Origin of the sequence: Nostoc sp. UIC 10607 (assembly GCF_047228265.1) — a bacterium.
GTDB classification, from domain to species: domain Bacteria; phylum Cyanobacteriota; class Cyanobacteriia; order Cyanobacteriales; family Nostocaceae; genus Nostoc; species Nostoc foliaceum_A.
The window spans coordinates 258567-316237 of the sequence record NZ_JBIQNW010000002.1 but is presented as its reverse complement, the minus strand read 5'-3'; the positions used below and the strand labels follow the sequence as shown (position 1 = coordinate 316237).

The following is a 57671-nucleotide window of genomic DNA, read 5'->3' as shown; positions in this document are numbered from 1 at the left end:
ATGGTTTGGCAGTCGCAGTTAACCCTAACCTCAATATCTCAGGACTCACGGTAGACCAGTTAAAGTCAATTTACACAGGCAAAATCAATAATTGGAGCCAGGTGGGTGGCCCCAATATTCTAATTAAGCCCTATTCTCGCCGCATAGCTGATGGCGGTACAGTCGAACTTTTTGTTCAAGACATCTTGGGTGGTCAAGCTTTCAGTTCCAATGTGGAATTTATCTCCACAACCACCCAAGCCTTGCAAAAATTGGCTGGTAGTCCTGGTAGCATCTACTACGCTTCTGCCCCAGAGGTGATTCCTCAATGCTCAATCAAACCCTTGCCGTTGGGGCGCACACAAGGGCAATATATTGCTCCCTACCAAGAACCATCTGTCCTCCCGTCCGAATGTCCTGGTAAACGAAACAAATTGAACATTGAGGCTTTCCAATCAGGAAAATACCCGATTACGCGCAATCTGTTTGTGGTGGTCAAACAGAATGGTCAGACTGAGCAGCAAGCAGGTGTCGCTTACGCCAACTTACTGCTAACTGAGCAGGGACAGGAACTGATTACCCAAGCTGGGTTTGTCAAAATTCGCTGACACCTGCGATTACACTCAGGCAGAGTGGCGGAAATCGCCGCTCTGAACCGTGCTTTAACCAGCTCTATTAATCGACTCTGCTGGCAAGCAAATCAGATTATCCCCTTGGGTGAGGATTAAGCCGCGTTGACGCAGCTTACCCATCAAGCGGGTGACGGTGACACGGGTCGAACCAATCGCGCTCCCAATTTGGGCATGGGTGAGGGGAAAAGGCAGACAATAGCCGCGAATCACATCAGGATCAGTGTCGCTCATTGCTGGCTCTCCATATTCCTCAATTAACAATGTGAGAAATCCTAAGAGTCGGTCAATTGTGCGGCGTTGTCCCAAGGCACTCAGCCACAGTAGCTTACGCTGGTGCTGATACCTAAAGGCATCCATAACTTCGCGACGGAAGTGAGGCCAGTTGTCTAAGTCATGCCAGTACATCCACAGCACCGCAGTTTGGTCAACATGGGCGTAAGCCTGGAGTGTGAATGGTGACTGAGCAACAATTTCAAATGGCTGTCCCGCTCCCACAAAACCCAAGAACGCTTCTTCTGGGGTTCTGTTAATTCGTCGAGACGTTAGCTGGCTGGCAGTCGCGCTAACTTGGGCGGTTCCTACCATACGGATCGCACCCCTTTGCACCAAATATAGCAATCCAGGCCGGGCTGGAATGCGCTCATCTTTGCTAAAGGTACGGCAGCGGTAGTGTTCTTGAGCCCAGTCAAGAATGCGTTGCCAAGTCAAAAAAGGCCGTGATGCCTCAGAAAAGGAGGATGGAGATTGCATAGGTAACAAAGAGCGTTCGGCTGAAGACAAAGACGTCATAAAAAGGTGCAAGGAGTGTCTTTGTGTTGGCGAGGCAGGCTTAACGCCTAACAGCGCCAGCCAATCCAAAGAATAGAAAGCAAATTACTCTCTACTCTTTTGTTATACTTCCTACTGTACAATGATGGTAGTAAAGTTTACTTACTATTCATCGATTATTCATCAAATTTTATCCTCTTCTCATTTTTCTTCATCTAAATTAAATTTATATCGCAAGATAGATGACAGAAAATCAACAAATATATTTTACATGATTATTTCAATGAAATTACGTGCATTATAAATTACTAGTTAGTAAATATACGTCAATTAAACAGCTATTAAATAGCCACTTAATAAAGATACTAAGCACTAATACTTACGTTGTAGAAAAAGTAGACATAAAAGTTGGAAAAAATCATCTATATAAAGATAGAGATGAAAGTAACATTTTATATATCTCAAGTGTGGCGTTGCGGCTGTCAAAATCTCAGAATCGAAAAACTATGGAGCTTGCCAGTGCGATCGCCTCTGATTTATCGAGGACTTGTGGCGACGTTTTTAGCATCCAAATTGTTCCCCCTGGCTGGATACATTTTGAATTGACTCACTTGACGTTAGCGACTTGGTTACACAGTCTTGCAGTGGGGAGTCTAGGGGGAGAGAGAGAGCAGGGGGAAGATGAGGAGACAATTGATGCCCCATACCCAATGTCCAATTCATGGTTTGCTGTTCAGTACGCCCATGCACGTTGCTGTTCGCTAGTGCTGCTGGCTCACCGAGAAGGATTGATTAAACTTAGAGAACCAGTTCCAAATACTAGTCCAGATTTTTGGAGTGTTATCTCTCCTAACCCTTTACCTTGGCTCAATTGTGATGGAAGACTGCGGCTAAATCACCCACATGAGCGTCATCTAATTGCGGAGTTAGTACAAGTGGTAGACAACATAGAGTGTCCTGATATTAGCGGTTCTGTGAAATGGGAAAAAGTAGCGCTGAGTTTGAGCCAAGCTTTTGAAAACTTCTGGTCTAATTGCCGGATTTGGGGTGAGGTGAAAATTAGCTCACCAGAGCTAGCCCAAGCTAGACTCGGATTGCTTATGGCTACTCAGTCAGTATTAAGATTTGTCCTAGAGGAAAACTTGGGTATTGTTGCGCCTTTAGAGTTATAAATCGGTAATGTCGCTTAGGTATAAAATAAAAACTTTTATAATAGCTATTGACTCAATGCATCACCTCGGCTACATTAGCAGGTGTGTGAGGAGCGAACCAGCTAGGGCACCGAGACGAAACACGGCCAGTCGTCGGTGTCCTTTCTGATTTATATGGTTTAGGTTTGAAAAAGTGCCCTCATTACAGCAAAAACTTTGCAATTGCTACTGCTGCTCCGTCTTCCTCTACGCTAGGAGCTACCCACTGAGCGATCGCTTGCACTCCTGCTGGTGCGTTGCCCATAGCTACACCGAGTCCAACATACTCCAGCATTTCCAAATCATTGAAGTTATCGCCAATAGCCATAACATTGACTAACTGTAATCCCAGCAATTCTTCGGCTAGGTAACGTACAGCAGTTCCCTTATTCACAGATGCGTTAGTTGCTTCAAAGAAGGTAGCAACAGATGTTGTGAGATAAAGTTCAGCCGGTGTGTATTGGCGACGCAAATTGCCTAATAGCTGATCGATCACATCTGTGTCATCACATAAAGCAAGAATTTTTGTCGGTTCATTCGTTAAGGCTTGGCGCAAATCACCTACAGGAATCGGGGTAATCCCAGAACGTTCTGCATAAATTTTGGTTTCTCTAGTTAACTCACGGACGTATAGCTGATCATTGATGTAGAAGTGGACAGATAGGAGCGATCGCAACTCAGGCTGTTCAAAATAGTCGAGTAGCTGGTGGGCGATTTCCCTGGAAACAGCCCAATGGCGATGAACTTTTTGGGTGATCGGATCTTGAATCCAGGCTCCCTGATAGGCCATTAATGGCAAGGTAGAGCCGATTTCTTGGTGAAAGCGCAAGGCTGAACGATACATTCGACCTGTAGCGATCGCCACTTGAATTCCTCGTGCTTGCGCCGCAACAATAGCTTGCTTTACACCTGCGCTAATGGTATTCGAGTGTCCAGCGATCGTGCCATCTATATCCAAAACTAGTAGTTTAATATCTTTTGCAGCAGCCTGATTATCAGTAGATACCAAATGTGTAGCAGATGCTTTCTGCATAATTTCCTAGATTTTAAGTTCCAGTAAGAGGTTAACAGGCTCTAGCTACCAATGGGGAGTAGTAGAAAAAATTGGGTTCTCTAGTCAACCTAATTTCCTTAACATGAGGATGCTGAATCACACAATTTTAGATTGCTATAGTATTTTTTGAAAATTGTTCCAAATTCTGGCTAATAATCGCAACAAAAAACCCCGATTTTTTCGAGAATCGGGGTTTTTAATTTCAATTAGAGAGCCTGACCGATAGATAGCATGGGAAAAACCCACCTATTCAAGAAAATCTATGAATTTGACACCTTGAGCCAGCTTTTTTTGCGTTGTGACAACAGACAAAGCCCAGCGATTAAAGCAACTCCAAGTGTGGCAGAGGGTTCAGGTACTGATTTCACATCATCGTAGTTATAGGTTACTTTAATACCTGCTTTGGCATAAGTATCAATATAGGATCTCATGTTGCCCGATCCTGTAACTACTGAGTTGGCTATAGCTGAGAACAAGAAGTCTATGTTGCCATTACCAATGAAAGACTGCAAAAATTGGGTATTAGTGAAAGACTGGGTAGCAGATTGTGTGGCGGTTAAGTTAGAAACAGTCTTTCCAGAGGTGCCACTATAATCAGTGATACCGTCATATTTAGCAACTTGGTAACTGTAAGAATATTGAGGATTCAGCGCCAATAGAGACTGATTATTTAGTTCTAAGCTGAATTCACTGGCAAGATTTACTGTCGTCTGAGTCGGGGTTTGACTCCTATTTTCAAAACCTGCATTTCCGAGTATGTCTCCAGTAAATTCTATTGTTACACCTTGGAGCGTGCCTAGAGATGAATTAAATTGTTGGACGCTCAGAGGTGCATCAATAATATCTGTGAATTCGTAATTAGTGGAACTAGTGTACGAGAGAGAAGCTGCATTAGCCGCTCCAGATGTTGCAACAATTCCTGCCAAAGTTGTAGCAGCAGCTAGAGTGTTCAATAGTTTTGTTGTCATGATGGAAGATGCTTTTCTAAAACGAATCATTACAGGATTACTAAGTTATTTCTAACTCTGAAACTTTGCTTGTAGGATTGATAATTTCACGTAAATTTATGTAAAGTTTTTATGTCCAAGTTCCTTCGGAAAATATACTTTTTGATTGGTACATATAAAGTTTTGTTAAGGCAAAGAGGCTTTGATAGTGGTAATTTTATGTCGAAATATTAAGCTAGTTTTTGTTTGTTTCTGAGAAGTAAGCTAGGTCAACCTAATTAAACATAAAACGCTCAGGATATAGATCCCAGACTTCTAGTGAAAAATCGGGAATCTGGTTACTATCTGGTTACTATGTTGATACTCACGTACTTAATTAGGGTGGTATCCCTGCTAAAAGTTGTTTCTACTGGGCTTCCGTACTAAAGCTGCCAATGCGTAGACATCACTTTGTGGAAAATTATATGCGATCGCAATGGGTACGCAAAAACTGCGCTATTCTCGCCAAAGCAAGCTGAACGAGCATCGGAAATTGCTAACTATGTGACAAAGCTTCTGGCTAAAATAGGGCTATGTCTGAAACTTTGACTTCTGTAACCGCAACACGCCCCACGTTCATCCTTGTAGATGGGCACTCCCTGGCTTATCGTTCATACTTTGCTTTCGCCAAAGGGCGAGATGGAGGACTGCGTACTAAAGCAGGGATTCCTACCAGTATATGTTTTGGTTTTGTGAAGTGCCTGCTGGAGGTAATGGCAACACAACAGCCCCAAGCAATGGCGATCGCTTTTGATTTGGGTGAGGCCACTTTTCGCCATGAAGCTGACGATACTTATAAAGCTGATCGCAAAGAAACGCCAGAAGACTTCATTCCCGACTTAGCAAACCTGCATGAGTTGCTCAATGGCTTCAATCTCCCAATTTTCACTGCCCCTGGTTACGAGGCAGATGATGTTTTGGGAACCTTAGCACAACGAGTAACTGCTGCTGGGTATAAGGTGAAGATTCTCACTGGCGATCGCGATTTATTTCAACTGATCGACTCTGACAAAGAAATCACTGTTCTGAATTTTAGCCCAGATGCCCTAAAGCGCTCTACAAATAGCATTACGGAATTTGAAGCAGAACAAGTCAAAGAAAAAATGGGGGTTTTACCTTCACAAATTGTTGATTTCAAAGCTCTTTGTGGTGATAAATCAGATAATATTCCTGGGGTGAAGGGAATTGGGGAAAAGACAGCAGTGCAGCTGCTAAATACCTATGGTTCCCTTAACGATGTTTATGCTGCGTTAGATGAAATTAAAGGCGCAACTCAGAAAAAACTGGCAACGGGTAAAGAAGATGCCGAGAAGTCTCGCTATTTGGCAACTATAGTTTTAGATGTTCCTATAGAATTTGATTTAGAAGATTGTAAATTAAAAGGTTTTGATACAAGCGTTTTATCACCAATTTTAGAAAAATTAGAATTCAAGTCTTTTTTAGGTAAAATCAACGACCTCCAGCAACGTTTTGGTGGCAAAATTGAAGACAAACAAGAAGCCAAAATAGACGCAAGTAATTCCAACTCTATTAACTCAGAATTCAGCGCTGATGAAGATAATGATTTGTGGTTTTTCAGTGCTAGTGATACAGCCGCAGTTCCACAACAATCTACTTCCCCAATTACACCACGCATCATTAACACTGAAGCCAAATTAACTGAGTTAGTGAAACTTTTGCAAAAATTCACTAACCCAGAAACACCCGTTGCTTGGGACACTGAAACTACAGCTTTAGAACCAAGAGACGCTGAGTTAGTAGGAATTGGTTGCTGTTGGGGAACGGAACCAGATGAAGTAGCCTATATTCCTATGGGGCATAAAACTGGGCAAAATTTGCATAAAGATTTGGTGCTAGAAACATTACGCCTAATTCTCGAAAGTGCTGATTATCCCAAAGCTTTACAGAATGCTAAATTTGACCGCTTAGTTTTAAAGTGTCAAGGAATTAATTTGGCAGGAGTAGTGTTTGATCCCATGCTGGCAAGTTACATTCTAAATCCAGATTCAAGTCATAATTTGATGGATTTGGCACAGCGATATTTGGGATTGATAGCAAAAAGTTACTTAGATTTAGTTCCTAAAGGCAAAACCATCGCTGATATAGATATTCCCGCCGTAGCAGATTACTGCGGTATGGATGCTTATTCTACTTTTGGCTTAGTCCCGAAATTGCGTGAGGAACTGGATCAAATTCCAACTTTATCTAAGCTATTAGTGGAAGTGGAACAGCCACTAGAAGCAGTTTTAGCCCAAATGGAATATACGGGTGTCCGCATTAATTCAGCTTATTTACAAGAACTTTCGCAGCATTTAGAAACGGAGTTAGCTAGGTTAAAAGAGCAAGCAACTGAAATAGCTGGGGAAAATTTTAACTTAGGTTCTCCTAAACAATTGAGCCAAATTTTATTTGAAAAATTGGGGTTAAGCACCAAACATTCTCGTAAAATTCAAACGGGTTTCTCTACAGATGCAGCAACACTGGAAAAACTCCAAGAAGATGATAAAACTGGTTTTGTTGAAGCGATCATTGAGTATCGCACCCTATCTAAATTAAAGTCTACTTATGTTGATGCATTGCCTGCATTAGTGCGTCCAGATACTCAGAGAGTGCATACTGATTTTAATCAAGCAGCGACATCAACTGGTAGGTTATCTTCTTCTAATCCGAATTTGCAAAATATCCCCATTCGCACAGCTTTTAGTCGCCAAATTCGTAAGGCATTTTTGCCAGAAACTGGCTGGTTAATGGTGGCTGCTGATTACTCACAAATTGAATTGCGGATTTTGGCTCATTTAAGTCAAGAGCCAATATTAGTGCAAGCATATCAGCAAAATGAAGATGTTCACACTGTTACGGCGCGGTTAGTGTTTGAAAAAGAAAATATAACCTCCGAAGAACGAGGGATGGCAAAAACTATCAATTTTGGCGTGATTTATGGAATGGGTTCTCTAAGGTTTTCGCGCTCAACTGGGATAGATAAGACCATTGCCAACGAGTTCATTAAGCGTTTTAATGAACGATATCCGAAAGTATTTGCATATTTGGAACGAGTGAAAAAAGAAGCGATCGCTCTTGGTTATGTAGAAACTATTTTTGGTCGTCGTCGTTACTTTGACTTTACTAATAACAGTTTACGTAAATTAAAAGGTAGTAACCCAGAAGATATTGATCTGAGTAAATTGAAAAATTTGGGTGCTTACGATGCAGGTTTACTACGCTCTGCTGCTAATGCACCAATTCAAGGTTCCAATGCTGATATTATCAAAATTGCAATGGTGAGATTGCATGAGGTTTTGAAGAACTATCAGGCGCGTTTGTTATTGCAAGTTCACGATGAATTAGTTTTTGAAATTCCCCCTCATGAATGGGAAGAATTACAACCGCAAATTAAGTCGGTGATGGAAAACGCAGCTCAGTTGAGTGTGCCGTTATTGGTGGATGCGCGTGTCGGTGATAATTGGATGGAGACGAAGTAATTTGAACTATGACAAGACTTTTAGGTAGAAAAGTGTCAATCAGTTTAGTTGAAAATTTAATCCTCTGATATATATCAAGTTGGCAAAATCATCAAGAGTCAAAAGTATCGACTCTTGATGATGGAGTAAGCAATAGTTAAGAGTTAACCGCCACGCTTCAGTGCTGCTTCTACCTGCTGTAACTCCTTCTCTAAACGATTTTTGAGTTTTTCGGGTACGGCACGATTTGGGTAAGAACTGTAGTGTCCAGCTAGGGAGTTGAGGGCTGTTCGCATGGTTGTAAAGGAGCCAAGACCAGAAACAGAGTTAACTCGCTGATAGCGAGCTGAAAAGTCATTAATTTTTTGACGCGCTTCCGCTTGAACTGCTGCTTTTTCTGGTGAATCTTGTGATAAATCCAGAGCTTGTCTCATAACATTGACCACAGCTAAGGTGTCTTGGCGATAATCCCCAGTCAAACTATCTGGACTGCCAGAACAGCCCATTAAGCCGATAGATACAACCAAAACCAGCGCAAGCAAACGCGACCAATAGCGCTTCATATGCATTAAGTAAAAGAATACGTAAATCAACGTCCATCCTATCTTGGATTGGTGACTTGGGGATCAATTTATTGCTGAGTAAGATGTTATAAAACTCCATTCATCCACCTCTGAACTCTGTTTATTTAACTTAGATACTCGTTCACGAGTCTTTGATTTGACTCCTGACTCCTAATTTTTTGGTAAAGAGTATTGCGTTGTTGGTAAGGTCTTCCTAAAGAAGCGATCGCAGCTTGCAAGGTTTCCACTTCCATACACGTACCACCCAAAGCACCAGCCATTGTGGTAATGTGCTCCTCCATCAAGGTGCCGCCAATATCGTTGCAACCCCAAACCAAGGCTTCTGTCGCACCAGCAAGCCCCAGTTTGACCCAACTCTGCTGATGATTGGGAATCCAATTACCCAAGTAAATCCGCGCCACAGCCCCTAGCAACAGTGCATCACTCAAAACTGGTTGATCGCGTCCGACACGGCTACGTAAGGGTTTGGGCGCTTCTTGCCCAACGAAGGGTAATAAAATAAACTCTGTGATCCTTGCTGGATATCCCTGATTGATGGCGGTTTTTTGGAGCGATCGCAATTTTTCTAAATGCCCGATTTGCTGTTCGTGGGTTTCAATATGCCCAGATAACATGGTGCTGGTGGTATGCAAGCCTAATTTGTGAGCGGTGCTGACAATTTCTAGCCAAGTGGCTGTGTTAATCTTCTCTGGACACAGTATCCGCCTTACTTTATCGTCTAACACTTCAGCGGCTGTTCCCGGCATTGAGCCAACACCAGCATCACGCAAAGCAGTAATCACATCAGCATACTCAAGTCCATCAAGTCTGGCGATAAATTCCACTTCCTGGGGTGAGAAAGCGTGGAGATGTATCTGGGGAAATTCCTGTTTAATGGTTTCTACGACTTTGAGATAATAGGGCAAAGATTTGCCGCTTATCTGCGCTTGTGGATTTAATCCCCCCTGCATACAGATTTCCGTCGCGCCCCGTTGCACTGCATCTGTTGCTTTTTCCAAAATTTGCGCCGAATCTAACCAGTATGCACCGACATCACCATCATCTCGACGGAAAGCACAAAAACTACAGTGCTGCTCACAAATATTAGTAAAGTTGATATTACGATTAATTACGTATGTAACTGTATCGCCTGCTTGAGTGTGGCGCAGTGTGTCGGATGTAGTCCGTATTGCTGCGATCGCCTCTGGCTCAGTTTGTTGTAACAATACCACTCCCTCTTCGGGAGATAAGTCGTACCCCATCAAGGCACGTTCAAGAATTTTTTCAACAGCAATTTTTGTCAGCATTACTTTCTTTATTTCTCAGTAAATTTTAATTTTATGATCTGGTAAATAATAAAATTTTACTTAATAAATACACCAAGCTCAGGAGAATTCCAGCTATAGAAAATTTAGCTGTTTTTCTGTTCTAGCCGCCACAGCCTACTATACTGGAAAACATCGACTAATTTGTATTTCTTCTCAAGCTCAGATCGAAATTTTTTAGAAGGATTATACAAAAATAGTTCACTGAACCTATCAGGAATATTTGGCATAGTTGGTTCAGTTACCAATTGCATCTGCACTTTATGATCTAGCAGATGAATGAGAGACATTAAATCACCAATATTTAGAGAATAATTACTACTAATTAATAGTGGGTCATTAGCTTTATTGATGATGCGAGCTATTTGAGGGTTAGCATGGCTGCTTTTATTCCACCATGTCTCGGCTTGAGAACTGACAACACAAGATAGAACTCCAGCGGAAATTACTACTACCATTACTAATTGGCACAATTTGCGGGCTATTAACTTAGAATAAATAATTTGAGCCGCCAGCAAGTAAGCAACAGCTAGTTGAATGCCTACATAACACGGAATGACATATCTAGGTCGCAGACTGACCTTACCTCCAATAATCAAATCAGGTAATATGAGAGCTAAAGCAGGTATTCCACTTAAGATAAAAACAAATAACCAAATTCGTGTTCCTGCTTGACGATAAAGAAATAAGAATGAATATATTACCAAGATTAGTAATAAGGGAATTAAAAATCGACCCCAGCGCAAAACTGGCAAATTCAAATCTGGAAAAAATGGTTCGTAGCGCCAAAAATCAGCAAACAAACAGCTAATATTGGCAATCCAACCAGAAGCCAAAGCTGACACAGATTGTTTGGTTTGAGCACTGGCTGTTGTGCGCTCAATTTCAGACAAGCTATTAATAACAGTTAAAATCCAAGGAACGAAAGCTAAAAAGCCGACACTAGTTGCTATTAGATAAGCTTTAACGGTTTTGGTGAATCGAAAGCGTTCAATGGCAAATACATAAATACCGTGGGCGATCGCTAGCAACCCAGAAAACAAAAAGGTGTACAATCCTAGTGCCACTGTTACTGCATAAATCCCCCAAAGCTGCTTGCTACCCAGTCTTATTGCTCTCAGCAGTGCAGCACTCCCTAGCAAAGTAGTCACCATCCATAAACCGAACTCCCTTGCTTCTTGGGCGTACAGCACATGGAAGGGCGAGACTGTTAGAAAAGCTACGCTTATCCATGCCGTTATGGGTGAGTGAAATAATTCTAAGCACAGCCAATAAATGCCAGGAAAGGCTATTAAGCTAATTATGGCTGACAAGCTTCTCGTAGTCGCTACTGAATTGCCAAAAAATTGCATCCATAATCTAACCATCACGTAATAAAGTGGAGGATGCTGGGCATCTTCCACCGCCAAAGAGTTGATTGTATTGATTAAACCTTTTTCAGAATTAGGCTGTTGATATTTTTGTATATCTCCAACAGCAAACACGCGCCCATTAAACACTTGTTGAACAAATTCTGTTTTAGTGTAACCAGAAATTCGTAATGAGGTATAAGCTTCGTCGTGCGAATAGACTTTTCGATCCAGATAGGCGAAGCGGAAAAATATCCCTAATATTAACAAAGTAATGATTAAAAATCGTAGCCAAATAGGAGGAAAATATTTTGCAAGTACTGATTGTCTGTTTATCATGAATATCGAATTATATTGCTGATTGTAGGTTTATGAAGTTCCATAGTAGCAGTTTGTAAATCAGTTTTTTAGATGCTTAAGATTATTAGCCAAGAGCCATTGCAATCAGAATATCAGCTTTTATTAATTAACTGCAAAATAGCTATTAAGGGAATTTGTAGCAAGGGCTGGAGCCGCTTACTAAAAGTAACGGAACAAGTTAAATATCCTTTGCCGCAAACGTTCTAAAACTGGTTCTTCTTCGGGTGAACCCTCAGTAAATAGCATCTCATATATCAATGGCACTCCTAGCTGTAAATCTTCGAGAACTTCACGCTGGGTAAACACATCTTGTGGTTTTCCCTCCATCACAAGTTGTCCCCGATCCATCACAAATATCCAGTCTGCCCAACGATAAACTAAATCAAGATCATGGGTTGCCATTAGTATAGTTGTACCATCTGCATGAATCTTTTTTAGAGTTGTCATCAAGTTACGAGTATGCAACTTATCTAAATAGGCTGTTGGTTCATCCAGCAATAAAAGTTCTGGTTTTAACACCATGACATCAGCTATAGAAACTCGCTTTTTTTGTCCTAAGCTGAGATGATGAACTGGTCTTTGAGCTAATTCAGTAAGTCCAAATTCTACTAAGGCTTGCTCGACTCGCTGTTTAATTTCTCCTGTTGGCAATCCCAAATTACACAAGCCGTAAGAAATATCTTCTTCAACAGTAGAAGCTACCAGTTGTTGCTCTGGATCTTGAAAAACTAGCCCTACTTGTTGACGTAACTTTATCAGTGATTGACGGTCGTATTGCAGAGGTTTTCCTTGCCAAGATACTTTACCTTTATGAGGTTTATATAGACCGTTAGCTAATAAAAATAATGTGGTTTTACCACAACCATTTTGCCCGATTAACGCACATCTTTTGTGAAAAGGAATCCTCAGATTCAAACCATTCAAAGCTAATTGTTGTGCGCCTGGATAAGTGTAATGTAATTGCTCAAATTCGAGTAAAAATTGTTGCATGATCGTACCAATCCAAGGCGATTAATGACGCACATCCTAGAATTGCTTCGATGGCATATCGCTTAGATAAATGGTAGCGATGAGGATGCCAAACTTTAAATTCTCCATTGAAGCCCCGTGATGCCAAAGCCAATGATACTTGACGATAGTTTTCTAGGGTTCGTTTGAGTAATTGTCCAATTAAGAGAGCTAAACTTTTCATCCCAAGGCTAAAAGTGCAGTAGCCACCACGAGATTGTTGAGCAGTCCATAATTCAGATGCTGTGTTTAATAGGACAAAAATAAAGCGGTACATTAGTAATAATAGGTCGGTTAGTAACACAGGAAAACCCACGCGACGCAGGACTTGTAAAAGCTCGGTAAAAGGGATAGTTAACATGATGAAATATAAGCAGGAAAGAGAGGCGATCGCTCGTGTTAAAATCGTTAATCCCTGCTCAATACCGTGAATACTGATATACACATAATAAGAGCCAATATTAAAACCTGCTGCTGAGTCAGTTTGCACTAAATGTAAGTGAGAAATATTTACGCCATTGAACACTAAAGCTGGTAAACTTGTTAACCAGAATAAAGTAGCAATATACACTAGTTTAAAATAAATTTTGCTAGGAATACCTGCATATATAATTGTCCAAGTACTCATCCAAACTGCAATCAAAACTTGAACTAGGGGATGGCTAAAGGCAGCGATGATCAACAGAGCGATCGCAAACAGTAATTTCTGCTCTGGTGCTAACCACCGCAACCGATTAGTATATGCAAGAGTATCTATTTGCAAACTCATTCCTTATTCCTTTGATGTTGCGCTCGTCCTTTATACAACCCAATTACATAACCAATTACCCCAGCCCCCGCCGCCGCTTGCACGGAAAATAATAAGCTTTCAACTTCTCCACCGGGCAACTCAATTAATGAATTAAACCAAGGTTTATATTCGGGCTGAATTTCTTTGATTGCATTTTCAGCATGACCATCTGCGCCGCTAAAATCTGATCCTTTAATTAATACTAATGGCGCTACTGCCAATCCCACTACTCCTAATAGTAACAGCCAGTTACTCAATCCTTTTTTAGACTGTTTCATTGTGTTGAGGTTCCCTTTTGATTAATTTCAAAAATTCTAATTCTTGAGGCGTATAAGATTGTAGCCAATTCCACACCAATACAGTTAGCAAACCTTCACTAATTGCCAAAGGAACCTGAGTAATCGCAAAAATGCCTGCAAACTTGGTAAATGAGGCTATAAACCCACCGACAGGTGCGGGAAAAGCAAGAGCGAGTTGCACGGAAGTAATAAGGTAGGTGAGTAAATCTCCCAAGGCGGCTGCTAAAAATATGGCTATTTTTTGCTTACCAGTTAGCCGCATCGTCAAATGATATATCCAATAAGCAGCAAATGGGCCTGCGATCGCCATCGAAAAAGCATTTGCCCCCAATGTCGTCAAGCCGCCATGAGCCAACAGCAGCGCTTGAAATAACAGAACTAGACTCCCCAGCACCGACATAGCTAGAGGGCCAAATAGCACAGCTCCTAACCCTGTGCCTGTAGGATGGGAAGAACTACCCGTGACTGAAGGAAGTTTCAACGCTGACAAGACAAAGGTAAAAGCTCCCGCCAATGCCAAGAGTAATTTTAGTTCAGGGTTGGCTTGGGTGATGCGAGTCAGCGATCGCAATCCTAAAATAAAAAATGGTAACGCTACTATCCACCAAAAAATTGCCCAATTCCCTGGTAAGTAACCTTCCATAATGTGCATGGCATAGGCTGGTGTAGACGCTCCAACAACTAGATAAAAGCTCAAAATACCTATCAAAATTAGTGATACGCCTTTTGACTTGAGAAGAATTCTTGGCACGCTGTATACCTCGCAAATACATTTTAAAAACTTAGTTTAAATCAGCGGATGCTCTAATAAACACCTCAAAATTAAAAATTAAAAATTCCATGTACTGACAATGTTATGGAAATGCAATTTATCTCATCTCTAAGCAAATAAAATGCACCACAGCATAGCAAGAGTCTCTTTGTTTCGTCCATATCCAGGTGCTATTATACGCATTGTTTGTATTTTAAGTACTGCTAAGGCAATAAGCATATCAATAAATAGATATGAAAAGTTAGCTTCACTTGAATATTATTTATACATACCTAAGAAATAATTACTGATAAAAATCAAAAAAATTGGCTGGAATTTTCAGGGACTGATTCTAGTTTTAGCTAAATTTAATAACTTAAAGCAGCAATTCTGAAGCACTGCAAAATTATTGACAATAATTATTAATTCCTCTAATATTTAGAAGCAATTGAAAATCTTTTGCAATTCTTTTTTGGCGCTAACCGTAACTAAATGTCATGCCCAACAACTTCGCTCTGGGTAATGGAAAACCGTGGAGCCGCCGTGAATTACTGAAGCTGGGACTAGCAGGGGCTGGAGTAACTGGTGCAGCTGCACTTTGGCAGATGCTAAATCTACAAAGTCATTCAATAGTCAAAGTGCCACCATTTGATATGGAAGCATCTGACGGCGTTACGAACCCAATGAAGATGTTAAGGGATTTTGATTATGGGACGGTAAAGCAAGAAAATGGGCGGACTATCCGGGAATTTCAGTTAACTGCTGGTACTTCCATAATAAAACTCAATAGTGCTGTCTCTTACAACATCTGGGATTTAAACGGTCGCATACCAGGGCCAACGCTACGGGCAAAACAGGGCGATCGCATCCGGGTACTATTTCTCAACAATGCTGGACATTCTCACTCTTTGCATTTTCATGGCGTTCATCCAGCAGAAATGGATGGTGTTCGCCCAATCAGCAATGGCAAAGCCACGATTTATGAATTTGATGCTGAACCCTATGGCGTTCACTTATACCACTGCCATATTGAACCAGTCACCCGTCACATCGCTAAGGGACTGTATGGAATGTTTATCATCGATCCACCTACTCCCCGTCCCCCGGCCGATGAAATCGTACTAGTGATGGGTGGGTATGACGTGAATGATGATAGCCATAATGACTATTACGCCTTTAATGGTCTGCCCCACTATTACATGCATCATCCCATTCGCATTTACAAAGATCAGTTGATTCGGCTGTATGTCCTCAACATCATTGAATACGATCCGGCAGTGACGTTTCATCTCCACGCCAACTTCTTTGATGTCTATCGCTATGGCATGAGTATGACTGCTAGCGAGAAAACTGATGTGATTACGATGGGTGTAGCAGAAAGGCACATTTTGGAATTTGCTTTTCGCTATCCAGGTAAGTATATGTTTCATCCGCATCAGGATGCGATCGCAGAAAACGGTTGCATGGGTCAATTTGAAGTACTTACTGAGAGTAACTCTCAAAACCCTGTTAAATATTCTTAACTAGATAATTTGTAATTAATTCATTAAAGTTCAGCTAAATAGTTGATAAAAAATATCATTATATGCAACAGTAAGGTCTATGACAATGTGTCAAACAAACTAGCTTCTAGTAATAGTTTGACATGTTCCAATTAATACATTTTTAATTGTGCGAGGAGCAAAGATGATAAAACTTCGTTATATCTGTTTAACAGCAGCAGCAGCCGTAATAGTTACCTTGAGTTCCTGTAGTAGTACACCAACCGCCGAAAATCCATCAGCAACAGTTGCTACCCCCCAAGCTACAGAGGCAGCAAGTAATAACAGTCATAGTGGTCACGGCGGCAAAGAAAAAATTAACATTAACACTGCTATTTTGTCAGAATTGGATAAGTTTGAAGCCAAACTAGGCGTTCCGGCTTTATCGAACAAAATCCAGGCAAGTCGTCCCTATGGCAGCCCAGAAGATTTAGTTACTAAAAAAGTAATTACTCAAGAACAGTTCGACCAAATTAAAGACCAGGTTGGTGTTCAAGAAGTAGTACTTACAGGTGAGGCAAAAGATGTTGACTATATGTCTAAATTAGGCTTAATGAAAGGGCATCTTTTGGTAGCACAAGAACTGCTAGATCAGAATCAGCCGAAACAGGCAGAACCTCATATTGGACATCCAGTTGAGGAGATTTACGTTGACGTAGAAGAACAATTAAATGAGCGCAAAGTTAAAGAATTTAAGACAACATTGGTAAGTTTGCAAGATTTAGTGAAATCTAGTCCCAAGGATAGCAAAGTTAAAACTAATTTTACTTCTTCAGTGCAAGCAGTTGACGGAGCGATCGCAGCTTTGCCAGCAGAACAACGTTCAAAACCAGGATTTGTGCTACAGGTAATTAACGAACTACTAGATTCAGCTAACTCCGAATATGGCGCTGCGATCGCAGATGGTAAAATAACCGCGCCAATTGAGTATCAAGACTCTCGTGGTTTTGTCGTTTACGCCAATGATTTATACAAAGGAATTTCTAGTCAAGTAGCTCAAGCAGATCCCGAAGCACACAAAGCGATCGATACTAGTTTCGCTGAACTAATAAAAGTTTGGCCCGCCGCCATCCCACCAGCAAAAGCAGTCAAAACTCCTAATGATGTTACCAAGCTGGTGAAAACCATTGAGGAAAACTCTCAAAAAGTGGTTAATAAATCCAATACCCAAGCACAGCGATAACATTTTGATTTAATGGGAAGTATATGATAATGAGTTTAAAATAGTTAGGAGTTAAGAGTTAGGAGTTATGAATTATGAGTTATGAATTCCGAACTGTTAACTCCTAACTTCCAACTCCTCACTTCTAACTCCTAACTAATTACACTCCATTTATTACTTGAACTAACAACTGATGCAAGAACTTGACCATAAAAAGACCATTGACCTGCTGAACGCCATCATGGAATTTGAACTAGCAGGGGTAGTGCGCTATACACATTATTCTTTGATGGTCACTGGCCCTAACCGTATTCCAATCGTGGCTTTTTTCAAAGCACAGGCAAGTGAGTCTTTACTTCATGCCGAACAAGTGGGAGAAATTCTCACTGGTTTAGATGGGCATCCCTCTCTGAAAATTGCCCCAATGGAAGAAACCTACCAGCATAAAGTCAAGGATATCTTGGAAGAAAGCTTATCTCATGAAAAAAAGGCATTGGATTTGTATAAAAATCTGCTTGAAACTGTCACCAATGCCAGCATTTATCTTGAAGAATTCGCTCGCGGCATGATTGGGCAAGAAGAGATGCATAATCTCGAACTGAAAAAGATGCTACGCGATTTTAGCTAATAGTCATTAGTCATTAGTTATTGCCTAGAGACTAATTACAAAGATAGAAATCTGAACGGAGCGAAAAACCGGAGCAGAGGAAACCTCTGCTCTGGATTTTTCAATATTTGGCTTCTGACAACAATAACTTTGGGGACAAAAGACAAAGGACAAAAGATGAATTTTAGTACTGCTCTACCTACTTTTGTAATAACACTCCGAGAAGGAGTGGAAGCTGCCCTTGTTGTTGGCATCGTGCTAGCTTTGCTGAAAAAAGCTAAACAATCCCGACTCAACTCTTGGGTATATGCTGGTGTTGGCGTTGGCATTGTCGTCAGTGCTTTAATAGGTGTGCTATTCAGTTGGCTAATCCAAGTACTGGGAGCAGCGAATCCTCAATACACCACCGTAGTTGAGCCAGCGCTAGAAGGTGTGTTTGGCGTGTTAGCGATCGCAATGCTCAGTTGGATGCTAATCTGGATGACTAAACAAGCCAGATTCATGAAAGCTACAGTTGAAGGAGCAGTAACAGAAGCGCTGACACAAAACTCAAATGCTGGCTGGGGTGTTTTTACTTTAATTTTAATTGCCGTTGTCCGCGAAGGCTTTGAAACTGTTCTGTTCGTTGCTGCTAATTTTCAACAGGGATTAATGCCAGCATTGGGTGCTATCGGTGGTTTGGTAACGGCATCTGCCATTGGGGTGTTGTTATTTAAATGGGGTGTCAAAATTAACATCCGCCAGTTTTTCCAGGTAATGGGCGTTTTCTTAGTGTTGATTGTCGCTGGGTTAGTAGTTTCAGCCTTGAAACATTTTGACGAAGCTGTGGCTAACTTTGCCCTTAGCAGTCGTGCGACAGAAAGCCTTTGTTTCTATTACGAACGTTTTACTAAAGTCCACTCATGTATTTTGGGGCCAATGGTTTCAAATACTTCCACAATTTTGCCTGACGAAAAGTTTCCTGGCATTATCCTTAAATCTTTATTTGGTTACAGAGACAATCTCTATCTTGTGCAAGCAGTGGGATATGTGTCATTTTTACTCACCATTGGAGGACTATATTTCCGCAGTCTTGGAGGTGCTTCTCCTGAGAGTAAAAAAAATATCCCCTTTGCTCAAAAACCGATTAGTTCTGCAAAGGATTAAAAGCACAGTCAATTTTATATTTTTTCCTCGTTCCCAGTCTCTGACTGGGAATGCCTATCGGGAGGTTCCGCCTCCCTTATTTATCAAGGCAGAACTTGAAAACAAGATTTTAAATTATATTTATTGGGCTAAGTACCCTGTGGTACAAACAATACTTGCTTAAGCTGCTGACAAGCCTTTTCAATTGCATCTATACTACCTGGGTTCACTAGGCCAAAATAATCAAACACATAAACTCGGTTATTTTTAGTTGCTTGCAATTGCTGCCAAAAAGCTTCCTTTTTCAGCGAATCTAACAGCGCTACTTCCGAATTTCCTTGCGGGGGATTCACCAAAATTATCACCTCTGGATTTGCTTCTAAAACTTTCTCAGCCGAAAGCGTCACATAGCCACCAATTGGACTGTTTCCTTGTAAATCTGCTGCTATATTTTTCGCCTGAAATTTCGCCAGCAAATCTCCTGCCCAACTATTTTTATTAGGCGCTAAAATTGGTTGACGACTAACCAGCGCAAGAGTAGAAAAACCCTGAGTTGCTTTTTCTGGCAAGAAAGTTTTGTAACGATTTAACAAAGGCTGAGGATCAGCATCAATTGATTTAGCAAGGGTTTTAGTAAGTTCTTCTAAAGATTTCCAGTTGTTCACCTTAGTCATCAAGGTTGGAATTCCTAGTTGCTGAAGTTTTTGAATTGGGATATTAGAAAAACCTTCTGCACCAATAACTAAATCTGGTTTGAGTGCTACCACTTTTTCTAGATTTGGCGGGCTTTGCCCTTCACTAACACGGGGAATATCTTTGAATCTTGAATCATTATTAAATAATTTACTACCAGTGATTCCGACAATTTTTGTTTGATCGAGTCGAGAGATAATGTCAGCAGAAAGAGAAGAAAGAGCAACAACTCTTTTTGCTGATCCTTTTGGTAATTGCTGAGAATTTGTGTTTATCGTCTCAGTAGGCTTCGTAACTTTTATTTCTGGCTGCTGAGTGGTTGCAGTCGTGCAAGCAGCTAAAACTATACTCATCAAAAGTGCTAAAGCAGATAAAAGCCAACGACGATACATATTAAAATTCCTTCTGGGGTAAGAATGGCATAAAAAATATACTCAGCACCACATTCAAAAATAGCAAATGTAGCTGTTATTGACTCCGCTATCGTTGCGTAGATGTGTTGCCTCACCTCCTGCTTTGTTTATTGATAGTTTTAACGAAATTTAGCTATATAGCTATAAGCTTTTAAGTGGGATATCAACGAAGTCAGAGATTAAAAAGATTTGGGTAATGACAAAAGCTAAAACTCAGGGTATTCTTGGTTCAAAAATCCTACTGGTTTTGGCAGATTGTCACTAACTAAGATAGAGGCAAAATCTACCCAATAGTAGACTAAACTTACTTTGTATTCTGGTGTTTTATACTGCCCTGTATGCATTTATATCTTTATAAAAAAATCCGGCAACACAAATAGTCCTTTGGCAGTCTTGAAAAAATAGGTTTTAAAACCCTTACAACTTAACTATATAATTTGATACACGTTGCCCACAATTATCTCAGTTGGGGTCGATGATTATTGTGTCCATCTACTGGTAGGTATGTCTAACCAACCCTTGAACGTTGCAAGATCAACATTATTTTGGCGTCGCCTATTCGCTGTTGTTTTCACTAGTAGTTCATTACTCCCCAACTTTGGGAGTGAGCCAGCAAGAGCGCAAGTAACCCAGTATTGTCAGTTATCATCAGCGGCGGCGCAAGAAAAAGAAAACTTACGTTTATCAGCCCTCAAAGGCAAGCAAGATGCCCAAACCCGCTACCAAAACTTAGTCAAAAAACAGGCACAGGAATTACAGGAGTGCCGTACTCGGACTTGGCCGCAAATCCAAGCTCTCTGGTTGCGCTTGTATCCCTGTGACATTCAGCCAGGAACAATTGATCAGGTTATGGATCGGATTGTCAACCGTGGCTATAACCAAGTTTATTTAGAAGTATTTTACGACGGGCAGGTATTATTGCCAGCAACAGCTAACCCGACGGTTTGGCCTTCTGTGATTCGGACTCCAGGGGCAGAAAACGTCGATTTACTCGCCACAGCAATTCAAAAAGGTCGGCAACGCGGTTTAAAAGTTTACGCCTGGATGTTTACTACCAATTTCGGCTATACTTACGCCCAGCGCCGAGATAGAGAAAGTGCGATCGCTCGTAATGGCAAAGGTCAAACGAGCTTATATGTGGTAGATAATGGCTCTCAACTATTTATCGACCCCTACAACCTGCAAGCAAAACGCGACTATTACCAATTAGTACAAGAAGTTTTGCGCCGTCGCCCAGATGGCATTTTATTAGACTACGTGCGTTATCCGCGCCAAGCAGGAAGTGATTCCATCGCCACTAAAGTTTCAGATTTATGGCTATTTAGTCCCGCAATCCAAGAAGCTTTGTTTAAACGGGCACAGAATTACAAAGGGCTGGACTTGATTCGCCGCTTTTTGAGTAAGGGATACGTCACCCCTGGAGATATAGGGGAAGTTGATAAACTTTATCCGCAAGAAGGCGAACCCCTTTGGCAAGGACGCACTCCCTCACCAGCGCAAAAATCAATCCTGTCTGCAACCGACAGACAACCACTTTTGCAATGGGAATTGTGGCAGCTCGCCGTTGCCCACGCCATGCAAGGAATTCTAGATTTTGTCACCGTAGCCAGTTACCCAGCAAAACAGCAAGGTATTTCTACGGGAGTCGTGTTTTTCCCAGATGGAAACCAAACTGTAGGACAAGGGTATGATTCCCGTTTGCAACCTTGGGATCGCTTCCCCACTACATTGCAGTGGCATCCTATGGCTTATGGGAATTGTAATAATGTCAGTTGTATTGTGGCGCAAGTGCAGCGGGTTTTGAGCATGACAAAACCTGGTACTCAAGTGATTCCAGCTTTAGCCGGCAAATGGGGAGAATCGATTAGTAATCGTCCATCCCTAGAAGCACAAATGCAGGCACTTCGCCAATACGCCCCCCAACTGAAGGGAGTTAGCCATTTTGCCTATTCTTGGCAATATCCTCAGAATGATAATGATCGCAAATTTTGTCGCACTCGTTAAGGAGGTAGGAGGAATCCCGATAAATAATTTAAAAAGAAATGGTATGAGCGTCAATTTCGCCAATCACCCAATTGCGTCGTGAGGAAATAACGCACGTGGTCTACAAATAATGGCCCCCATTTGTGGGTGCCATGTCCCATACCAGGAACTACATAACAGTCACCATCCAGAAAGCGCCCAGCGCAAGCACGGGCATCTCGAATATTCACAATGCGATCGCTAGCGCCCACTAAAAAACGAACCCGACGCGGAGGCTGTACCCGCTCAATGTAGGTCATTGGGTTGCACGCCCAAGCATACTCATCTGGATATTTCAGATTTTTGGCTAATTGTAAAAGCTTAACTACGGGTTTGAGATTGGGTTGCACTCGTTCCAGCAATGCTTCTGCTACTCCACCTAATGGGGAAGCTGCTAAATCTGGTAAGACCAAGTAGCCCCAACTTTTGGCAAAAGACTGGAGATCGGCATGACCGATCGCACCCAGTAAACGCTCCCCAACTCCATCAGCAGTAAAGGCATAGGCGGCTTGCAAAACTCCCATACTAACGCCGAATAATGCCAGCCGACGATTACTGAGTCCATAGCGATCGCCACAAAAGTCACGGACTCTGGCAATATCAGCCGCAGTCCTGCGAAATAAGCACAGGAGTAACTTAGTGTCAAATGAGATACCCCTGTCAATTAAAGGCTTAATTTCATGGTCTGCCATAGCCGTGAAGGTACGCACCAAGCTACGCTCACCAGCCAAGGGTGTATCGAACAAAGCTACAGCTATGCCCATTTGTGTCAAGGTCGATACTATGAAGGCGTTCCAGCTATAGGGGGCGCTCATTCCTTGCAAACCAATCACTAAAGGCGTATCTTGTGCAGGTCGGTTATGTGGCAGAAAGACAGCAACCGGAAAGCCACTTAATCGTTCATCAATATCAGCTACGCCAGTATAAGAAAAAGGTTCTTGAAACCAATAACGATGACCATCTACACCGTCAAAATTAATCGCATCGGGGCCGTAGATAGGCATGGTAGATGATATAAAAGTGAACTAATCGTTAAAGACTAGCATTTTATACTTTGAATTAACTTGAAGCCAAGTCCTCTGGTGTATTACAGTTAAACAGCATTTCGGGTTCTACTAAGGGCAAAACTTCTACAGGATATTGCCGAAGCCACTGTTGAAACGATCGCCCCCCTTGGTTGATAAACTCTAGAAGTTGTGGTAAAAAGCTACGGCGATAGAAACCACATAGAGGTTCCCAGCCTTTCGGATGATGAGCTAAAGCTGCGATCGCATTATCCCCCACGCTATCAAGTCTAGTTACCCAATCTTCCAACACCTCAACCCGCAACCTCGGCAAATCACAAGCTAGCAGCAGTACCCAATCTGTTTGCACTTCAGCTAGTCCTTGGGCAAAACCAACTAGAGGCCCGTGGGCTAGAGATTCTCCAGATAAAGGCACTTCCCGAATAAACTGGCAACCAGGCAAAACCAAATGTTGATAGCGTTCTGGCCAGGGAGTGACTATATAAACAACATCAGCACAGCTTTGAGCAATGCTACAAACTCGCTGTAACAACGGCACTCCTTGAATGGGAATCAGAGCTTTATCCTGACCCATGCGAGAACTCTTACCCCCAGCTAACACAATGGCAGTTAATTCGCTTCGGATCGTCATTCTCACTTCACCTAATTCATGGTTATGCGTCTAATGTTGCCAAAATTATCCTCTATTTTGACTTTTCTGGACTTGCTGCAATAAATGCTCTACATTTGCCGCTGGTGCAAGGCACTTCAAACCTTGGCAAACTAATCCAACGCTTCCCTCCGGTAAATCAGATGTGATGGCAAACACAGCCACCGGCAGAAACTTGGGGATCAAAGAGTTTATTTGCTCAGTGGTGCTGCGAATCAAGGTAGAATTGAGATACCAATCCAAAGCTGTAAACAAGCTGGGGCAAGCTTGGGGAGCGCGATGCATTACACTCCTAAAAGCTTTCAAACCAAGTTCTGCTAAATCCAAATAATCTAGATTATCGGTGAGTAGGGCGAGACGGACAAGGTTAGCGATCGCAATTCCATTAGCTGATGGTGTGGCATTATCAGCATAACTACGCTCCCGCACAATTAAATCTTGACTAGAATCACTAGATGTGTTATTGTAACCGCCTAATTCTACATTCCAGAGAAATTCGTTGAATTCATCTTGGATAGCGATCGCTTTTTCTAACCATTGCTTATGCTCCGGGTTGGAAGCTTGTAAATCCAAGAGAGCTTTAATAAAAAAGGCGTAATCTTCAGACTGAGCTAAAACGGTGGGTTCTCCTTGATAGTTGAGTCGGTGGAAACGCCCATCGACAAACTGATTTTCCAAAATAAAATTTGCTGCTCGTGCTGCTAATTCGAGATATAACGGTTGTCGAAAAACCCCAGCAGCCCTCGCCAGCCCGGAAATCATCAAGCTGTTCCAAGCGACAATCATCTTCGTATCTGTCACTGAAGGAATCCGACCTGGCCAGTTAGCAGTTTTTGCTTCTTGGTTGTTACGAGCCGGGGGAAAAGTTTCTAGAGACTCACAACTAACGCCATAGCGAGCGTTAAACAGCTTACTTAGTGCCGTTTCCAGGGTTGCACTCAGTTGACCTGCATGGCGTCTTTGCAAGACATTACGTCCTTCAAAATTACCGTTAGGTGTCACAGTAAACTGTTCTAATTCCGTTAATTCTTCAGGTGTTAACAGTTGTTGTAGTTCGCTGTAACTCCAGACATAAAAGGCTCCTTCTTCTGGTTCTACTGCCGTGGATTCAATGAAGCTGTCGGCATCTTGAGCAGCATAGAAGTAACCTTCAGGCGCGGTCATTTCCCGCTTCAGCCATTGTACAGTACCAGTAACTGCTCTTTCAAACGCTGGTTCTTGTACTCCTGCACTCCATAAATTTGCTATATACTCCACAATCTGTCCATTATCGTAGAGCATCTTTTCAAAGTGGGGTACTGTCCAGGTAGGGTCAACAGTATAGCGATGAAAGCCACCGCCCACATGGTCATAAATGCCACCCAGCGCTAAGTCTAGTCCCCGTTGGGTACAAACTTGCTTGCCATCATATCGAGATTCAAAATTAAATCGAGTTCCCCGCAATGCTAATTCTGCATAGGGAATCATCGGAAAGCTATTGCCAGATTGACTAGAAGTAATTATACCTGTGCTGGTTTCCCAACCTTGGCGGAGTAATTCACGGTCTTCAAGCTCATTTGTTGTACCGTCTTGCAACACCGCAGACGTGAGCAGCGACTCAATAATTAAGGCTTTGCGTTGCTGTAATTCTGCTTTTTCTGTGTCGTAGTAACGGCGAAGAGCTTGCAACACCTGCAAAAATCCAGGACGACCATAGCGCGGGTCTACAGGGAAATAAGTACCAGCGTAAAACGGCACTAAATCTTCTGGGGAAAGAAATACGTTTAAAGGCCAACCCCCTTGACCACTCATCATCTGCAAAGCTTGCATATAGATGCTATCGAGGTCAGGTCTTTCTTCCCTGTCTACTTTGATAGGAAGATAATTAGCATTCATGTAGTCAGCGATCGCAATATCAGAAAAAGCCTCGCCTTCCATGACAGTACACCAATGGCAACTAGAGTAGCCAATGGAGAGAAAAATCGGTTTATTCTGCGCCCTTGCAGTTGCAAGTGCTTCGTCACACCAAGACCACCAATCAATCGGGTTTTCGGCGTGTTTGCGGAGATAGAGGCTCTTAGCTTCAGCAAGGCGATTAGTCATGATCAAATGCAAGTAGTTGCCTTCTTTGCTCAGTCTACCTGTTCCCAGGAGTGTTAGCCTAGACGGCTATGTACATAAGCAAGAAATCCTACGAGCGAATTATCCCTTGGGTAAGAGGTAGTAAGCTGATGCGCGTCTAAAGTATATAAACACTCTTGATGGTTGTTAACTGTTAACCGTCAACAGTCAACAGTTAACAACCATCAGTCATCAGTCATTAGGTAAATGTACAAATTAAATGCGTAACAGCTTACTGCATGTCTTTGATATCGCCCACACCTGTGCAATTTGTAAAATATTTTACTGAAATGAGCGCAATAGCAAGCTAACGATATTTGGTGGTGTTTCTGGCACAGGTGATGCTGCCTTTGTCTGAATCATAGTATTTGGGCTAAGTCCTGCTATCAGATGCAGCAAGAAGGTGATGATGGCGGCTTGTACAAGTTTTTCCCGCATGGCACGTCTCTCTCTGGGTGGATAGCATTGAAGTAGGACTGGTTATTCTAAATACACCTCGTACTATCGATTTACTGAATCTAACAAAAATAACTTGATAATTGCTGAGGGAAATCCTAAAAAAATGTTTAAAATGTTACTAGAAGTTAACAAAATTCCCTAAGCAAGTCTAATTCCGGTTATTGGTCTAATCACCACATCGCCAAGAAGGGTACACAGCAAAAGCCGAGGCATGAGATTGGCGATAATTGGAGTTTTTTGGTTTGTTATTCCCCACATGGGGATATTGTCTTAGACACGTTTTGCCACTAAAAAGTGCCCTTACGGGTTGAATTTCTTGCAAAAGCACCTTTTGCTCCCTTATTAGAGAAGGAAAAACGAGAAAGGTTTGATTTATCTGCTTGGGAACAGTAGAGATAAACCCCAGTTTCGTGCTGTCACCGATAAAATGTATTTAAAGTAGCCACAAACACGCTTCCATGATTCCTATCGTTATTGAACAATCGGGTCGAGGTGAACGCGCCTTTGACATCTACTCACGGCTGTTGCGTGAGCGCATCATCTTTTTGGGACAACAAGTTGACAACAACATTGCGAACTTGATTGTTGCCCAACTGCTGTATTTGGATGCCGAAGACTCGGAGAAAGACATTTATATGTACATCAATTCTCCCGGTGGTTCGGTGACGGCTGGTATGGGCATTTTTGACACTATGAAACACATTCGCCCTGATGTCTGTACAATTTGTACCGGATTGGCGGCGAGTATGGGCGCTTTCCTCCTTAGTGCTGGTGCAAAGGGTAAGCGAATGAGTCTACCTCATTCTCGGATTATGATTCATCAACCTTTAGGTGGTGCTCAAGGACAGGCGACTGATATTGAAATTCAGGCGCGGGAAATTCTCTACCACAAACGGCGGCTAAACGACTATTTAGCTGAACATACAGGTCAGCCAATTGAGCGGATTGCTGAAGATACTGAACGTGACTTCTTCATGTCGCCAGAGGAAGCCAGAGAATACGGTTTAATTGACCAAGTTATTGACCGTCACGCCGCTGGTAGCCGCCCAGCAGTTGCTGTTGTTAATTAATAGTCACGATTGGCTAATGGTGATTTACCAGTTTTAATTGCCTGAACCCCTAAAAATAACCCCTCTTCATAAGTGAAGAGGGGTTATTTTTGGAATTGGTGGCCTGCTCAAGTACTTAATACCGATTTAGTCATTAGTTCTTACAAATAACAAATGACTAATGACTAATCAAAATCCCGCTATTGGGTCTGGTTCAGATTGGAGGAATTTGAGGAATCCATGCAATTCTTCTTCGGTTAGCAAAGTGCGCCCCCGCTTGCCGTAGGTTTTAATTAGATGCTCCCGTCCCTGTTCTGGTGTCCAGCCTAAGCGCTGAAGTTCGACATCTGTTTTAGCAATTACATCCGATAAATCCACGGGTTCAGCTTTCTTCTTTCTCTTTCCTGTCGCTGGCGGGGTGGCGACATCCTCTTGAGGGCTGTAACTCCGAGGTGTAAATGGTGTGACATTATTGGCAGAAATTGCTGGAAAGGTTTGATTTTCAATCTCGTTACTAGACGTTACTTCCAAGTTTTCAACTGGAGGAGCAAATTCTAGCTCCCGGTTGGCAGTCACAGGAAAATTTTGACCTAAATCCTCGCTATAGGTATTGCTTGTACTTGCGCTTCGTGTCTCCGTTGGTATGGGAACAGCAATGCTGTTACCGTACTGTTCGTTGTTGGTTGTTACTACTTCTGGTTTAATGTTCCGTACTCTGGAAGGCGGCAAAGATATTTCTTTGTCGCTGACCACTGACCACTGACTACCAACAAAATCCTCATCTTTTACAGAGGAATAGGCAGCAGACTCATTCAATCCACTTTTGGTATTTAAGGAAGGGTTTAGGGAAGGGTTTAACTGCACTGGGGAAATTGAATTTGAGGTAAATGTCACTGATTCGGGTGGCGCATTTGTAATCCCCAAAACTATCAGCGCCCTGGTTCTGGCTTGGTCTTCTGCTGCTTCTACTGTTTCTGCTGCTGCCATACCCGTAGCACGGGTTACGCCTTCAATTTGCACGCTTGCCCGGACAATATATTTTCCTTGAAAAATTTGCACTAATTCAGAAATCAGACTGCCCTTGGGATACAAGCTCTGGAATTGAGCCAACATAATATTGCTACCAATCTAAATCTTTTTAATAACGGGGTTGATACTGCCTGTATGCTCAAGCAAGGTAAACTGCCCTTACTTTAATTTACATCTACTCGATACCCAAGATGCTTGCCAATATTGCATTTCTTCTCTACGAGACGCTACGCGAACATTTTTAATTGCTTACTATCTGTCATCAGTTTCTTGGTAGGCGGTGAGCAGGTATAACTCTCTGCTTTGGGTCATCAAGGTAATATTCTTGCTTTGCCTTTTGTCCTAATTGTAGCAGTAGCTCTTTTTTGAGGAAATTGTTTGGCTAGTGCTAACTTACCTGGGTAGTCTTGCCTGCAATGCTATACTGATTACCCAAGTCGATATCTAGAACTATTTTCTGGAAGTGCGCTCTAAATCTACAATAATGAAGATAAGGTTCGCCCTCACTGCTTATTAAGCTGCTCACCTAATTGTTACCGATTCTACATGTGGGAAAATTGGGTTCATCGGCAGTTCCTCCTAGTTAAAATCAGAGTCTAATGGCGTAAAATTACCTTCACTCTAGACAATCAAACACCTGTAGTTTCCACACCACTTGCTCCACTTGGGGAAACCCCAAGACCGCAGTGGCTCCCCTGCATAGCGCTTTTGAGCAGCATGGATTCTCTAAAACCCAGCTTCTCAAAAACCCGTCGCGTAATTACCTAGCGGGGCTAAATCTTAAATCAGGCGTGCTTTCTAAGTTTGGTTAGGTGAAGAGACTTGAACGCAGGCGAACTCTGAGAGCATGGTGCAGTGAGAAGTTCGTAGACGCCCAGAGTTGTCCGTGGGTCGGCTTCCTTTCCTTGGAACTTGGAAAGCCTTGCCTCAGGACAATTCGTTTCCAGCTTGTTTCTGTAAGCCGTGAGGGTATACAGGAAAGAACCAGATTAAACAAAAAATGATGTTTTGACCAAAGGTCGGTTCACTGCATGGAATTTTCAATCGCTACACTCCTTGCCAATTTCACCGATGATAAATTGGTAGCTCGGAAAGTTTTGGAAAAGAAACTTGGCTGTGAAGATGAAAAAAGCTTACAAAAACTTCACATTGCCTTAGATGTTCTTGAAAAAATCGGCATTTTAGTAAAAGAACGGGGCAAGTACCGCCGTGTCTCAGAAGAGGGAATAATCGAGGCAAAACTCCGTTGCTCTAGTAAAGGTTTTTGCTTTGCTATTCAAGATGTGGAAGGAGCCGAGGATATTTACATCCGCGAAAGTCATCTGAGTAATGCTTGGAATGGCGATCGCGTTTTGGTCAGAGTTCTCAAAGAAGGCAGTCGCCGTCGCTCTCCTGAAGGAGAGGTGAAGCTGATTCTAGAACGTTCCAACCACACGTTACTGGCACGAATTAAGCAGGTGGAAACTGGTTTCCGGGCTGTGCCCTTAGATGATCGATTGCTGTTTGAACTCAAGATCCAACCCAACGAAGCGAAGTTGGAAGAAGCGATCGATCATCTTGTTCATGTGGAAGTCTTGCGTTACCCGTTGGCACAATATCCTCCCCTTGGTCGAGTGGTACAAATCCTCGGCAGCGATGCCGAAGCCGCTGCTGATATAGATTTAGTTACGTGCAAACACGACCTTTCCCGGACTTTTCCCGATCATGTTCTAGAAGCAGCCACCAAGTTGCCCAAAAAGCTGCTCAAAGCAGACCTGAAAAATCGGCTAGATTTGCGTAATTTGTTTACCTTCACCATTGAAGGGGTAAATGGCGACACCAAAGTTATAGAAAACGCTTTTAGTTTAGAAAAAAACTTAGCCGGAAACTGGCTTTTGGGCGTTCATATCACTGATGTTTCTCACTATGTCCAACCTGACGAACCCCTAGATAGAGAAGCACTCAAACGGGGTAAATCAGTGTATTTAGGAGAATTGCTGTTGCCAATGTTACCGCCGACTGTAGCAGAGCGCTGTTCTTTGGTAGCTGGGAGCGATCGCTTAACTATCTCTTTTTTAATTACAATTGATCCTCAATCAGGACAAGTGTTGGAATGGGAAATTCAACCCAGTGTGATCAACGTAGAAACTGCACTGAGCACAGAACAAGCTCAAGCAATTCTTACAGGTGAAGCTCAAGATCAATCTCCACAGATTTCTCAAATACTGCAAGACCTCCAAGCCTTGCAAACAGGCGTGAAACAGGTACGGTTGAATCGTGGTAGCCTCCAGTTGAATCTGCCGCCCAGCCAAAATGCTTACTATGATGAGGGGATTCTCGGCGCTGTGGTGGTCAATGATTTACCAGTGCGATCGCTACTCACGGAGTTGGTACTGTTAGTTAATCAACTAGTAGCAACTCACTTAAATGCTCTTGGTGTTCCCGCCATCTGGCGAGTCCAAGGTACACCTGATGTTGAAGATGTCCAGGAAATGCTGAAATTGGCAGTCAATTTAGGCGTTGACCTCACACTAGATCCAGAAGTCGATATCCAACCCTTAGATTATCAACATTTGACCACAGCTTTTGCTGAATCTCCCTCTGAGCAAGTTCTTACCTACTTATTACAAGATACACTTAAGCCGTCTGCGTACAGCACCACTAAAGGTTCTCACTTTGGTCTGGCACTACCGCAATATGTCCACTTTAGCGCTCCCTTGCGGCGTTACCCAGATTTGCTGATGCAAAGAGTGTATTACACGCTACTGGAAAACGGACGCGATCGCCGCAATACCCGTGTGAGAGAGCGCGTTAACCTGCGCCACTCCTCCAGCCACGAGGAAATTAACTGGAACGTTTTACCCCCCGAATTACAACAAGAATTGCAAAGCGATTTGACTAGGGTAATTGTCCAAATCAACGACCGAGAAAAAGAAGTCCAAGAAGCTGAAGCCGATTTAGCCGGACTGCAAAAAGCCCAACTGATGAAGCAGCGCATCGGTCAGGTATTTCAAGGCGTGATTACTGGGGTTCAATCCTACGGTTTCTTTGTGGAAATTGAAGTCCCAGCCGCTGAAGTGGAATCCAGCAGTAATCCTGGTGTGCCTCTGAGGGTGGAAGGATTGGTACACGTCAGTTCTCTTAAAGACGATTGGTATGAATATCGCGCCAGACAACAGGCACTGTTTGGTCGCAAAAATCGCGCTTCTTATAGACTAGGCGATCGCGTCGCTGTACAAGTTAAAAGTGTCGATTACTACCGTCAGCAAATTGATTTGGTAACGGTCGGCAGCGATGGCGTAGCCAAAGGTTTAACTGGGAATGCTTCCAATGACGATCTTTCAGACCTCTACTTGCCAAATGATATTGAGCCTGACGATCTAGATCCCTACTCTGAGGACGAGTAAAATTAACTAAGCCCTAAGTGTCAAATAATACCAAGTCTCTAATTTTAGGCGTATCGGGCGCATCTGGTCTGATTTACGCTGTTCGCGCGATCAAATTTTTGCTAGAAGCGGATTATAGTATTGAATTGGTTGCCTCTAAATCTACTTACATGGTTTGGCAATCAGAACAGGAAATTCGGATGCCAGCAGAACCAACCGGGCAAGAGCAATTCTGGCGAGAGCAAGCTGGAGTTGCACTTTCGGGCAAACTCCGCTGTCATCCTTGGAGTGATGTTGGAGCCGGGATTGCCAGTGGTTCTTTTGCCACTCTGGGGATGATGATCATTCCATGCAGTATGAGCACAGTGGCAAAGCTAGCGGTTGGCTTGAGTTCCGATTTACTAGAACGAGCGGCGGATGTCCAACTCAAAGAAGGACGAAAGCTGGTCATTGTCCCCCGTGAAACGCCTTTTAGCCTCATCCATCTCCGTAACTTAACCTCTCTAGCAGAAGTTGGAGTGAGAATTGTCCCTGCTATTCCCGCCTGGTATCATAATCCCCAAACCATCGAGGATTTAGTTGATTTTGTAGTTGCCCGTGCTTTAGATCAACTAGATATTGACTGCATCCCAATTCAGCGGTGGCAAGGTCGTCGCTAACGCCCTCAGTGGACTCATCGAAAATTTCACAATAGTCCTAAAAGGGTAATGATAGAGATGGCTGATAGTGTCAGTAGTAAGTGAACAGTAATCAGTGAAGAATAATCAGACTGATAACTGACTACTAACTACTGACCACTGATAACTGACAACTGACAAAATTGCTATGGCTGTAATTCGCTTAATTCTATTGGTGGCGGTACTGGGAGGACTAACACTGTTGTTAGTCCAAAATTTCTCACCTGCCCTATCGCTAGTATTTTTGGGCGTGCGAACTCAACCATTACCACTAGCGATATGGATTTTGTTCAGTACTACCACTGGTGCTTTCACATCTATATTGATTGCTACCTTGTTTAACTTATCCAATTATTTTGGGGGAGGACAACGCCAAACTCCTGACCGTCGAAGCGCAACTCCGCCTCGTGCGAAGGCAAACCGTAGAGAAGAACCTACATCTCGTCCTGCCACTTCTCCACCACCAGCTAGTAAAAAAGAAGAGCCTACTAGTGATGTATTTGATGATTGGGAGACAAATGGCAGTGGAGATGATGATTGGAATTTTGATGAAAGGTCAGAGGAAGCGCCTAATCCTAATCCTCAAGCTCAACAGCCTAGAGACTCTAAAACTTATGAACGTCAATCAGAAGTTAAAAGCAGTTCTCAGTCTGGTTCAGTTTATTCCTACAGCTACCGTGAGCCAAAAAATACGGCTGCGGGAAAAACTGAATCTGTTTACGATGCTGATTATCGGGTAATCATCCCCCCTTATCAGCCGCCGGTTACCAATCAAGCTGATGATGATGATTGGGACTTTTTTGATGATGATGATGATTTTGAGGATGATGATAAACGCCCCCGTCGTTGAGATGTAGCAGGCTACGTCTCTACTTGATGCCACACCGCTCTCTAGACTCCTGCTTGACCTTACCAGTCATGGCAGCTTCCTGCAAAGTCATGAAAGCATTAAAATCTTCCAAGTCATATCGGGTAGTCAACAGTTGTCGTAGTTGATTTTCAGCTTCCACTGTCAAATAGCCAGTTGCTAAAGCTTTTTGTACAACGTCACGAATTCTATTCATAGTTGACGCCTCATTCATCCTATATTTATTCATTCAGGCTTATTGGGGTGAAATATGCAGTAGTCTTTGTGCCGAAACTTCAAAATTGCAAAGTTTTTTTGGGCGATCGCAGTAAAAAAGTCATCATTTACACCTCTATCAGAAACATTTAATTGTTTGGGGCTTGTTATAACTAGATTTTTAGAATAACTACACGGTGCTGGTAGAAACACAGTATTGTGTATACTTAAAATTAACCACCAGAGTGAAAATTCGGATTATTTAGATAGACAGAAATTGTTTGGATAAAGTTTCAAACAAGCTATATTAATTTTTTCGTTAAGCATAGCGATCGCTATGCAGCAATTACCAAGTTACTTCAGAAAATTTACTACATTCCTGAGAAATTCATCATTTATTACTGATGGTAATTTCACAGAAAAATCGTTAATCTACTGCCTAAGTTACTTTAAATACATTAACAACAGTAATAACGGCAGTTAATTCAACTCAATTAGAAGATGAATTTGTAGAATTTAAAAATAATTGAAAGTTAGAAAAGTTATACGTAAATTTGATATTGGCACAGGGAAAAGCCTCATTATCCATTGAAAATAAATTACTCAAAGGTTTACTTTACGCTTCTAACTATGCGGAAATTGCTAATGGAGTTTATCGAAGCCGTAGTAGCAGTACCGTTAGAGTTTTTCTTTGTAATCAATTATATAAATACATAGAATAAATGCTGAGTAACCAGGCAGAATACTCAGTAAAATAAAAAACTGGAGCTGTATGACGCGTTTGCTAGCAAAAGCAGAATCGAAAATATCAGCTAATTGGCGATTGCTTTTCTAGAACATCGGTTGAATACGCAGGTATGAGTCGTTGAGTTTATAATTGGAAACTGTGACTCAGCACGGGCTAAACGCCCCACTACCGCTAACAGAACTCATAATTGGAGCGAAGCAACTGGTGAGCAGCTTATTACAAGGAGTCAACCTTTACTTAATTGGGATGATGGGCGTTGGTAAGACGACAATAGGGCGCTTACTGGCAAAGGAACTGGGTTATGGGTTTGTAGATACCGATGATGTCATTTCCCAAGCAACAGGTAAATCTATCAATCAGTTATTTGCAGAAGTTGGGGAAGCAGGGTTTCGCAAGCTAGAAAGTGATGTGCTTTCACAAGTCTGTGCTTTTACAAAGTTGACTATAGCAACCGGTGGAGGCATTGTACTGCGGCGAGAAAATTGGGGTTACTTGCACCACGGTTTGATAGTGTGGCTAGATGCGCCAGTGGAGCTAATTTATAACCGTTTAGCTGAGGATAGCACAAGACCACTGCTGCAAGATGTTGATCCTAAAGGTAAATTGCGATCGCTCCTCGAACAACGAACACCACTTTACTCGCAAGCCGATTTGCACATCACCGAGCAAGAGGGAGAAACGCCTGAAGAGGTTGCCAAGAGAATACTTGAGGCAATTCCTAACGTTCTTAAACCACAAGTTTCTCATTAAGAAGACTCAAGTTACCAAATTTTAGCCATCCGTAAGACAAATCCTGGTAATTCTGGAGTGCCGATTTGCCAGATGGTGAACTCGTAACAGAACCAAACAGCTATGACTGATCAGTACAAACATACTCGACTTTAACATTAGAGATTGTGACGAGTTACAAAGTCTTCTACACTGACTGAAATAGGTTTTAACTCTCAACGGCGGCTCCTCATGACGGTCAACGATTCTGAATACATCAGGCAAGCTGAAGCCACTCGTGTGCGTGTACTAAGCGAAGCACTACCTTATATTCAACAATTCGCCGGTCGCACTGTTGTTGTCAAATATGGTGGCGCAGCTATGAAAGATAGCACACTCAAAGACAAAGTTATCCGCGACATTGTATTCTTATCCTGCGTGGGCTTGCGTCCGATTGTAGTACACGGCGGCGGCCCAGAAATTAACAGCTGGTTAGATAAGCTGGGAATCGAACCACAATTTAAGAATGGTCTGCGAGTCACTGATGCCGCCACAATGGATGTGGTGGAAATGGTTTTAGTTGGTCGAGTTAACAAAGAAATTGTCGCGCTAATTAACCAAGCTGGTGGATTGGCTGTAGGACTTTGCGGTAAAGACGGTAATCTATTTACAGCCCGTCCTCAAGGTCAAGAAGGCATCGGTTTTGTGGGGGAAGTCAGCAATGTGAATATCAAGATTTTGGACACCCTCGCTAGCAATGGCTATATTCCGGTAGTGTCCAGCGTAGCCGCAGACGAGACAGGGCAAGCTTATAACATTAACGCCGATACTGTAGCTGGAGAAATCGCTGCTGCACTAGGAGCAGAAAAATTAATTTTACTGACCGACACCAGTGGAATTTTAAAAGATTACAAAGACCAATCTACTTTGATTCCAAAAGTAGATATCCGCGAAGCCCGCGAGTTGATTGCCAATGGTATAGTCAGTGGTGGGATGATCCCTAAAGTGAATTGTTGTGTGCGATCGCTTGCTCAAGGAGTTCGTGCAGCACACATCATCGATGGTCGCATTCCTCACGCCCTGTTATTAGAAATCTTTACTGACGTTGGGATTGGGACAATGATTCTCGGTTCGCAGTTTACTTCGTAAGAGTTAGGAGTAGAGACGCGATTAATCGCGTCTCTACAGGAATTATCCTAGTCTGCTCCCTACTCCTCACTTTACCGAGGATAGGTAATAATAACCCGCGATTGCCCACCGCTAAATGGTGTACTACGCCATGAATTGTTGATAATGACAGGATTAACTACGGTTGAGTCTCGAATTGTTGGATTAATCAGTGTGGAATTTCTCACGTTTTGCCTTACCTGGGGATAGGAATAATCGGGGTAATTATTGCGTTGTGGCATCAGTCCCGTTGCTGGGTCTACAGGCATAGGTGTGGGAATCGGACTACCATAAATAAAGGAACCGACAGCAGGCGATCGCCTGATTCCATAACCACCGTCAATTAGTATCACACGCTGGGCAGCAGCTGGAGCAATGGTTGCACCCATCACTGCTAAAGTCATGCCTGCTAAGAGCCAATTCAGTTGCGAATGCTTGATTTTCAACATATTTTGCTCACCTGCATTTGATACCAGAGTTTTTAATCAGAAAATTATTGCAGCTACTTAGTTAAAATTTTAGAAGTTTATTTATTTTCAGATTGCCAGCTTCTGAAAAGATTCCAAAAAGATTGCTGGCATTGGCAAAATTAAAACAGTGCTGATTTTTTATAGAAGACGTGAGTACAGAAAGTTTAGAAATTGCTAAAACCCGCTACCAGGCTGGGAAAGTTGCCTTTGAAAATGGGCAATACCGCGAAGCCATAGAAAATTTAGAAAAGGCCAGCGCCCTGTTAGCTCGTAATACTCGCCTTGGGGGCGAAGTAGAAATTTATCTGGTGACAGCTTATGAAGCTGCTGGACGCACCGATGATGCGATCGCTCTTTGCGAAAGACTCAAACGCCATGCCCATTTTGAAATTAGCAAACAAGCGCGACGGATGCTTTACATTTTAAAAGCACCAAAGCTGAAAAGACCCAGCGAGTGGATGACCCAAATCCCCGATTTGGGCGCACTATCTGATAATGAACTCAAAATTTCTGTACCTGCTAAACCTACTAAATCTTCTGTCCAGCAGAAGCCTAAACCTACAGAACCAGAATTCGTAGACCTCAGTCAGGTCAATACTAAAGATAATCGCTTTATCTGGGTGGCGCTAATTGCCATTGGTTTAACCATTTCATACTTGGTTTGGTTGAATTTCTCAGGAACCCCAAACTGATACCAACTTACATTGGATTAACGTGAGCTTCCACCGAACGGCATTCGTTATGCCTTAAGAGAAACAATCTAGTTTTCTAGGAGTTCGACGAGTTGAAAAAAGGTGCTAAAGAGGGCTGAGACTTGAGTTAATGTGAGTTTGATGAACCTCACCTAAGAGCCTTTATTACTACATAACAGATGAGGAAAGAGCAACAAAAATCAGGCTTTTATTGCCTTTTCCTATTCAGTGTGAAGTACTTAATCACTATCAGATAAATCAAGATGATACTTTTGGCAATATAAATTATAAAATATTTATATAAGCTTCATAATTGGATGGCTGTACACATACGGTGAAATGCCGCAAGTACTTGTATTCAAGCAGTACAAAGGGTTAGTAATTTTATTTACCAGTATTTTTTTTTAAAAGTTTTTAAAGCTGCTGCAAATTAGCCAAAAAACTATGGCAGAATTACTCTATAACATTTCTGGCAATTTTCCATCTAATCCAAAGAGACTCAAAAGCTTCAGTAAAATCACTAGATTTTTAAATCTGGATCTTCAATTCAGTTTTTCCTTGGTTCCCATTTTGATTTGTATGTTTGCTCCAACTGCTGAAACAACCAGTTTTATTTAGTTGATAGCAACATATCCGCTAGAAATTTAGACCAGATACATGAAAAACCGTGCTTCTAGTGACAAAAATAATCAGTATTTCCATACTGAACATCTTAAAGCTGACCTAAAAGGGCGCTCTATTAGAGGTGGAGCAGTTACTATTGTTGCCCAAGGTTTAAAGTTTGGCTTGACTTTGGGCTCAAATGTAGTGTTAGCTCGATTATTAACACCACAAGATTATGGCTTGGTGGGTATGGTGACTGTAGTTACCGGTCTGGTCACCATATTCAAAGACTTGGGGTTGTCAACTGCAACTGTTCAGAAGGAAAAGATTAATCACGAGCAAGTTAGTACCCTATTTTGGGTGAATGTAGCACTAGGGATTGTAACTATGCTAGTTACAGTAGCGATCGCACCTGTAATCGCTTGGTTTTATAATGAACCACGCTTGCTCTGGATTACCCTAAGTTTAGCATCAGGATTTTTCATCAGTGGGTTAGGTGTTCAACACTCTGCTTTGCTCAATCGCCAGATGCAATACAAAGCGCTGACGATCAATGAGATTGTATCTGTAGGGATTGGCATTGGAAGTGCTATCATTGCTGCTTGGTTTGGTTTGGGCTATTGGGCGTTGGTAATTTTACCACTAGTAACGGGAATTGTTAGCACTGTCGGATTTTGGATTGTATGTAGTTGGCGTCCGAGTCTTCCTGTCAAACAATCAGGAGTGCGGTCTATGCTAGTTTTTGGTGGCAACCTAACTGGCTTTAATATTGTCAATTACTTTGCCCGTAACCTTGATAATTTACTTATCGGAAAAGTTTGGGGAGCACAACAGTTAGGTCTATATGCCAAAGCTTATCAATTGCTATTGTTGCCACTCCAACAAATTAATGCTCCATTTGAAAAGGTAGCTATACCAGCTTTGAGTAGATTAGTAGATTCACCAGAGCGCTATCGACAAGCATACCTGCGAATTCTAGAAAAGCTAACTATCATCACTGCTCCTTTAGTGGTATTCATGATTGCAACTTCCGACTGGATAGTGTTGTTGCTTCTAGGACCACAATGGACTGATGCCAGTCCAATATTTTCACTGCTCGGTATTATAGCTTTCACTCAGCCTGTTGCAAATACAACTGGTTGGCTTTTCATTACGCAAGGACGTACCAACCATATGTTCCAGTGGGGAATTATTGGCAGTACATTGTCGGTTGTAGCTATTGTTTTTGGTATACAGTGGGGAGCAGTCGGTGTAGCTGCCTCTTATTCAATCTCTGGTTTACTCATTCGTACACCCATCTTGTTCTGGTATGTTGGACGGTCTGGCTCAGTTAAAGCCGTAGACTTATATCGCACAATGGCACCATCTACCCTTGCATCTTTATGTGGTCTATTCGTCTTATTAATAACTCGTCAATGGGTAGGAATATTCCATCCGATAATTAGTCTTACCATAGCTTTTTTGATTAATATAGCGATAACTTTATTAGTTCTTATTGCTCTACCAGCAGGAAGAGCGGCACTTCAGGATTTCAAGAATTTAATACCATTCATTATCAAACGTAAAAAGGAAAATTCAGTATTATGACTACCATTAAAGAAGTTCTTCGTCCAGTTAAGCAAAAACTACAAAATGCAAATTTTTTATACACCCATAAATCTTTAATAAATCAACGCAAAATCATTTATGCTTTGACTCCTCCACCCTACTTAAAAAATATAGGAGATCATGCCCAGGTAGTTGCTATCAGGGTTTGGCTACAAAAGCACTTTCCTGAACTGCCTGTGATTGAGTTGGATAAAAACGAATCTCAAAAATTTATTCCAGCTTTGAAGCAATTGGTTCAACCAAATGATTTATTTTTTCTTCATAGTGGAGGCAATCTAGGCGATCGTGGTATTTGGTCTGAGAGTATTCGGCGTTTACTCATCAGTTCCTTCCCTCAGAACCAAATTGTTAGCCTACCACAAACAATTTACTTTAGTGATACTCCAACTGGCAGATCTGAGCGGGAGAATACACGCCAAATTTACGCTACTCACCCAAATCTCACAGTCATAGGTCGCGATCCGCAAAGTGGTGAGTTGGCTAAAGAGTTATTTCCAAAAGCCCAGACATTTTGTATGCCTGACTTCGTGCTTTCGTTACCTCCAAGGCAGTCAGATAGAAAGAATAACCCACCAAAGGTTCTTCTTTGTTTGCGGCTTGATGACGAATCTGCTTTAAATGCAGAGCAGCGAAAGGAAATAGCCGAAAAGCTGCCTTATGATTGCACCTACTTCGATACAACACTTGCAAACCCTATAAAAGTGAATGAAAGAAAAAACGTTTTAGAACGTACACTTGATTTATTTCAGGCTGCGGACGTTGTAGTAACTGATCGTTATCACGGCTTAATTTTTACAATTTTATGCCGAAAGCCATGTGTAGTATTACCAACGGTAGATCATAAATTGACTTCTGCAATGCACTGGTTTAAAGAAATTCCTTTCATAAAATTTGTACCGAATATTGATGTAATTCCCTCAGTGGTAGAAGAGTGTTTATCCGTTGAAAGTAGAGAAGTTACTGATTGGAATAAAACATATTTTGATACAATTCCTAAGACAATTAATGTTAAATGAAGTGAAGTCTTTAAGGAATTAAAGTTTTTTATTAGTCAATCTATCATAAATTGAAAAAGAAATGTCCAAAATACACCAAGATCAATCAGAAGAAGTATCTACTCTATTTAATACCGTAGTAACAGGTGGATATTGTATTGGTTGCGGAGCCTGTGCATCAGTGCAGGATTCACCAATTAATATGAAGTTGGATAAATATGGTCGTTTTTGTGCATCACTAGATCCTTCAAATAATAGTAAAACTTTTAATCCTTCTGTGCTAGCAGTGTGCCCATTTTCAGGGGTTAGTACCAACGAAGACCAAATAGGTCAAGAACTTTTTAGTGAAAATTGCCAGCATCATAGCCAGATTGGTTACTACTTGGCTAATTACGCTGGATTCGTGTCAGAGAAAGATTTTCGCAAGCATGGTAGTTCTGGTGGTATGGGTACATGGATTATTACTGAACTATTTAGCCAAGGTTTGATTGATGCTGTAATTCATGTGCATGGACAAAAACCATCAGAAACTGATCCAATGTTATTTCGTTTTGAAGTTTCAGATTCAATTGATAAAATCCGCGCTGGTGCAAAGTCTCGTTATTATCCAGTCGAAATGTCAGAAGTCTTAGATTTAGTGCGAAAACGCCCTGGCAGATACGCAATTGTTGGTGTTCCATGCTTTATTAAGGCAGTTCGTCTTTTAGCAAAACAAGATACTATTATCGGTGAACGCATTCAATTCTGTATAGGACTCGTATGTGGACACTTAAAAAGTACTCGATTTGCCGATATGTTTGGTTGGCAGTGTGGAGTGCAATCTGGTAATCTTCTTTCTATCAACTTCCGAAAGAAAATTCATAATCAAGATGCAAATCGCTATGGTATTGAGGTTGTAGGAAATCAGGATAACCAAGAAGTTAGCATTACGAAGTCAAATCATGATTTTTATGGTTATCTTTGGGGACATGGCTTTTTCAAGTATCAAGCTTGTGATTACTGTGATGATGTAATAGCCGAAACCGCAGATATCGTTGTTGGTGATGCTTGGTTACCTCAATATGTTAAAGATAGTAATGGTACTAATGTTGTTGTCGTCCGTAATCCATTAATTCAAGCTTTAATTGAAAGTGGCATATCTTCAGGAAGGCTAAATTTAGATTACATTAGCGCTGATGAGGTTGCAAAATCACAAGATGCTGGATTACGTCATAGACGCGATGGTTTAGCTTATCGTCTCTATTTGAAAGATAAAGCAGGTTCTTGGAGACCATTAAAACGCATTAAAGCGCAGTTTAATCATATAAACTTGAGGCAAAAAAAGATATATGAATTGAGGATATTGATGGCCAGCCAAAGCCATACTGCTTTTGAGAAAGCTATAGAAGTTGACAATTTTGATTATTTTAAAAGTTCTATGGATACTGTAATTAATAAATACAATCATTTATATAAAACACCATTTCTGAAATCCTTAACACTTGTTTTGAAAAAACTGATTAAATTAGTATTTTTGAGGTAATGTATTTTGCGAAAATGCCTGGCGTGTCATCTTGCAACCGAAGTATTATGGCTTGATAATTGAGGATCTTGATCTGATGAAAATAGCTTTTATTGTCGAACCTTTTCCAAAGGTATCTGAAACTTTTATACTTAACCAAATTACAGGTTTAATAGACCTTGGGCATGAGGTTGATATTTACGCAAGACATGTAGGGGATATTTCAAAAATACACCCTGACGTTGAAAAGTATCAGCTTCTTGAACGTACCTACTATTATAATAAGGGGCCTGACAATTATATTGTACGAATGATCAAAGCTTTGATCTGGTTAACAGCAAATTTCTCTAAACACTCTGTACCATTAATAGAATCACTAAATTTTTTCAAATATGGTAGCCGAGCTATTTCCTTAGAATTATTCTACGCGACGATTATACTGCTAAAGCACAAACAAAATTATGACATTATCCACTGTCACTTTGGCCCTTTCGGGCTAAAGGCAGTTTTATGGCGTCAAATTGGTGCCATTCAAGGAAAATTAATCACTGTATTTCATGGCTATGACATGACCACCTATTTAAGAAAAAATGGAGAGCAAGCATACGACCTATTATTCAATCTAGGTGATCTTTTTTTACCAATTAGTGAACATTGGAAACAACGATTAATAAAAATGGGATGTACTGGCAAAATAGCTGTACATCATATGGGAATTGATTGCCAAAGATTTGCCTTTGCTGTACGCAAACCTCGAGATGATGGTCAAGTTAATGTTGTCACAGTCGCTCGATTGGTTGAAAAAAAAGGTATAGAATACGGTATTCGTGCAGTTGCTAAATTGAGAGCTAACAATTTCAATATTCAATACACTATTGTAGGTGATGGCTCTATGAGGAAAAAATTACAGCGGTTAATCAAAAAATTAGGTGTTGGTGACGCTGTAAAACTACTAGGCTCACAACAGCAACAAGAAGTAATTGGAATTCTCAATAACTCACATATCTTTTTGGCTCCCAGTGTAACCAGTAAAATAGGTGACCAAGAAGGCATTCCTGTTGCGCTAATGGAGACAATGGCGATGGGTTTGCCAGTAGTAACCACCCAGCACAGTGGAATTCCAGAATTAGTTCAAGATGGTATTTCAGGATTTCTTGTGCCAGAGAGAGATGTGGACGCATTGACCGAGAAGTTGAGCTATTTAGTCAAACATCCAGAAGTATGGTCTAAAATGGGTGCAGCAGGTAGGAGCTTTGTAGAAAAACATTACAATATAAATATTTTAAATAATCAATTAGTGGAAATATATCAGAATTTATTAGACGACGAGTTCAGAGAAATAAAGGAGCAACAAAAAGTTTAAATTACTTGCAGTTTTGTTGATTCCTCTCCATCGTCTTGAAACATTTATCAAAAAATTTAATAATAAAAGCAGAAATTCCAGGGTAAAAAGCTCTTATATCTCTTATATCGAACTTCTGGCATAAACGTTGTGGAACAAGGGTGAAAGTACCCCACCAAAATCTATGATTTGGTGTTTGCAATTGGTGGAGGTTGAGGGCCAATACTATCGCTATCGCCCTTGACATCTCCTCTTGGGAGAAAACCGAAATGCCTCCCCTTGAGATAAAAGTCAAGATAAGTTAAAAAGTTTGACTTTTGGAGAGATTTCTAGTTATGAATTCTTCAACTTTAGGAAAAATTTTCTTGTGGTTAATCAGACCATTTAGTTTTGTGTTGGCAAAAATGGAATTTCTATCACCATTAATTGGTCGAAATCGAAGTAACCGTGTCTTTCCCATGCGGAATCCTATTCTGTGGCTAGTGCTGTTAACATCCCTGCTACTATCTGGCTGTGTTAAGTACGATGTGGGGCTTAACTTTGACAATTCAAATAGTGGCGAAATAGTACAGCATATTAAGCTAGGAGAGCGGCTAACTAGTTTTAGTGGCGATTATGTATATGAATGGTTAAATAGCATAGAGCGCCGCACCCGTAAACTTGAAGGTAAAACACAGCGAGTTTCCCAAGAAGAAATCATCGTCACAATTCCTTTTAGTAGTGGTAGGGAATTGCAAGAGAAGTTCAACGAATTTTTTAACTCCCGTGTTAATCAACCCTCTGAGTCTGTGCAGAGCGAATCTGGCTCAGAACTGCCGAAAATTGAATCAAATGTCCTCTTGGAGCAAAACAATTTTTTACTTTTAGTCCGAAATCGGTTGATTTATGATTTGGATTTGCGATCGCTGTCTCTAATTGCCAGCAAAGGTAATGTTCTGGCTAATGCTGGTTCAATTCTCGACTTGGACTTTAGCCTGAAGACTCCTTGGGGAGCCAAAAATATTCAACAAACTGAAACTGCCATTACCCCAGAAAAGAATGGCAATCAACTGGTGTGGAAACTCCAGCCTGGTGAGCTAAACCATATAGAAGCTGTTTTCTGGCTTCCTAGTCCCCTTGGTATTGGTGCTTTATTGATTATCCTGTTTGTCTGGGGTGGATTGTACTTGAGATACAATTTCATGCCAGATCCCAGAATTCAGTTTCCTCCCAAAGCAGCAGCTATTCAGGAACATTAGACTATTCACCTGTTGAATATTGTCAGTTAAGCCGATGGAGAATGCATCGGCTTTTTTACTTCACATTCAGACTGTTGTTCGCTGCCATACCAACGTTCAGCAAGTGCACTGAGTTGATGAAGGATTTCAATGAGTTCCTGACCACGTGCTGTAAGACCGTAAGTTACTTGGGGCGGAACAGTTGGTTCATACTGGCGATAAATAATTTCTGCTGCCTCAAGCATCCTCAGTCTTTCCGTCAGAACTTTGGTTGAGATGCCCTCGACTAGGTGCTTCAATGCACCAAAGCGAGTAGGCCCACTATTACACAATACCCACAATATGTACATTGTCCAGGGCCCTGATAGTAAAGACATCAGAATACTAACAGGGCAAGCATCAGGATTTTTAGAGACAGACATCGATAAGTTAGCTAAAATTTTCCAACAGTTACTTTATGGTAACTACTTTACTTTAGTAACTAGTTACTTTTAGTATCTGATGTAATGCTTTGAAATTTAGACTCAAAAACATTAAAAGCAGTAAATCCTAGCGAATCAGGAGATATTTGGTGGTAAACATTCTACATATTGATTCCAGCCCCCGTGCTGAACGATCGCACTCAAGAGAACTATCTAAGGAATTCGTCAGTAGTTGGAAAGCAGCGCATCCTGAAGACGCGATCGCCTATCGAGATTTAGGTCGTCACCCAGTTCCTCACGTTGATGAAGCTTGGATTGCAGCTGCATTTTCACCACCAGAAACCCATACTCCAGAATTAACTGAGGCAATCAGGATTTCTGATGAACTGATTGATGAGTTGTTGGCAGCCGATCGCTACGTCTTTGGAGTGCCAATGTATAACTTGAATATCCCTTCCACTTTTAAGGCTTACATCGACCAAATCGTTCGCGCTAACCGGACTTTTGCTATAGATGCTCAAGGCGGTTTTAAAGGGTTAGTTGAGGGTAAAAAGGCGCTGATCATTACAGCTCGCGGCGGTGACTTTAGTGCCACATCTCCTTTCGCTGCTTACGACTTCCAAGAACCCTATCTACGGACGATTTTTGCCTTTATTGGGATTACAGACATTCAATTTATTAACGCTAATAGCCTGAATGAAGGTGATGCCCGTACCCAATCTTTATCAGAAGCACGGGCAGCAATTCAAGATTTGATCACCCAGTGGTAATGTATTGAAATTTTACAGATGCTCTGATGTGGGGCATTGGGCATAGGAAAGAGACAAGGAAGGCAAGGAGAGGATGGAGGCAAGGAAGAAAGAAACTTGTTCAATAATTCTCCCTTGTCCCCCAGCCTGCGGGAAGCTAAAGCTACATTTCCCCTTGCTCTCTCATCTGTTCAGGGTGACAACCGCTCAATTTTCCAAGTGTCATTATCTAAACGCCTATAGAGTAAGCGATCGTGCAGACGGCTGGGGCGGCCTTGCCAAAACTCAATTTCTGTGGGGATCACTCGTAAGCCTCCCCAATGAGGCGGTCGGGGAATTTCCTGATTTTCATATTTGCTGTAGAACTCCTGTAAACGTCGCTCCAGGACTTCTCGGCTTTCTATCACCTCACTTTGATTAGATACCCACGCACCCAGGCGACTGTTGGCAGGGCGAGTATCAAAATACTGGTCGGACTCAGTTTCGGAAACTTTCTCTACATACCCACAAATCCGAACTTGACGTTCAAGTTCCGCCCACCAGAAGACTAAAGCCGCCAGAGGATTTTCTGCCAGTTCTTGTCCTTTGCGGCTGTTGTAGTTGGTGAAGAAAGCAAAGCCCCGTTCATCAAAATCTTTCAACAGCACCATTCTGGCTGAGGGCTTACCGTCTGGTGTAACGGTAGCAATGGTCATGGCATTGGGTTCAGGGAGTTGTGCTGCTAGAGCCTGATCGAACCATTTTCTAAATTGGATAAAAGGATTGAGGTCTACTTCGAGTTCGCTCAAACCTTCCAAGGTGTAGTCTTTGCGAAGGTCAGCTACAGTTTTGTCCATTTTGATTTACTTCCTGCGATCAGATACACTTATGCTTTTCTATATATACCGTTGTTAAAAAAATCTATGATAATTATCAGTGCCATCAGGAATTTTACAAATTGTCTCAGGAATATCTAAACTAGGTTGCATAAGATGCGCCGTTCGACCTCCCTCCAAAGCCTGTTAATTTATGGTCTGAGCGGTCCAATTATCGCTCTTAATGTCTGGCTACTGTCGGTGCTTTTTCGCTACTTCCAGCATCCGATTACCGTCTTGAGCATTGCGGCGATTCTGGCTTTTCTACTAAATTACCCGGTTAAGTTCTTTGAACGTGCTCGGATTACGCGTACTCAGGCGGTGATCATAGTTTTACTTGCAACATTAACTCTATTTGGGATTCTGGGCGTCACCCTAGTGCCGTTGATCATTGACCAAACAATCCAACTCTTAAATAAGATCCCTGATTGGTTAGGTGCCAGTCAAGCAAACCTAGAGCAATTTGAGATGCTGGCAAAACAACGACGTTTGCCGATTGATCTGAGAGTTGTAAGCAGTCAAATCAATGCCAACATTCAGAATCTGGTGCAACAGCTAGCTTCTGGTGCAGTGGGATTTGCTGGAACACTGCTATCAGGTTTACTTGACATAGTGTTAGTCATTGTGCTTGCATTCTATATGCTTTTATATGGCGATCGCGTCTGGTATGGTCTGGTCAATCTTTTACCCTCTAATATTGGAGACCCACTTACCGCATCCTTACGCCTAAATTTCCAGAACTTCTTCCTCAGCCAGTTGTTGCTAGGACTTTTCATGGTGCTAGCCCTGACACCAATTTTCTTAGTGATGAAGGTGCCCTTTGCCCTGTTGTTTGCCATATTAATCGGTATCTCAGAACTAATTCCCTTTATTGGGGCATCTCTTGGCATTGGTCTGGTGACGATTTTAGTACTGCTGCAAAATTGGTGGTTAGCAGTTCAAGTCGCCATAGCGGCAATTCTTATGCAGCAGCTTAAAGATAACCTGTTAGCTCCCAGGTTACTCGGCAACTTTATTGGATTGAATCCTATCTGGATTTTTGTTGCTATTTTGATGGGATTTGAGATTGCTGGATTATTGGGGACGCTTGTTGCTGTTCCCATTGCTGGTACTATTAAAGGCACTTTTGATGCGATCAAGAGCGGCAAGCCGAGTGACTTTGTATCAACTGTCATTATGACTCATGACTCGCCCCCCGATTAAGACGGCAGAGGGGTATGCCCAATGCCCAAGGTCAAAAGTTGCACAATCTGATCTCACAATTCACAATGGTGATTGATTACAAATTTCAGGGGATACCGCCAGCAGGCAATTCCTAAATAAAAGAAGCGCAAGGGAATTCATAAAGTACACGCTTTGCCAATAGTCAATGAGTTTACTGTTGAATTTATGATCTTTTAATTCTCATTAATTAACTTAGAACCTGTTGATGGAAGCTTCCGAGCTATTAGAAACAATCACACTCCTGATTTACCAAGCGGAACAGGGAGAAATTGACCCTTGGGATGTCCAAGTGATTGAGGTGATTGACCGTTACTTAGAACTGATGGCACCAGAGGCAATAGGAAGAGGTTATGAAGCTGACTTGTCCCAATCTGGACAGGCATTTTTGTCAGCATCAATGCTGGTATTGTTCAAAGCAAATACGTTGATGCAGTTGTCAACAGTCGGAGATGTCCAAGATGGTGTAGTAGATGATACCCTACTGGAAGATGAAGACGGAATATCACATCACGGTCATCGTCTACCATTAGAACGGCAATTGCGTCGTCGTCCAGCGGCAATGCCGCCACCAAAGCGCCGAGTGACTCTGCAAGAGTTAATCAAGCAATTGCAGATTATGGCGAACCAGCTAAAACTAGTAGAAAAAGTCAGCAAACCTATCCGTCCCAGACGTCTGCCTAGCGTCCAAAGTATGCGGGAGGCGCTGGAGTTAGCTCACCAGGAAAATCTGACGGAAGTGGCTGGGGAACTGGAGCAGGTGTTGAATATATCGGCAAGGGAGCTAAATTCAGAACAAAATTGGTTGAATTTAGAACAACTTGTAGAGTTATGGACTCAGACAAAGCAACCATACCAAAATGGGTCTGGACATGAGTCTAAACACAGCCATTTAGTTAGCGTTTTTTGGGCCCTACTATTGCTCTCGGCTCAATCGAAAGTAGAGCTATTTCAAGAGGAGTTTTACCATGAGATTAAAATTCGCCTGCTTACAGATTCAGCTAACACTGACAAACCTTTTGAGCAGTCAATGAACTAAAAAAGCGCAAAATAGCCCTACAGATAATTTACAGATTTTTGATTCAGTCCCAAAATCCGAGTAAATTGAAAAGATAAGCGATCGCTTGTCATCTAAGTATACCTATGGTTGCAATAACCACTAAATTCCTGTTATCCCTGTTTTGAGGATGACTTAGAGCAGAAATAAAAACTGATGATTAAGTATCACTCGATGAAAGTAAACTGGCTTGTGGTTGAGGAATAAATTTTTATGAAAGCGATGATTCTCGCGGCTGGCAAGGGTACTCGCGTGCGTCCGATTACCTATACAATTCCTAAACCAATGATTCCCATCCTGCAAAAGCCAGTGATGGAGTTCTTGCTGGAACTGTTACGCCAACATGGATTTGACCAGATTATGGTCAACGTTAGTCATTTGGCTGAGGAAATAGAAAACTATTTCCGTGATGGTCAGCGGTTTGGGGTGCAGATTGCCTATTCCTTTGAAGGGAAAATTGATGATGAAGGTAAACTGGAGGGAGAAGCAATAGGTTCAGCTGGAGGGATGCGGCGCATCCAAGACTTCTCACCGTTTTTTGATGATACCTTTGTGGTGTTGTGCGGTGATGCTTTGATTGACCTGGATTTAACTGCGGCGGTTAAATGGCATAGAGCTAAAGGGTCGATCGCTACTATTATTACGAAATCTGTCCCCAAGGAAGAAGTTTCTAGCTACGGTGTGGTTGTCACTGACGAGGATGGTCGTGTCAAAGCTTTCCAAGAAAAACCTTCAACTGAAGAAGCCCTCAGCACCAATATCAACACAGGTATTTACATATTTGAGCCAGAGGTTTTTAACTACATCCCCTCTGATGTGGAATATGACATTGGTAGCCAATTATTTCCCAAATTGGTAGAAATCAAAGCTCCCTTCTATGCCATCCCTATGGACTTTGAATGGGTAGATATTGGTAAAGTCCCAGACTATTGGCGGGCGATTCGCGGTGTACTGCTGGGTGAAATCAAAAATGTGCAAATTCCCGGTCATGAAGTCGCCCCTGGCATTTACACTGGCTTAAATGTCGCCGTAAATTGGGACAAGGTGGATATTACAGGTCCAGTTTATATTGGCGGCATGACGAGAATAGAAGACGGAGCTAAAATTGTCGGCCCAGCGATGATTGGCCCCAATTGTTGGATATGTAGTGGTGCAACAGTCGAAAACAGCGTGATTTTTGAATGGTCGCGGCTAGGCCCTGGAGTCCGGTTAGTCGATAAGCTGGTGTTTGGACGTTATTGCGTGGATAAAACTGGCGCTGCAATCGATGTTCAAGCCGCTGCTTTAGACTGGCTGATTACCGATGCCCGTCAGACACCACCATCCCATACCCCTGTTGAACGACAAGCAATAGAGGAATTGTTGGGGACAAACGCAAGTTAAAGTTAGAAGTTAGAAGTTAGAAGTTAGGAGTTAGAAGTTTGGAGTTATTATTTTGTGTTTTCCTCTTCACTTCTAACTCTTAACTTTATTCCTAACTCTTCACTCCTAACTCCTAACTATTTAGATACGTATATCTTCTGAGACTCTGCTCGTAGGTTTGCAGCAATCGCTGAGATTCCGCTAGGGTGATGCGCTTCTCTTCTAATGCTTTCTCGCAGCGCTGGCGAATGTTTTCCACCATATCTTCGGAGTCATACTGGACGTAGCTCACCACTTCGCTCATGGTGTCGCCTTTGACAACGTGTTCAATCTGGTAACCTTTAGGCGTTAATTGGATGTGAACGGCGTTAGTATCCCCAAATAGGTTGTGCAAATTGCCCATGATTTCCTGGTAAGCTCCATTCAAGAACATTCCCAAATAATAGGGTTCTCCGGGCTTGTAGGTGTGTAGTTCTAAAACCGACTTGACATCGCGCAAGTCTATAAAGCGGTCGATTTTACCATCACTGTCGCAGGTGAGGTCTGCCAAAATTCCCCGCCGCGTTGGTTCTTCATCCAAGCGGTGGATTGGCATGATTGGGAATAGCTGATCGATCGCCCAGCAATCTGGTGCTGATTGAAACACTGACATGTTGACGTAGTAGATGGAAGCCATAATTTTCTCTAGGTCTTCCAATTCATCGGGTACGTATTCTTGCTGTCTAGTGATGTCTAGAATTTTCTGACAACAAGCCCAGTAGAGGCGTTCGGCTTTGGCTCGTTCTCTGAGACGTAAAATTCCTAAGTTGAAGCGACTGATAGCTTCTTCTTTGAATTGTGCCGCATCGTGGTAGAACTCTTGATAGTTTTCTTTGTTGATCGATTGGTAAGTTTCCCACAGGTAATTGATAATCGGGGATTCTCCCTCTTGTGGAGGTTCTGGTGAATCCAGGGGTACATCGCTAGTACTAAGAACGTCGAAAATCAGCACCGACTGATGAGAAGCGATCGCTCGTCCACTTTCGCTAATCAGTGTTGGTACGGGAATCTGGCGCTCGGCACAGGTATCTTTTAACTCTGCCACGATGTCGTTGGCATAGTTCTGCATGTTGTAATTTTTTGATGCATAAAAGTTGGTTTGGGAGCCATCGTAATCTACGCCCAAGCCACCACCAACATCAAGATATTTCATATCTGCCCCCAGCATTGCCAATTCCACATAAATGCGGCTGGCTTCTTGGATAGCATCTTTAATCACATTAATGGCAGAGATTTGTGAGCCGATGTGGAAGTGCATCAACTGCAAAGAATCGAGCAGGTTAGCTTCCCGTAACTTGTCAACAGCCTCGATTACTTCAGGCATTGTCAAACCAAATTTAGCGCGATCGCCACTAGAGGCTCCCCAACGTCCCATGCCTTGGGTACTGAGTTTAGCACGAACACCTAATATTGGCTTAATACCTAACTGGCGATTGGCATCAATCACCAAATCAACCTCTTCAATCTGTTCTAAGACGATGATTGGTGTTTGCCCTAGTCTTTGGGCTAACATTGCCGTTTCGATATATTCTCGGTCTTTGTAGCCGTTGCAAACTAACAATGCTCCTGGTGTATCCAGGACAGCCAGAGCAATCATTAATTCTGGCTTGGAACCGGCTTCTAAACCAAATTGATGGGGTTTGCCAAATTTCACTAAATCCTCAATCAAATGCCTCTCTTGATTGCACTTGACGGGAAACACACCACGGTAGACACCAGGGTAGTTGTAGCGGGCGATCGCTTTGGCAAAACAAGCATTCAACCGCTCAATCCGGTCTTCCAAAATATCAGAAAAGCGAATCAACATGGGAAGTCCCAAGTTGCGCTGTTTCATGGCATTGACCAATTCAAACAAGTCGAGAGATCCCCCGCGATCGCCCTTGGGTGCCACGGTCACGTGACCAGCAGCGCTAATGGAAAAATAAGGTTGTCCCCAACCCTCAATTCGGTATAAGGCTTCACTATCCTCAATTTTCCAGGAGCGAGGTAAATCTCCTGCGGTAGGACTAGGTGGTAACAGCTTTTTTTGCTTATGATTTTTCACTTCTTTGTGTCCATTGGACGGTACTTGTACCACCTCGTCAGATGTAGCAGTTGAATCAACACCCATTTCTTCCTAACCTCTGTTTTTCACCCACGAATTAACAATTTAACGCATTCATTTGGGAACGTATATGCACCCAATGATAATTTCTGAGATAAACTCTGATTGGTCAAGAGTAATGTGTCAATAGTCATTAGTCATTGGTTATTAGTCATTAGTGGCAAATCCTTGAACAAATGACAGGCGAACAGAACTTCTCCTAAAGGAGACGCTACGCCAACGGGGACAATTGACCAGATAAAAAATTCATTAAGTTTTTGGAGATAGCTTTGGAACGCACATTCTTAGCAATTAAGCCAGATGGAGTACAACGGGGATTAGTGGGGGAAATTATCCGTCGCTTTGAAACTAAAGGTTTTACCCTAGTTGGTTTAAAGTTTCTGAAAGTCAGTCGGGAATTGGCTGAACAACACTATGATGTTCACCGAGAACGTCCTTTTTTTGGTGGTTTAGTCGAATTTATCACTTCTAGCCCAGTGGTAGCGATGGTATGGGAAGGTGATGGCGTTGTTGCATCTGCCAGAAAGATTATTGGTGCTACGAACCCCTTAACAGCAGAGCCAGGAACGATTCGCGGCGATTTTGGACTGAATATTGGTCGCAACTTGATCCACGGTTCTGATGCTCAAGAAACCGCGCAACGGGAAATAGCCCTATGGTTTAAGGATGAAGAATTAGTAAATTGGCAACCACACTTAACGCCTTGGTTGCGCGAGTAATAGAGAGTTAGGAGTTAGGAGTTAAGAGTTAGGAGTTAAGAGTTAGGAGTTAAGAGTTAGGAGTTAAGAGTTAGGAGTTGGGAGTTAAAAGTTGGGAGTTGGGAGTTAGGAGTTAAAAATTTATAATTAATAATTCCTCACTCCTCACTCCTAACTCTCCCTCCCTCCTCACTTACTTAGAGACTTCGCTCTTTTCTGGTTCTACTTGGGGCAATTCAGTGCTAACACGCTTGGAAAATCCCCAGCCTAAAATCAAGAAGATCGCAGTAATCATGATCCATTCTGGTGGAACTAAATTATCGTTCACCACTTTCAACAACAGGCGCAAGCCCACGAACGCTACAGTTATATAGCCTGCGTCTTCTAGGTTTTCATATTCGTCTAACCAACGGATAAACAATCCCGCCATGAATCGCAGCGTGATAATACCAATTGTTGCACCCGTCAGCACCAGCCATTTTTCTTGAGAAACTGCGATCGCAGTTGTCACGCTATCCAAAGAAAATGCCAAATCTGTAAATGCAATCACAGGTATCGCTTGCAACAATGAATTAAACCGCGGCCCGTGATGGTGATCGTCTTTAGTTTCTTCCGAGGTAAAGTGTTGGAATACCAACCACAGCAGATAAGCAGCGCCCAATAATTCAAATTGCCAGAATTGTTGTACCCAAGTGGCAGTGAGAATCAGGGTGATTCGCAGCACATAGGCAGCAACTAAACCAAAGTTGAGTGCTTTACGCTCAAGTTCTTCCTCTTCCAGTCCCCGAGCGATCGCAGCCAGGGCGATCGCATTGTCGGCAGATAACAGCGCCTCTAAAAGCACCAGGATCAGCAGAACTATAAGGGCTTCAAGGCTGAAATGAAAGTCGAGGTAATCAAAAATTCGGTCTAGCATTCCGGGTTTCTCAAGCAGAAAAAATTAAAATTTGACAAGAACAGAGATTTATATATTAAAAAGCGCAATAAATTGTCACTCTAATTCAGCTTAACGTGGTTGTGGTGCATTTTGAAGAGGGTTGAATGTATGCGATTACAGTGGGAGTGGGGTAATTTGCGTATAAGTCAATACATCCAAAGTTTTAACATCTAGCTTAGTGCGATCGCAATGGACTGTTGTCAGTTCGCATCTAGAATTAAAAGATGACAACAAAAATAAGGTAAGAGTTTATGGATAACACACTTCTACAACGCATCACTCATAATCCAAATATCTGCCACGGTAAACCCTGCATTCGAGGACTTCGTTATCCAGTTGAGTTTATTTTGGAACTGCTCAGTTCTGGCATGACTACTGAAGAAATATTGGCAGATTATGACGATTTAGAATCTAAAGATATTTTGGCTGTCTTGTTATTTGCCGCTCGACTCAGCCAAGTCAAAAGCATTCATCGAATTGCCTCATGAAATTTCTTGTCGATGCTCAGTTACCAGTTCGTCTTGCCCGTTTTCTCAAAACTTCAGGTTATGACACGATCCACACCAGAGACTTACCACGAGAAAATGCTACGCCAGATAATGAGATTAATGCCGTATCAATTCAACAAAATCGAATTTTAATTACCAAAGATGTGGATTTTGTCAGCTCTTTTTTAACAGTTTAGGAACCTTATAAACTACTTTTAATCACGACAGGGAATATCAATAACTCAGAATTGGAATCCCTATTTATAGCTAACTTCCAATCTGTAGTTGAATTGTTTAAGCAGCATTCCTATATTGAAATAAATCGAGACACCATTATTGTGCATCAGTAGTCTCTATAAAATTTCTAACATCACACATAGACTCGATGTTGGCGTTCCAGATATTCAATTTCTCTTTTCCACCGCCCAAGCCTGTTTTCTCGCTGTTGTAATTGATCTGCTGTCGGGTTTCTGTAAGGTTCAGTACCTGGATTTGGGTTAATTCCCTTATTTGCAAGCCATTGGCGGCAAAAGAATTGCCAAAGAAATTCATGATCGTGCTTATCGCCACCCAGACAACGAATCCGCTTGACTGAAAGTGTGGATTCACCAAAAAGGATTTGCTCATTTCTGGAATTTTTCGGAAACAGGCGCGTCTCACTACCTCTTCCACGAAAGAATTCGACTACAAACCACTCACCAAAATCGAATATACAAACTTCTGTTGGGTCGCTACCATCATCCTCTAATAGATCAACATCTCCTTGGATTTGATACCCTATGGCAATTTGTGATGTCTTGGGTAACAAGATGCGAAGCCGTTCAAAGCGGTTACTGTAATTAGCCCAAAAATCCCTGCGACTACATAGCCGATTTGACTCGAAGTTTTCTAAATCCAGCTTGTTCAATATGAGATTTACTAGCTTTTGGAAATCACCATAATTGATACCTCCAATCCACTCTCTAAGTTTTTGCCTTGCTGGATCTGAAAGTTTATACCAATTTTCACCATTTCTATAGTTATGTCTCAACCAATCAACCAGTAAAGAATGATTGCTTGCTATATCATTGGAAACATTAGTTAGCAAATGATTAACAGCTTTTATTTGCTGACTCTCTGACATTTCATCCAAACAACTTAACAACCATCTTACTTGCTGCTGACTTGGAGAGCGAATTGTAGTAAAATAGGGCGTTATGTCTTCTATAAATTTGCTAAATAATGGAATCCAAACAGGCAAATATTCTCGGATTTTGTTTAGAAATTCAGTTCGATTAATACGCTGTTCACAAGCAATTTTTGCTAATTCTCTACCAGCTTGTTTACTGCGAAGCGCCCGAATAATTTGAACTGGTAGCAAGTGATTAACTAAGTCAGAATTAGCAAAGATATCAAAAGATTCTCCTAGAGACTGTGCTAACACCTGTTCTTGATGACCACTATAATAAAGAGCTAAACGCCACAATAGCTGATGTTGCAACCATGAGTTATAAATTGCTACCTTCCAAATAGCTGCTGATGTTTTCCCGGATTTGTCAATATTTTGCTGATCCCACTGTGCTTTAGCATGAATGCAGTAAACCCAGTCCAACTTACTTACTTGATCATCTTTACCTTGTTCAATAGCTTCTAATATTTTATCAACACTTGGTATTGATATTGTTGCATCTGGTAAGTTACTTGCAAGCTGAATAAGTTGATTAGGACTACACTTGGAAGTTTCAGGTAGGGAAGGAATAGAAAACTGATAATTCAAATTTGTAGCTCCTTTAGATAGAGGTTTTTACGATATCTTTTTTTAACTCATCACTGCGAAACTGAAAGCGGAAAACTACCTTGCGATCGCCTGGATTATCACGTTTATTTTCAGATTCAATTTCTCCACGACCAGCAGCTAATATTTTCTGGCTTAAAGGTGCTTTGGTAGAGAAATTCATCTCATAAAAAATGTAGTTATAAACTGATGATGAGCGCAACAAGCTTAGTTTTAAATTAGTTTTATCGTCTCCATCTGAGCTAGTGTGACCTTCTATAACTACGCGGCTAATTTCCTGCTCAAATTCTCGTTTTGAGAAAATAACCCCACTATAAACAGGAATAAAGCGGCGTAGGAAGGCTTTACCTTCTGGTTTAAGTTCTGTACTCCCCTTGGCAAAAAGAATTGATTCTTGGATACTGACATCCCCAGTTTCCGGGTTTACTTTGACATTGATATTGTTGCTTTTCATCTGTCCCACAACATTACCAATTACTACTCGTTTTGGTACATCCTTTTGTGCAAGCTGGAGTAGGGCAGTGATAAATAGCAAAGCAAAAAACATTAGTAACCCAGACATCAGATCGCCAATAGACAGATAGATACTAGAGTCATCATCCTCTATAATCTCTGCATCAATTTCACCTCTGATAAAATCATCCATGATTGCTTCCACCATTACCAAATTGGCGGTTATCATGTGCAGCTACTAGAACTTTTGCTGTCTCTAGCAAACCTCCGCAAACTCTAGCCATAGAAGTATCTGCTTGTTGGAAAAAGCTTAACTGTGAGTCAACAGTCCTTTGCATAGAAACTTCAAGATGACCTTGCCAAGCCTGAAGGCTATCGTCAAATTTTCGATTCAAATTTCTATATGAATTGTCCACAATTTGCACTTGTTCGCCAATATCACGAGCAAATTCTTGTAGTTGCATTAGTCGTTGTGCATCGTTTAATCCAGCCGCACTAACTAATCTGTTAATTTGTTCTACAGACACCTGAATTTTAGTCATACTTTTATCTACTTCTTGAGTCAATTCACTACGCCTTTGAGATTCTTCTCGGAAGACTTTATCAAGATTGTTCACAACCCCAGATAATCCATCTCGTTGTTTGCCTAGTGTCCCCTCAAGTAAGTTGTTTTGTTGTTGAAAGAATGTCTGTAAATTTGTTTGATATTCTTCTCTAAATCTTGTCAAATCATCTTCTACTGTATGGCGAGTTGCTGTGAGTGTCGCATCAATATTTACTAAAGTAGCCAGAAGATTATCCTTCGCATCATTCATCAATCCAGAGGCTTGATTACCCACTGTTTGTAGAGTATTAGTTTGTTCATGAAAGGTTTTATTTGCTTGGGTGAGAATTTGGATAATTCCAGTCCGAGTAGCTTGAAGCATCTCCTTTTCCACAGATGCGCGTTCTTGTAGCGCTGTCTGAAGTTC

51 protein-coding genes and 1 pseudogene (1 of these 52 only partly in view) are annotated in these 57671 nt (G+C 41.8%); 27 read left to right on the top strand and 25 right to left on the bottom strand.

From position 1 onward, the window contains the following. Nucleotides 1–587, top strand: partial view of a PstS family phosphate ABC transporter substrate-binding protein gene (locus tag ACEYW6_RS03535; RefSeq protein ID WP_190899987.1) — the 3' portion only. The gene continues 460 nt to the left of window position 1, outside the view; the window shows 587 of its 1047 coding nt (coding positions 461–1047); the start codon falls outside the window, past its left edge; it ends in the stop codon at nucleotides 585–587. A gap of 54 nt (nucleotides 588–641) precedes the next feature. On the opposite strand, the gene ACEYW6_RS03530 is transcribed toward ACEYW6_RS03535, so the two are convergent. After that, nucleotides 642–1400, bottom strand: a complete 759-nt coding sequence (locus ACEYW6_RS03530; protein ID WP_190899985.1) for a Crp/Fnr family transcriptional regulator — start codon at nucleotides 1398–1400, stop codon at nucleotides 642–644. A gap of 485 nt (nucleotides 1401–1885) precedes the next feature. On the opposite strand from ACEYW6_RS03530, the gene ACEYW6_RS03525 reads away from it, so the two are divergent. Continuing rightward, the gene (locus ACEYW6_RS03525) at nucleotides 1886–2551 is read left to right on the top strand and encodes a DALR anticodon-binding domain-containing protein (protein WP_412978638.1); all 666 of its coding nucleotides are present in this window, start codon (nucleotides 1886–1888) and stop codon (nucleotides 2549–2551) included. A gap of 181 nt (nucleotides 2552–2732) precedes the next feature. Here the strand turns inward: ACEYW6_RS03525 and ACEYW6_RS03520 are convergent, their stop codons facing one another. Together ACEYW6_RS03520 and ACEYW6_RS03515 are read right to left on the bottom strand one after the other, a co-directional pair. After that, nucleotides 2733–3602: a Cof-type HAD-IIB family hydrolase gene (locus tag ACEYW6_RS03520; RefSeq protein ID WP_412978637.1), complete on the bottom strand. Its 870-nt coding sequence runs from the start codon at nucleotides 3600–3602 to the stop codon at nucleotides 2733–2735. 281 nt (nucleotides 3603–3883) lie between these two features. Beyond that, on the bottom strand, nucleotides 3884–4591 hold the full coding sequence (locus ACEYW6_RS03515) for a choice-of-anchor E domain-containing protein (protein WP_412978636.1): 708 nt from the start codon (nucleotides 4589–4591) through the stop codon (nucleotides 3884–3886). Between the two features lie 551 nt (nucleotides 4592–5142). Between ACEYW6_RS03515 and polA the strand changes: the two genes are divergently transcribed. Continuing rightward, nucleotides 5143–8088, top strand: coding sequence for a DNA polymerase I (polA, locus tag ACEYW6_RS03510; protein WP_412978635.1), 2946 nt, complete (start codon nucleotides 5143–5145; stop codon nucleotides 8086–8088). A 143-nt stretch (nucleotides 8089–8231) separates the two neighbouring features. On the opposite strand, the gene psb27 is transcribed toward polA, so the two are convergent. The 7 genes from psb27 to ACEYW6_RS03475 all read right to left on the bottom strand — a co-directional run bounded on the left by psb27 (nucleotide 8232) and on the right by ACEYW6_RS03475 (nucleotide 14413). Beyond that, nucleotides 8232–8636 carry a photosystem II protein Psb27 gene (psb27, locus tag ACEYW6_RS03505; protein WP_190899977.1) on the bottom strand — a complete coding sequence of 135 codons (405 nt, stop codon included), beginning with the start codon at nucleotides 8634–8636 and terminating at the stop codon, nucleotides 8232–8234. 119 nt (nucleotides 8637–8755) lie between these two features. After that, nucleotides 8756–9937, bottom strand: coding sequence for a 7,8-didemethyl-8-hydroxy-5-deazariboflavin synthase subunit CofH (gene cofH / locus ACEYW6_RS03500; RefSeq protein ID WP_412978634.1), 1182 nt, complete (start codon nucleotides 9935–9937; stop codon nucleotides 8756–8758). Between the two features lie 104 nt (nucleotides 9938–10041). Next, nucleotides 10042–11643, bottom strand: coding sequence for a glycosyltransferase family 39 protein (locus ACEYW6_RS03495; RefSeq protein WP_412978633.1), 1602 nt, complete (start codon nucleotides 11641–11643; stop codon nucleotides 10042–10044). Nucleotides 11644–11823: 180 nt separating this feature from the next. Beyond that, entirely contained in the window at nucleotides 11824–12654 is an 831-nt protein-coding gene (locus ACEYW6_RS03490; RefSeq protein ID WP_190899971.1) for an energy-coupling factor ABC transporter ATP-binding protein, read from the bottom strand. Further along, entirely contained in the window at nucleotides 12629–13441 is an 813-nt protein-coding gene (gene cbiQ, locus ACEYW6_RS03485) for a cobalt ECF transporter T component CbiQ (RefSeq protein WP_412978632.1), read from the bottom strand. The genes ACEYW6_RS03490 and cbiQ overlap by 26 nt, the downstream gene beginning before the upstream one ends. Next, nucleotides 13438–13740: an energy-coupling factor ABC transporter substrate-binding protein gene (locus ACEYW6_RS03480; protein WP_412978631.1), complete on the bottom strand. Its 303-nt coding sequence runs from the start codon at nucleotides 13738–13740 to the stop codon at nucleotides 13438–13440. Before ACEYW6_RS03480 ends, cbiQ begins: the two co-directional genes overlap by 4 nt. After that, entirely contained in the window at nucleotides 13727–14413 is a 687-nt protein-coding gene (locus tag ACEYW6_RS03475) for an energy-coupling factor ABC transporter permease (protein WP_412978657.1), read from the bottom strand. The genes ACEYW6_RS03480 and ACEYW6_RS03475 overlap by 14 nt, the downstream gene beginning before the upstream one ends. A gap of 596 nt (nucleotides 14414–15009) precedes the next feature. On the opposite strand from ACEYW6_RS03475, the gene ACEYW6_RS03470 reads away from it, so the two are divergent. The 4 genes from ACEYW6_RS03470 to ACEYW6_RS03455 all read left to right on the top strand — a co-directional run bounded on the left by ACEYW6_RS03470 (nucleotide 15010) and on the right by ACEYW6_RS03455 (nucleotide 18968). After that, the gene (locus tag ACEYW6_RS03470) at nucleotides 15010–16035 is read left to right on the top strand and encodes a multicopper oxidase domain-containing protein (protein WP_412978630.1); all 1026 of its coding nucleotides are present in this window, start codon (nucleotides 15010–15012) and stop codon (nucleotides 16033–16035) included. Nucleotides 16036–16198: 163 nt separating this feature from the next. After that, nucleotides 16199–17236, top strand: a complete 1038-nt coding sequence (locus tag ACEYW6_RS03465) for a helix-hairpin-helix domain-containing protein (protein WP_412978629.1) — start codon at nucleotides 16199–16201, stop codon at nucleotides 17234–17236. Between the two features lie 172 nt (nucleotides 17237–17408). Continuing rightward, a complete protein-coding gene (locus tag ACEYW6_RS03460) occupies nucleotides 17409–17843 on the top strand; it encodes a ferritin-like domain-containing protein (RefSeq protein WP_190899961.1) in 435 nt (144 codons plus the stop codon). A 156-nt stretch (nucleotides 17844–17999) separates the two neighbouring features. Next, nucleotides 18000–18968, top strand: a complete 969-nt coding sequence (locus ACEYW6_RS03455) for an FTR1 family iron permease (protein ID WP_412978628.1) — start codon at nucleotides 18000–18002, stop codon at nucleotides 18966–18968. Nucleotides 18969–19096: 128 nt separating this feature from the next. Here the strand turns inward: ACEYW6_RS03455 and ACEYW6_RS03450 are convergent, their stop codons facing one another. Next, nucleotides 19097–20032, bottom strand: a complete 936-nt coding sequence (locus ACEYW6_RS03450; protein WP_412978627.1) for an ABC transporter substrate-binding protein — start codon at nucleotides 20030–20032, stop codon at nucleotides 19097–19099. 525 nt (nucleotides 20033–20557) lie between these two features. Between ACEYW6_RS03450 and ACEYW6_RS03445 the strand changes: the two genes are divergently transcribed. Then, nucleotides 20558–22057, top strand: a complete 1500-nt coding sequence (locus ACEYW6_RS03445) for a family 10 glycosylhydrolase (protein WP_412978626.1) — start codon at nucleotides 20558–20560, stop codon at nucleotides 22055–22057. A gap of 50 nt (nucleotides 22058–22107) precedes the next feature. Here ACEYW6_RS03445 and ACEYW6_RS03440 read toward each other — a convergent pair whose 3' ends face one another. The 4 genes from ACEYW6_RS03440 to ACEYW6_RS03425 all read right to left on the bottom strand — a co-directional run bounded on the left by ACEYW6_RS03440 (nucleotide 22108) and on the right by ACEYW6_RS03425 (nucleotide 26287). Then, a complete protein-coding gene (locus tag ACEYW6_RS03440; RefSeq protein WP_412978625.1) occupies nucleotides 22108–23079 on the bottom strand; it encodes an alpha/beta hydrolase in 972 nt (323 codons plus the stop codon). Nucleotides 23080–23134: 55 nt separating this feature from the next. Beyond that, on the bottom strand, nucleotides 23135–23731 hold the full coding sequence (locus tag ACEYW6_RS03435; protein WP_412978624.1) for a molybdenum cofactor guanylyltransferase: 597 nt from the start codon (nucleotides 23729–23731) through the stop codon (nucleotides 23135–23137). A gap of 45 nt (nucleotides 23732–23776) precedes the next feature. Beyond that, nucleotides 23777–25831, bottom strand: coding sequence for a thioredoxin domain-containing protein (locus tag ACEYW6_RS03430; protein WP_412978623.1), 2055 nt, complete (start codon nucleotides 25829–25831; stop codon nucleotides 23777–23779). A 300-nt stretch (nucleotides 25832–26131) separates the two neighbouring features. Beyond that, entirely contained in the window at nucleotides 26132–26287 is a 156-nt protein-coding gene (locus tag ACEYW6_RS03425; protein WP_196512431.1) for a hypothetical protein, read from the bottom strand. 479 nt (nucleotides 26288–26766) lie between these two features. Here ACEYW6_RS03425 and clpP point away from each other — a divergent pair, with 479 nt between their 5' ends. Beyond that, nucleotides 26767–27378 carry an ATP-dependent Clp endopeptidase proteolytic subunit ClpP gene (clpP, locus tag ACEYW6_RS03420; protein WP_190895034.1) on the top strand — a complete coding sequence of 204 codons (612 nt, stop codon included), beginning with the start codon at nucleotides 26767–26769 and terminating at the stop codon, nucleotides 27376–27378. A 168-nt stretch (nucleotides 27379–27546) separates the two neighbouring features. Here the strand turns inward: clpP and ACEYW6_RS03415 are convergent, their stop codons facing one another. Further along, entirely contained in the window at nucleotides 27547–28470 is a 924-nt protein-coding gene (locus tag ACEYW6_RS03415; RefSeq protein WP_412978622.1) for a hypothetical protein, read from the bottom strand. A 947-nt stretch (nucleotides 28471–29417) separates the two neighbouring features. Here ACEYW6_RS03415 and ACEYW6_RS03410 point away from each other — a divergent pair. The 3 genes from ACEYW6_RS03410 (at nucleotide 29418) to ACEYW6_RS03400 (ending at nucleotide 33278) form a co-directional block, all read left to right on the top strand. Then, a complete protein-coding gene (locus ACEYW6_RS03410; protein ID WP_412978621.1) occupies nucleotides 29418–31772 on the top strand; it encodes a ribonuclease R family protein in 2355 nt (784 codons plus the stop codon). A gap of 17 nt (nucleotides 31773–31789) precedes the next feature. Further along, a complete protein-coding gene (locus ACEYW6_RS03405) occupies nucleotides 31790–32410 on the top strand; it encodes a flavin prenyltransferase UbiX (protein WP_412978620.1) in 621 nt (206 codons plus the stop codon). 166 nt (nucleotides 32411–32576) lie between these two features. Beyond that, entirely contained in the window at nucleotides 32577–33278 is a 702-nt protein-coding gene (locus ACEYW6_RS03400) for a LapA family protein (protein WP_412978619.1), read from the top strand. A 19-nt stretch (nucleotides 33279–33297) separates the two neighbouring features. On the opposite strand, the gene ACEYW6_RS03395 is transcribed toward ACEYW6_RS03400, so the two are convergent. Then, nucleotides 33298–33492 (bottom strand): hypothetical protein, encoded by a 195-nt coding sequence (locus tag ACEYW6_RS03395; RefSeq protein ID WP_190895038.1) that lies wholly within the window; start codon nucleotides 33490–33492, stop codon nucleotides 33298–33300. A 951-nt stretch (nucleotides 33493–34443) separates the two neighbouring features. On the opposite strand from ACEYW6_RS03395, the gene ACEYW6_RS03390 reads away from it, so the two are divergent. Continuing rightward, nucleotides 34444–34989: a shikimate kinase gene (locus tag ACEYW6_RS03390; RefSeq protein WP_412978656.1), complete on the top strand. Its 546-nt coding sequence runs from the start codon at nucleotides 34444–34446 to the stop codon at nucleotides 34987–34989. Nucleotides 34990–35199: 210 nt separating this feature from the next. Then, entirely contained in the window at nucleotides 35200–36096 is an 897-nt protein-coding gene (gene argB / locus ACEYW6_RS03385; protein WP_190895039.1) for an acetylglutamate kinase, read from the top strand. 71 nt (nucleotides 36097–36167) lie between these two features. On the opposite strand, the gene ACEYW6_RS03380 is transcribed toward argB, so the two are convergent. Then, nucleotides 36168–36563 carry a hypothetical protein gene (locus tag ACEYW6_RS03380; RefSeq protein ID WP_412978618.1) on the bottom strand — a complete coding sequence of 132 codons (396 nt, stop codon included), beginning with the start codon at nucleotides 36561–36563 and terminating at the stop codon, nucleotides 36168–36170. A gap of 170 nt (nucleotides 36564–36733) precedes the next feature. Here ACEYW6_RS03380 and ACEYW6_RS03375 point away from each other — a divergent pair, with 170 nt between their 5' ends. The 6 genes from ACEYW6_RS03375 to ACEYW6_RS03350 all read left to right on the top strand — a co-directional run bounded on the left by ACEYW6_RS03375 (nucleotide 36734) and on the right by ACEYW6_RS03350 (nucleotide 44563). Further along, on the top strand, nucleotides 36734–37276 hold the full coding sequence (locus ACEYW6_RS03375) for a tetratricopeptide repeat protein (RefSeq protein WP_412978617.1): 543 nt from the start codon (nucleotides 36734–36736) through the stop codon (nucleotides 37274–37276). Between the two features lie 657 nt (nucleotides 37277–37933). Further along, nucleotides 37934–39466 (top strand): lipopolysaccharide biosynthesis protein, encoded by a 1533-nt coding sequence (locus ACEYW6_RS03370; protein WP_412978616.1) that lies wholly within the window; start codon nucleotides 37934–37936, stop codon nucleotides 39464–39466. After that, nucleotides 39463–40503: a polysaccharide pyruvyl transferase family protein gene (locus tag ACEYW6_RS03365; RefSeq protein ID WP_412978615.1), complete on the top strand. Its 1041-nt coding sequence runs from the start codon at nucleotides 39463–39465 to the stop codon at nucleotides 40501–40503. The genes ACEYW6_RS03370 and ACEYW6_RS03365 overlap by 4 nt, the downstream gene beginning before the upstream one ends. Nucleotides 40504–40564: 61 nt before the next feature. Beyond that, nucleotides 40565–42004: a Coenzyme F420 hydrogenase/dehydrogenase, beta subunit C-terminal domain gene (locus ACEYW6_RS03360; protein WP_412978614.1), complete on the top strand. Its 1440-nt coding sequence runs from the start codon at nucleotides 40565–40567 to the stop codon at nucleotides 42002–42004. Between the two features lie 76 nt (nucleotides 42005–42080). Next, nucleotides 42081–43346: a glycosyltransferase gene (locus tag ACEYW6_RS03355; protein ID WP_412978613.1), complete on the top strand. Its 1266-nt coding sequence runs from the start codon at nucleotides 42081–42083 to the stop codon at nucleotides 43344–43346. 314 nt (nucleotides 43347–43660) lie between these two features. After that, a complete protein-coding gene (locus ACEYW6_RS03350) occupies nucleotides 43661–44563 on the top strand; it encodes a DUF3153 domain-containing protein (protein ID WP_412978612.1) in 903 nt (300 codons plus the stop codon). Nucleotides 44564–44589: 26 nt separating this feature from the next. On the opposite strand, the gene ACEYW6_RS03345 is transcribed toward ACEYW6_RS03350, so the two are convergent. After that, nucleotides 44590–44964 carry a winged helix-turn-helix transcriptional regulator gene (locus tag ACEYW6_RS03345; protein ID WP_412978611.1) on the bottom strand — a complete coding sequence of 125 codons (375 nt, stop codon included), beginning with the start codon at nucleotides 44962–44964 and terminating at the stop codon, nucleotides 44590–44592. Between the two features lie 149 nt (nucleotides 44965–45113). Between ACEYW6_RS03345 and ACEYW6_RS03340 the strand changes: the two genes are divergently transcribed. Further along, nucleotides 45114–45734, top strand: coding sequence for an FMN-dependent NADH-azoreductase (locus ACEYW6_RS03340; RefSeq protein ID WP_196512442.1), 621 nt, complete (start codon nucleotides 45114–45116; stop codon nucleotides 45732–45734). A gap of 170 nt (nucleotides 45735–45904) precedes the next feature. Here the strand turns inward: ACEYW6_RS03340 and pdxH are convergent, their stop codons facing one another. Further along, nucleotides 45905–46549, bottom strand: a complete 645-nt coding sequence (gene pdxH / locus ACEYW6_RS03335; protein ID WP_190895047.1) for a pyridoxamine 5'-phosphate oxidase — start codon at nucleotides 46547–46549, stop codon at nucleotides 45905–45907. Nucleotides 46550–46684: 135 nt separating this feature from the next. On the opposite strand from pdxH, the gene ACEYW6_RS03330 reads away from it, so the two are divergent. The 3 genes from ACEYW6_RS03330 (at nucleotide 46685) to ACEYW6_RS03320 (ending at nucleotide 50228) form a co-directional block, all read left to right on the top strand. Further along, nucleotides 46685–47770, top strand: a complete 1086-nt coding sequence (locus tag ACEYW6_RS03330) for an AI-2E family transporter (RefSeq protein WP_190895048.1) — start codon at nucleotides 46685–46687, stop codon at nucleotides 47768–47770. A 226-nt stretch (nucleotides 47771–47996) separates the two neighbouring features. After that, nucleotides 47997–48827, top strand: a complete 831-nt coding sequence (locus ACEYW6_RS03325) for a segregation/condensation protein A (protein ID WP_412978610.1) — start codon at nucleotides 47997–47999, stop codon at nucleotides 48825–48827. Between the two features lie 231 nt (nucleotides 48828–49058). Next, nucleotides 49059–50228, top strand: a complete 1170-nt coding sequence (locus ACEYW6_RS03320) for a sugar phosphate nucleotidyltransferase (RefSeq protein WP_190895050.1) — start codon at nucleotides 49059–49061, stop codon at nucleotides 50226–50228. Between the two features lie 112 nt (nucleotides 50229–50340). Here the strand turns inward: ACEYW6_RS03320 and speA are convergent, their stop codons facing one another. Then, nucleotides 50341–52356 carry a biosynthetic arginine decarboxylase gene (speA, locus tag ACEYW6_RS03315; protein ID WP_190895051.1) on the bottom strand — a complete coding sequence of 672 codons (2016 nt, stop codon included), beginning with the start codon at nucleotides 52354–52356 and terminating at the stop codon, nucleotides 50341–50343. A 263-nt stretch (nucleotides 52357–52619) separates the two neighbouring features. Between speA and ndk the strand changes: the two genes are divergently transcribed. Next, nucleotides 52620–53069, top strand: a complete 450-nt coding sequence (gene ndk / locus ACEYW6_RS03310; protein ID WP_190895052.1) for a nucleoside-diphosphate kinase — start codon at nucleotides 52620–52622, stop codon at nucleotides 53067–53069. A 172-nt stretch (nucleotides 53070–53241) separates the two neighbouring features. On the opposite strand, the gene ACEYW6_RS03305 is transcribed toward ndk, so the two are convergent. Continuing rightward, the gene (locus tag ACEYW6_RS03305) at nucleotides 53242–53964 is read right to left on the bottom strand and encodes a TerC family protein (RefSeq protein ID WP_412978609.1); all 723 of its coding nucleotides are present in this window, start codon (nucleotides 53962–53964) and stop codon (nucleotides 53242–53244) included. Between the two features lie 272 nt (nucleotides 53965–54236). Here ACEYW6_RS03305 and ACEYW6_RS03300 point away from each other — a divergent pair, with 272 nt between their 5' ends. Continuing rightward, nucleotides 54237–54473 carry a DUF433 domain-containing protein gene (locus ACEYW6_RS03300; protein WP_069068569.1) on the top strand — a complete coding sequence of 79 codons (237 nt, stop codon included), beginning with the start codon at nucleotides 54237–54239 and terminating at the stop codon, nucleotides 54471–54473. Beyond that, nucleotides 54470–54670 carry a DUF5615 family PIN-like protein gene (locus tag ACEYW6_RS03295; RefSeq protein WP_412978608.1) on the top strand — a complete coding sequence of 67 codons (201 nt, stop codon included), beginning with the start codon at nucleotides 54470–54472 and terminating at the stop codon, nucleotides 54668–54670. Before ACEYW6_RS03300 ends, ACEYW6_RS03295 begins: the two co-directional genes overlap by 4 nt. Before the next feature lie 173 nt (nucleotides 54671–54843). Here the strand turns inward: ACEYW6_RS03295 and ACEYW6_RS03290 are convergent, their stop codons facing one another. From ACEYW6_RS03290 to ACEYW6_RS03280, 3 genes and pseudogenes are all read right to left on the bottom strand, one after another. Continuing rightward, complete coding sequence (locus ACEYW6_RS03290) at nucleotides 54844–56229, bottom strand: EH signature domain-containing protein (protein ID WP_412978607.1); 1386 nt, start codon at nucleotides 56227–56229, stop codon at nucleotides 54844–54846. Nucleotides 56230–56242: 13 nt separating this feature from the next. Beyond that, nucleotides 56243–56929: an OmpA family protein gene (locus ACEYW6_RS03285; protein ID WP_412978606.1), complete on the bottom strand. Its 687-nt coding sequence runs from the start codon at nucleotides 56927–56929 to the stop codon at nucleotides 56243–56245. Beyond that, nucleotides 56886–57671 (bottom strand): annotated as a pseudogene (locus tag ACEYW6_RS03280) (hypothetical protein); the annotation flags it as partial. The pseudogene ACEYW6_RS03280 and the gene ACEYW6_RS03285, both read right to left, overlap by 44 nt.

What these genes read in the sequence shown, in the direction of transcription:
- ACEYW6_RS03530 (WP_190899985.1), bottom strand. Translation starts at nt 1,400, where the DNA reads ATGACGTCTTTGTCTTCAGCCGAACGCTCTTTGTTACCTATGCAATCT.
- ACEYW6_RS03525 (WP_412978638.1), top strand. Translation starts at nt 1,886, where the DNA reads ATGGAGCTTGCCAGTGCGATCGCCTCTGATTTATCGAGGACTTGTGGC.
- ACEYW6_RS03520 (WP_412978637.1), bottom strand. Translation starts at nt 3,602, where the DNA reads ATGCAGAAAGCATCTGCTACACATTTGGTATCTACTGATAATCAGGCT.
- ACEYW6_RS03515 (WP_412978636.1), bottom strand. Translation starts at nt 4,591, where the DNA reads ATGACAACAAAACTATTGAACACTCTAGCTGCTGCTACAACTTTGGCA.
- polA (WP_412978635.1), top strand. Translation starts at nt 5,143, where the DNA reads ATGTCTGAAACTTTGACTTCTGTAACCGCAACACGCCCCACGTTCATC.
- psb27 (WP_190899977.1), bottom strand. Translation starts at nt 8,636, where the DNA reads ATGCATATGAAGCGCTATTGGTCGCGTTTGCTTGCGCTGGTTTTGGTT.
- cofH (WP_412978634.1), bottom strand. Translation starts at nt 9,937, where the DNA reads ATGCTGACAAAAATTGCTGTTGAAAAAATTCTTGAACGTGCCTTGATG.
- ACEYW6_RS03495 (WP_412978633.1), bottom strand. Translation starts at nt 11,643, where the DNA reads ATGATAAACAGACAATCAGTACTTGCAAAATATTTTCCTCCTATTTGG.
- ACEYW6_RS03490 (WP_190899971.1), bottom strand. Translation starts at nt 12,654, where the DNA reads ATGCAACAATTTTTACTCGAATTTGAGCAATTACATTACACTTATCCA.
- cbiQ (WP_412978632.1), bottom strand. Translation starts at nt 13,441, where the DNA reads ATGAGTTTGCAAATAGATACTCTTGCATATACTAATCGGTTGCGGTGG.
- ACEYW6_RS03480 (WP_412978631.1), bottom strand. Translation starts at nt 13,740, where the DNA reads ATGAAACAGTCTAAAAAAGGATTGAGTAACTGGCTGTTACTATTAGGA.
- ACEYW6_RS03475 (WP_412978657.1), bottom strand. Translation starts at nt 14,413, where the DNA reads ATGCACATTATGGAAGGTTACTTACCAGGGAATTGGGCAATTTTTTGG.
- ACEYW6_RS03470 (WP_412978630.1), top strand. Translation starts at nt 15,010, where the DNA reads ATGCCCAACAACTTCGCTCTGGGTAATGGAAAACCGTGGAGCCGCCGT.
- ACEYW6_RS03465 (WP_412978629.1), top strand. Translation starts at nt 16,199, where the DNA reads ATGATAAAACTTCGTTATATCTGTTTAACAGCAGCAGCAGCCGTAATA.
- ACEYW6_RS03460 (WP_190899961.1), top strand. Translation starts at nt 17,409, where the DNA reads ATGCAAGAACTTGACCATAAAAAGACCATTGACCTGCTGAACGCCATC.
- ACEYW6_RS03455 (WP_412978628.1), top strand. Translation starts at nt 18,000, where the DNA reads ATGAATTTTAGTACTGCTCTACCTACTTTTGTAATAACACTCCGAGAA.
- ACEYW6_RS03450 (WP_412978627.1), bottom strand. Translation starts at nt 20,032, where the DNA reads ATGTATCGTCGTTGGCTTTTATCTGCTTTAGCACTTTTGATGAGTATA.
- ACEYW6_RS03445 (WP_412978626.1), top strand. Translation starts at nt 20,558, where the DNA reads ATGTCTAACCAACCCTTGAACGTTGCAAGATCAACATTATTTTGGCGT.
- ACEYW6_RS03440 (WP_412978625.1), bottom strand. Translation starts at nt 23,079, where the DNA reads ATGCCTATCTACGGCCCCGATGCGATTAATTTTGACGGTGTAGATGGT.
- ACEYW6_RS03435 (WP_412978624.1), bottom strand. Translation starts at nt 23,731, where the DNA reads ATGACGATCCGAAGCGAATTAACTGCCATTGTGTTAGCTGGGGGTAAG.
- ACEYW6_RS03430 (WP_412978623.1), bottom strand. Translation starts at nt 25,831, where the DNA reads ATGACTAATCGCCTTGCTGAAGCTAAGAGCCTCTATCTCCGCAAACAC.
- ACEYW6_RS03425 (WP_196512431.1), bottom strand. Translation starts at nt 26,287, where the DNA reads ATGCGGGAAAAACTTGTACAAGCCGCCATCATCACCTTCTTGCTGCAT.
- clpP (WP_190895034.1), top strand. Translation starts at nt 26,767, where the DNA reads ATGATTCCTATCGTTATTGAACAATCGGGTCGAGGTGAACGCGCCTTT.
- ACEYW6_RS03415 (WP_412978622.1), bottom strand. Translation starts at nt 28,470, where the DNA reads ATGTTGGCTCAATTCCAGAGCTTGTATCCCAAGGGCAGTCTGATTTCT.
- ACEYW6_RS03410 (WP_412978621.1), top strand. Translation starts at nt 29,418, where the DNA reads ATGGAATTTTCAATCGCTACACTCCTTGCCAATTTCACCGATGATAAA.
- ACEYW6_RS03400 (WP_412978619.1), top strand. Translation starts at nt 32,577, where the DNA reads ATGGCTGTAATTCGCTTAATTCTATTGGTGGCGGTACTGGGAGGACTA.
- ACEYW6_RS03395 (WP_190895038.1), bottom strand. Translation starts at nt 33,492, where the DNA reads ATGAATAGAATTCGTGACGTTGTACAAAAAGCTTTAGCAACTGGCTAT.
- argB (WP_190895039.1), top strand. Translation starts at nt 35,200, where the DNA reads ATGACGGTCAACGATTCTGAATACATCAGGCAAGCTGAAGCCACTCGT.
- ACEYW6_RS03380 (WP_412978618.1), bottom strand. Translation starts at nt 36,563, where the DNA reads ATGTTGAAAATCAAGCATTCGCAACTGAATTGGCTCTTAGCAGGCATG.
- ACEYW6_RS03370 (WP_412978616.1), top strand. Translation starts at nt 37,934, where the DNA reads ATGAAAAACCGTGCTTCTAGTGACAAAAATAATCAGTATTTCCATACT.
- ACEYW6_RS03365 (WP_412978615.1), top strand. Translation starts at nt 39,463, where the DNA reads ATGACTACCATTAAAGAAGTTCTTCGTCCAGTTAAGCAAAAACTACAA.
- ACEYW6_RS03360 (WP_412978614.1), top strand. Translation starts at nt 40,565, where the DNA reads ATGTCCAAAATACACCAAGATCAATCAGAAGAAGTATCTACTCTATTT.
- ACEYW6_RS03355 (WP_412978613.1), top strand. Translation starts at nt 42,081, where the DNA reads ATGAAAATAGCTTTTATTGTCGAACCTTTTCCAAAGGTATCTGAAACT.
- ACEYW6_RS03350 (WP_412978612.1), top strand. Translation starts at nt 43,661, where the DNA reads ATGAATTCTTCAACTTTAGGAAAAATTTTCTTGTGGTTAATCAGACCA.
- ACEYW6_RS03345 (WP_412978611.1), bottom strand. Translation starts at nt 44,964, where the DNA reads ATGTCTGTCTCTAAAAATCCTGATGCTTGCCCTGTTAGTATTCTGATG.
- pdxH (WP_190895047.1), bottom strand. Translation starts at nt 46,549, where the DNA reads ATGGACAAAACTGTAGCTGACCTTCGCAAAGACTACACCTTGGAAGGT.
- ACEYW6_RS03330 (WP_190895048.1), top strand. Translation starts at nt 46,685, where the DNA reads ATGCGCCGTTCGACCTCCCTCCAAAGCCTGTTAATTTATGGTCTGAGC.
- ACEYW6_RS03325 (WP_412978610.1), top strand. Translation starts at nt 47,997, where the DNA reads ATGGAAGCTTCCGAGCTATTAGAAACAATCACACTCCTGATTTACCAA.
- ACEYW6_RS03320 (WP_190895050.1), top strand. Translation starts at nt 49,059, where the DNA reads ATGAAAGCGATGATTCTCGCGGCTGGCAAGGGTACTCGCGTGCGTCCG.
- speA (WP_190895051.1), bottom strand. Translation starts at nt 52,356, where the DNA reads ATGGGTGTTGATTCAACTGCTACATCTGACGAGGTGGTACAAGTACCG.
- ACEYW6_RS03305 (WP_412978609.1), bottom strand. Translation starts at nt 53,964, where the DNA reads ATGCTAGACCGAATTTTTGATTACCTCGACTTTCATTTCAGCCTTGAA.
- ACEYW6_RS03300 (WP_069068569.1), top strand. Translation starts at nt 54,237, where the DNA reads ATGGATAACACACTTCTACAACGCATCACTCATAATCCAAATATCTGC.
- ACEYW6_RS03295 (WP_412978608.1), top strand. Translation starts at nt 54,470, where the DNA reads ATGAAATTTCTTGTCGATGCTCAGTTACCAGTTCGTCTTGCCCGTTTT.
- ACEYW6_RS03285 (WP_412978606.1), bottom strand. Translation starts at nt 56,929, where the DNA reads ATGATAACCGCCAATTTGGTAATGGTGGAAGCAATCATGGATGATTTT.